The organism is Bradyrhizobium sp. LB11.1, assembly GCF_040549385.1.
Classification (GTDB): domain Bacteria; phylum Pseudomonadota; class Alphaproteobacteria; order Rhizobiales; family Xanthobacteraceae; genus Bradyrhizobium.
In genome coordinates this window covers 1-54292 of sequence record NZ_JBEPTH010000005.1, presented here as the reverse complement: position 1 = coordinate 54292, position 54292 = coordinate 1, and the positions used below count along the sequence as shown (strand labels likewise).

At 63.1% G+C, this 54292-nt stretch carries 58 protein-coding genes and 1 pseudogene; 25 read left to right on the top strand and 34 right to left on the bottom strand.

Annotation, left to right across the window (positions count from 1 at the left end; translation table 11 throughout):
- Positions 1-236: 236 nt before the first annotated feature.
- Together ABIA96_RS14505 and ABIA96_RS14500 are read right to left on the bottom strand one after the other, a co-directional pair.
- A complete protein-coding gene (locus ABIA96_RS14505; protein WP_354083661.1) occupies positions 237-638 on the bottom strand; it encodes a RidA family protein in 402 nt (133 codons plus the stop codon).
- A gap of 71 nt (positions 639-709) precedes the next feature.
- On the bottom strand, positions 710-1555 hold the full coding sequence (locus ABIA96_RS14500; RefSeq protein ID WP_354137736.1) for a cell envelope integrity EipB family protein: 846 nt from the start codon (positions 1553-1555) through the stop codon (positions 710-712).
- Between the two features lie 255 nt (positions 1556-1810).
- Here ABIA96_RS14500 and ABIA96_RS14495 point away from each other — a divergent pair, with 255 nt between their 5' ends.
- Genes ABIA96_RS14495 through ABIA96_RS14480 form a run of 4 tightly spaced genes read left to right on the top strand, consistent with a single transcriptional unit; the run spans position 1811 to position 4811 of the window.
- The gene (locus ABIA96_RS14495) at positions 1811-2278 is read left to right on the top strand and encodes a RidA family protein (protein WP_129272253.1); all 468 of its coding nucleotides are present in this window, start codon (positions 1811-1813) and stop codon (positions 2276-2278) included.
- A gap of 10 nt (positions 2279-2288) precedes the next feature.
- The gene (locus ABIA96_RS14490; RefSeq protein ID WP_354138179.1) at positions 2289-3035 is read left to right on the top strand and encodes a glycerophosphodiester phosphodiesterase; all 747 of its coding nucleotides are present in this window, start codon (positions 2289-2291) and stop codon (positions 3033-3035) included.
- 54 nt (positions 3036-3089) lie between these two features.
- Positions 3090-4331 (top strand): GNAT family N-acetyltransferase, encoded by a 1242-nt coding sequence (locus tag ABIA96_RS14485; RefSeq protein ID WP_354137735.1) that lies wholly within the window; start codon positions 3090-3092, stop codon positions 4329-4331.
- 51 nt (positions 4332-4382) lie between these two features.
- On the top strand, positions 4383-4811 hold the full coding sequence (locus tag ABIA96_RS14480; protein WP_354137734.1) for an HIT domain-containing protein: 429 nt from the start codon (positions 4383-4385) through the stop codon (positions 4809-4811).
- 101 nt (positions 4812-4912) lie between these two features.
- Here ABIA96_RS14480 and tsaA read toward each other — a convergent pair whose 3' ends face one another.
- The 4 genes from tsaA to ABIA96_RS14460 all read right to left on the bottom strand — a co-directional run bounded on the left by tsaA (position 4913) and on the right by ABIA96_RS14460 (position 7573).
- The gene (gene tsaA, locus ABIA96_RS14475) at positions 4913-5404 is read right to left on the bottom strand and encodes a tRNA (N6-threonylcarbamoyladenosine(37)-N6)-methyltransferase TrmO (RefSeq protein ID WP_354137733.1); all 492 of its coding nucleotides are present in this window, start codon (positions 5402-5404) and stop codon (positions 4913-4915) included.
- A 31-nt stretch (positions 5405-5435) separates the two neighbouring features.
- Positions 5436-5786 (bottom strand): AzlD domain-containing protein, encoded by a 351-nt coding sequence (locus ABIA96_RS14470; protein ID WP_354137732.1) that lies wholly within the window; start codon positions 5784-5786, stop codon positions 5436-5438.
- Positions 5783-6523 carry an AzlC family ABC transporter permease gene (locus ABIA96_RS14465; protein WP_354138178.1) on the bottom strand — a complete coding sequence of 247 codons (741 nt, stop codon included), beginning with the start codon at positions 6521-6523 and terminating at the stop codon, positions 5783-5785. Before ABIA96_RS14465 ends, ABIA96_RS14470 begins: the two co-directional genes overlap by 4 nt.
- Positions 6524-6622: 99 nt before the next feature.
- On the bottom strand, positions 6623-7573 hold the full coding sequence (locus ABIA96_RS14460; protein WP_354137731.1) for a transglycosylase SLT domain-containing protein: 951 nt from the start codon (positions 7571-7573) through the stop codon (positions 6623-6625).
- 88 nt (positions 7574-7661) lie between these two features.
- On the opposite strand from ABIA96_RS14460, the gene ABIA96_RS14455 reads away from it, so the two are divergent.
- Complete coding sequence (locus ABIA96_RS14455; protein WP_354137730.1) at positions 7662-8300, top strand: HAD family hydrolase; 639 nt, start codon at positions 7662-7664, stop codon at positions 8298-8300.
- On the opposite strand, the gene ABIA96_RS14450 is transcribed toward ABIA96_RS14455, so the two are convergent.
- Positions 8297-9337: a phenylacetaldoxime dehydratase family protein gene (locus tag ABIA96_RS14450; RefSeq protein ID WP_354137729.1), complete on the bottom strand. Its 1041-nt coding sequence runs from the start codon at positions 9335-9337 to the stop codon at positions 8297-8299. The genes ABIA96_RS14455 and ABIA96_RS14450 overlap by 4 nt on opposite strands.
- A gap of 30 nt (positions 9338-9367) precedes the next feature.
- Positions 9368-10384, bottom strand: coding sequence for a carbon-nitrogen hydrolase family protein (locus ABIA96_RS14445; protein WP_354137728.1), 1017 nt, complete (start codon positions 10382-10384; stop codon positions 9368-9370).
- A gap of 198 nt (positions 10385-10582) precedes the next feature.
- On the opposite strand from ABIA96_RS14445, the gene ABIA96_RS14440 reads away from it, so the two are divergent.
- The 4 genes from ABIA96_RS14440 (at position 10583) to ABIA96_RS14425 (ending at position 14657) form a co-directional block, all read left to right on the top strand.
- The gene (locus ABIA96_RS14440) at positions 10583-11539 is read left to right on the top strand and encodes an AraC-like ligand-binding domain-containing protein (RefSeq protein WP_354137727.1); all 957 of its coding nucleotides are present in this window, start codon (positions 10583-10585) and stop codon (positions 11537-11539) included.
- 104 nt (positions 11540-11643) lie between these two features.
- Positions 11644-11880: a hypothetical protein gene (locus tag ABIA96_RS14435; RefSeq protein ID WP_354137726.1), complete on the top strand. Its 237-nt coding sequence runs from the start codon at positions 11644-11646 to the stop codon at positions 11878-11880.
- A gap of 114 nt (positions 11881-11994) precedes the next feature.
- Entirely contained in the window at positions 11995-13020 is a 1026-nt protein-coding gene (locus ABIA96_RS14430; RefSeq protein ID WP_354137725.1) for an aldo/keto reductase, read from the top strand.
- A gap of 215 nt (positions 13021-13235) precedes the next feature.
- On the top strand, positions 13236-14657 hold the full coding sequence (locus tag ABIA96_RS14425) for an MFS transporter (RefSeq protein WP_354137724.1): 1422 nt from the start codon (positions 13236-13238) through the stop codon (positions 14655-14657).
- 18 nt (positions 14658-14675) lie between these two features.
- Here the strand turns inward: ABIA96_RS14425 and ABIA96_RS14420 are convergent, their stop codons facing one another.
- The 3 genes from ABIA96_RS14420 to clpS form a co-directional block, all read right to left on the bottom strand.
- A complete protein-coding gene (locus ABIA96_RS14420; RefSeq protein ID WP_354137723.1) occupies positions 14676-15221 on the bottom strand; it encodes a cupin domain-containing protein in 546 nt (181 codons plus the stop codon).
- Between the two features lie 113 nt (positions 15222-15334).
- On the bottom strand, positions 15335-17746 hold the full coding sequence (gene clpA / locus ABIA96_RS14415) for an ATP-dependent Clp protease ATP-binding subunit ClpA (RefSeq protein ID WP_354137722.1): 2412 nt from the start codon (positions 17744-17746) through the stop codon (positions 15335-15337).
- 294 nt (positions 17747-18040) lie between these two features.
- Entirely contained in the window at positions 18041-18373 is a 333-nt protein-coding gene (clpS, locus tag ABIA96_RS14410) for an ATP-dependent Clp protease adapter ClpS (protein ID WP_354137721.1), read from the bottom strand.
- 371 nt (positions 18374-18744) lie between these two features.
- On the opposite strand from clpS, the gene ABIA96_RS14405 reads away from it, so the two are divergent.
- Entirely contained in the window at positions 18745-19317 is a 573-nt protein-coding gene (locus tag ABIA96_RS14405; protein WP_354137720.1) for a vWA domain-containing protein, read from the top strand.
- Between the two features lie 145 nt (positions 19318-19462).
- Here the strand turns inward: ABIA96_RS14405 and ABIA96_RS14400 are convergent, their stop codons facing one another.
- A complete protein-coding gene (locus tag ABIA96_RS14400; protein WP_212235808.1) occupies positions 19463-19801 on the bottom strand; it encodes a phasin family protein in 339 nt (112 codons plus the stop codon).
- A gap of 388 nt (positions 19802-20189) precedes the next feature.
- Between ABIA96_RS14400 and ABIA96_RS14395 the strand changes: the two genes are divergently transcribed.
- Entirely contained in the window at positions 20190-22004 is a 1815-nt protein-coding gene (locus ABIA96_RS14395; RefSeq protein WP_354137719.1) for a serine hydrolase, read from the top strand.
- Between the two features lie 220 nt (positions 22005-22224).
- Here ABIA96_RS14395 and ABIA96_RS14390 read toward each other — a convergent pair whose 3' ends face one another.
- The gene (locus tag ABIA96_RS14390) at positions 22225-22950 is read right to left on the bottom strand and encodes a DnaJ domain-containing protein (protein ID WP_354137718.1); all 726 of its coding nucleotides are present in this window, start codon (positions 22948-22950) and stop codon (positions 22225-22227) included.
- 181 nt (positions 22951-23131) lie between these two features.
- Between ABIA96_RS14390 and tehA the strand changes: the two genes are divergently transcribed.
- Positions 23132-24124 carry a dicarboxylate transporter/tellurite-resistance protein TehA gene (gene tehA / locus ABIA96_RS14385; RefSeq protein WP_354137717.1) on the top strand — a complete coding sequence of 331 codons (993 nt, stop codon included), beginning with the start codon at positions 23132-23134 and terminating at the stop codon, positions 24122-24124.
- A gap of 4 nt (positions 24125-24128) precedes the next feature.
- Here the strand turns inward: tehA and ABIA96_RS14380 are convergent, their stop codons facing one another.
- From ABIA96_RS14380 to ABIA96_RS14370, 3 genes are all read right to left on the bottom strand, one after another.
- Positions 24129-24884 carry a VWA domain-containing protein gene (locus ABIA96_RS14380; protein ID WP_354137716.1) on the bottom strand — a complete coding sequence of 252 codons (756 nt, stop codon included), beginning with the start codon at positions 24882-24884 and terminating at the stop codon, positions 24129-24131.
- Between the two features lie 125 nt (positions 24885-25009).
- Entirely contained in the window at positions 25010-25870 is an 861-nt protein-coding gene (locus ABIA96_RS14375) for an alpha/beta fold hydrolase (protein ID WP_354137715.1), read from the bottom strand.
- Positions 25871-26210: 340 nt separating this feature from the next.
- A complete protein-coding gene (locus ABIA96_RS14370; protein ID WP_354137714.1) occupies positions 26211-27134 on the bottom strand; it encodes a division plane positioning ATPase MipZ in 924 nt (307 codons plus the stop codon).
- 272 nt (positions 27135-27406) lie between these two features.
- On the opposite strand from ABIA96_RS14370, the gene panC reads away from it, so the two are divergent.
- Entirely contained in the window at positions 27407-28261 is an 855-nt protein-coding gene (gene panC, locus ABIA96_RS14365) for a pantoate--beta-alanine ligase (RefSeq protein ID WP_354137713.1), read from the top strand.
- 11 nt (positions 28262-28272) lie between these two features.
- On the opposite strand, the gene ABIA96_RS14360 is transcribed toward panC, so the two are convergent.
- The 5 genes from ABIA96_RS14360 to ABIA96_RS14340 form a co-directional block, all read right to left on the bottom strand.
- Complete coding sequence (locus ABIA96_RS14360; protein WP_354137712.1) at positions 28273-28713, bottom strand: DUF1489 family protein; 441 nt, start codon at positions 28711-28713, stop codon at positions 28273-28275.
- A 42-nt stretch (positions 28714-28755) separates the two neighbouring features.
- Positions 28756-29712 (bottom strand): hypothetical protein, encoded by a 957-nt coding sequence (locus tag ABIA96_RS14355; protein ID WP_354137711.1) that lies wholly within the window; start codon positions 29710-29712, stop codon positions 28756-28758.
- A gap of 128 nt (positions 29713-29840) precedes the next feature.
- Positions 29841-30044, bottom strand: coding sequence for a hypothetical protein (locus tag ABIA96_RS14350; RefSeq protein WP_354138177.1), 204 nt, complete (start codon positions 30042-30044; stop codon positions 29841-29843).
- A 185-nt stretch (positions 30045-30229) separates the two neighbouring features.
- Entirely contained in the window at positions 30230-30598 is a 369-nt protein-coding gene (locus ABIA96_RS14345) for a YidB family protein (protein ID WP_502918819.1), read from the bottom strand.
- A 124-nt stretch (positions 30599-30722) separates the two neighbouring features.
- A complete protein-coding gene (locus tag ABIA96_RS14340) occupies positions 30723-31397 on the bottom strand; it encodes a glutathione S-transferase family protein (protein ID WP_354137710.1) in 675 nt (224 codons plus the stop codon).
- A 124-nt stretch (positions 31398-31521) separates the two neighbouring features.
- Between ABIA96_RS14340 and ABIA96_RS14335 the strand changes: the two genes are divergently transcribed.
- Complete coding sequence (locus ABIA96_RS14335) at positions 31522-32241, top strand: DUF599 domain-containing protein (protein WP_354137709.1); 720 nt, start codon at positions 31522-31524, stop codon at positions 32239-32241.
- 999 nt (positions 32242-33240) lie between these two features.
- Here ABIA96_RS14335 and tolA read toward each other — a convergent pair.
- The 4 genes from tolA to mgtE form a co-directional block, all read right to left on the bottom strand.
- Positions 33241-34140 carry a cell envelope integrity protein TolA gene (tolA, locus tag ABIA96_RS14330; protein ID WP_354137708.1) on the bottom strand — a complete coding sequence of 300 codons (900 nt, stop codon included), beginning with the start codon at positions 34138-34140 and terminating at the stop codon, positions 33241-33243.
- 49 nt (positions 34141-34189) lie between these two features.
- Positions 34190-35008, bottom strand: a complete 819-nt coding sequence (locus ABIA96_RS14325; protein ID WP_354137707.1) for an aldo/keto reductase — start codon at positions 35006-35008, stop codon at positions 34190-34192.
- Positions 35009-35137: 129 nt separating this feature from the next.
- Positions 35138-35449, bottom strand: coding sequence for a helix-turn-helix domain-containing protein (locus tag ABIA96_RS14320; RefSeq protein WP_354137706.1), 312 nt, complete (start codon positions 35447-35449; stop codon positions 35138-35140).
- Between the two features lie 217 nt (positions 35450-35666).
- A complete protein-coding gene (gene mgtE, locus ABIA96_RS14315) occupies positions 35667-37088 on the bottom strand; it encodes a magnesium transporter (RefSeq protein ID WP_354137705.1) in 1422 nt (473 codons plus the stop codon).
- A 76-nt stretch (positions 37089-37164) separates the two neighbouring features.
- Here mgtE and ABIA96_RS14310 point away from each other — a divergent pair, with 76 nt between their 5' ends.
- Both ABIA96_RS14310 and ABIA96_RS14305 read left to right on the top strand, forming a co-directional pair.
- Complete coding sequence (locus ABIA96_RS14310) at positions 37165-37971, top strand: polysaccharide deacetylase family protein (protein WP_354137704.1); 807 nt, start codon at positions 37165-37167, stop codon at positions 37969-37971.
- A gap of 179 nt (positions 37972-38150) precedes the next feature.
- Complete coding sequence (locus ABIA96_RS14305; RefSeq protein WP_354137703.1) at positions 38151-39398, top strand: polysaccharide deacetylase family protein; 1248 nt, start codon at positions 38151-38153, stop codon at positions 39396-39398.
- Between the two features lie 10 nt (positions 39399-39408).
- Here the strand turns inward: ABIA96_RS14305 and ABIA96_RS14300 are convergent, their stop codons facing one another.
- Positions 39409-39783 carry a hypothetical protein gene (locus ABIA96_RS14300; protein ID WP_354137702.1) on the bottom strand — a complete coding sequence of 125 codons (375 nt, stop codon included), beginning with the start codon at positions 39781-39783 and terminating at the stop codon, positions 39409-39411.
- Between the two features lie 240 nt (positions 39784-40023).
- On the opposite strand from ABIA96_RS14300, the gene ABIA96_RS14295 reads away from it, so the two are divergent.
- Positions 40024-40281: a hypothetical protein gene (locus ABIA96_RS14295; protein ID WP_354137701.1), complete on the top strand. Its 258-nt coding sequence runs from the start codon at positions 40024-40026 to the stop codon at positions 40279-40281.
- Between the two features lie 519 nt (positions 40282-40800).
- Here the strand turns inward: ABIA96_RS14295 and ABIA96_RS14290 are convergent.
- Positions 40801-41949, bottom strand: a pseudogene (locus ABIA96_RS14290) (saccharopine dehydrogenase family protein).
- 307 nt (positions 41950-42256) lie between these two features.
- Positions 42257-42739 carry a bacterioferritin gene (gene bfr, locus ABIA96_RS14285; RefSeq protein WP_354137700.1) on the bottom strand — a complete coding sequence of 161 codons (483 nt, stop codon included), beginning with the start codon at positions 42737-42739 and terminating at the stop codon, positions 42257-42259.
- Between the two features lie 326 nt (positions 42740-43065).
- Between bfr and ABIA96_RS14280 the strand changes: the two genes are divergently transcribed.
- Entirely contained in the window at positions 43066-43818 is a 753-nt protein-coding gene (locus tag ABIA96_RS14280; protein ID WP_354137699.1) for a cupin domain-containing protein, read from the top strand.
- Between the two features lie 296 nt (positions 43819-44114).
- Here the strand turns inward: ABIA96_RS14280 and ABIA96_RS14275 are convergent, their stop codons facing one another.
- Positions 44115-45482, bottom strand: a complete 1368-nt coding sequence (locus tag ABIA96_RS14275) for a phenylacetate--CoA ligase family protein (RefSeq protein WP_354137698.1) — start codon at positions 45480-45482, stop codon at positions 44115-44117.
- Between the two features lie 524 nt (positions 45483-46006).
- Between ABIA96_RS14275 and ABIA96_RS14270 the strand changes: the two genes are divergently transcribed.
- On the top strand, positions 46007-46228 hold the full coding sequence (locus ABIA96_RS14270; RefSeq protein ID WP_354137697.1) for a hypothetical protein: 222 nt from the start codon (positions 46007-46009) through the stop codon (positions 46226-46228).
- A 125-nt stretch (positions 46229-46353) separates the two neighbouring features.
- Positions 46354-46662: a hypothetical protein gene (locus tag ABIA96_RS14265; RefSeq protein ID WP_502918818.1), complete on the top strand. Its 309-nt coding sequence runs from the start codon at positions 46354-46356 to the stop codon at positions 46660-46662.
- Positions 46663-46953: 291 nt separating this feature from the next.
- Here the strand turns inward: ABIA96_RS14265 and ABIA96_RS14260 are convergent, their stop codons facing one another.
- The 4 genes from ABIA96_RS14260 to ABIA96_RS14245 form a co-directional block, all read right to left on the bottom strand.
- Entirely contained in the window at positions 46954-47631 is a 678-nt protein-coding gene (locus ABIA96_RS14260) for a protein-L-isoaspartate(D-aspartate) O-methyltransferase (RefSeq protein ID WP_354137696.1), read from the bottom strand.
- Positions 47632-47869: 238 nt separating this feature from the next.
- Positions 47870-48082, bottom strand: coding sequence for a hypothetical protein (locus ABIA96_RS14255; RefSeq protein ID WP_354137695.1), 213 nt, complete (start codon positions 48080-48082; stop codon positions 47870-47872).
- Between the two features lie 38 nt (positions 48083-48120).
- The gene (locus tag ABIA96_RS14250; protein ID WP_354137694.1) at positions 48121-48459 is read right to left on the bottom strand and encodes a hypothetical protein; all 339 of its coding nucleotides are present in this window, start codon (positions 48457-48459) and stop codon (positions 48121-48123) included.
- Positions 48460-48706: 247 nt separating this feature from the next.
- Positions 48707-49540: a DUF1194 domain-containing protein gene (locus tag ABIA96_RS14245; protein WP_354137693.1), complete on the bottom strand. Its 834-nt coding sequence runs from the start codon at positions 49538-49540 to the stop codon at positions 48707-48709.
- Between the two features lie 356 nt (positions 49541-49896).
- On the opposite strand from ABIA96_RS14245, the gene ABIA96_RS14240 reads away from it, so the two are divergent.
- The 3 genes from ABIA96_RS14240 (at position 49897) to ABIA96_RS14230 (ending at position 51256) form a co-directional block, all read left to right on the top strand.
- Positions 49897-50211, top strand: coding sequence for a hypothetical protein (locus ABIA96_RS14240; protein ID WP_354137692.1), 315 nt, complete (start codon positions 49897-49899; stop codon positions 50209-50211).
- Positions 50208-50954 carry a C13 family peptidase gene (locus ABIA96_RS14235; RefSeq protein WP_354137691.1) on the top strand — a complete coding sequence of 249 codons (747 nt, stop codon included), beginning with the start codon at positions 50208-50210 and terminating at the stop codon, positions 50952-50954. The genes ABIA96_RS14240 and ABIA96_RS14235 overlap by 4 nt, the downstream gene beginning before the upstream one ends.
- 137 nt (positions 50955-51091) lie before the next feature.
- Positions 51092-51256 (top strand): hypothetical protein, encoded by a 165-nt coding sequence (locus ABIA96_RS14230; protein WP_354137690.1) that lies wholly within the window; start codon positions 51092-51094, stop codon positions 51254-51256.
- 94 nt (positions 51257-51350) lie between these two features.
- Here the strand turns inward: ABIA96_RS14230 and ABIA96_RS14225 are convergent, their stop codons facing one another.
- Entirely contained in the window at positions 51351-51512 is a 162-nt protein-coding gene (locus ABIA96_RS14225) for a cold-shock protein (RefSeq protein WP_354138174.1), read from the bottom strand.
- 306 nt (positions 51513-51818) lie between these two features.
- Here ABIA96_RS14225 and ABIA96_RS14220 point away from each other — a divergent pair, with 306 nt between their 5' ends.
- A complete protein-coding gene (locus ABIA96_RS14220) occupies positions 51819-53762 on the top strand; it encodes a PrkA family serine protein kinase (RefSeq protein ID WP_354137689.1) in 1944 nt (647 codons plus the stop codon).
- Between the two features lie 25 nt (positions 53763-53787).
- The gene (locus ABIA96_RS14215) at positions 53788-53970 is read left to right on the top strand and encodes a hypothetical protein (RefSeq protein WP_057855957.1); all 183 of its coding nucleotides are present in this window, start codon (positions 53788-53790) and stop codon (positions 53968-53970) included.
- Positions 53971-54292 lie beyond the last annotated feature (322 nt).

Genomic DNA, 54292 nt, shown 5'->3' with positions numbered 1-54292 from the left:
TCATCCCCGCGCAACCGCGAAGCTTCATAGCGCGTCGAACATGGTGGCCAGCCCGTACGGCATTTGAAAAACGCCAGCATGGCAGAGTGCCACTGTTTTGCCCGACGCGTCAACCTAAATTCGCTAAATACGAAATTCAGATCAACCTGTCCCGTTCGGCAACTGCGTTTCTACTGTGCATGGGGTTGTTTTCACGTTTTGCGAAAGCCGTGAACTCGGCCGTTGTGTCTGCGCACTCAGTCCGCGACCGCGATCGCCTCGATCTCGATCAGCCATTCCGGCGCGGCGAGCGCGGAGACCCCGACGAGCGTCGAGGCCGGCGGCTCCATGCCTTCAAAGAAGACCGAGCGGGCCTTGCCGATGATGGGGCGCAGCTCCGGCTTGTAGCCGACGACGAACGTCGTGATCTTGACGATGTTAGCGTAGGAGGCGCCGGCCGCCTTCAATGCATGGCCGAGATTCTGCATCACCTGCGTGGTCTGCGCGGCGAGGTCGCCCTCGCCGACGATCCGCCCCTCCTCGTCCACGGACACCTGGCCGGAGATGTAGATCGTGCGCGCGCCGGAGGCGGTAACGACGTGGGAATAAGCGGGGTTGTGGTGCAGTCCGCTGGGGCGGAGATGATCGAGCTTGGGCATGGGCTGGCTCCCGGAGTTTGTGGTTGGAAGGGAGCGTAGCTGGTGACGGTGTCGAGGGCTAGCCTCGGCGCCTAATTGCAGGGCTTGCTGTCCTTGACGTCGAACTTGCCCATTGCGCCGGAAATGACAAAATCGTTGTAGTCGAGCACGAGCTGGCGGGAGACGCCGTTCTCGTAGAGCTCGAACGACATCGCATAGACCGGCGTCTGCTCGCCTTCCTTCTGCTGGACGTCGCGGTCAAAATAGCTGACGGTCACCGGCCAGCGCTTCAACGCTTTCATGTGCTCGTCCGACGTCGACGGATCGGCCGACGCAGTGGGCTCGGCGGCGATCGGCTGACCGATCACGGTCAGCGTGTTGTAGACCTTCTGGCCATCGTCGGAGCCGTCATAAACGGAGAGCTCCAGGAGCGATTTGCCGTCCTTGGCCGCCGCAATGATGTGCTGGATCTGCTCGGTCGGAAACACGATTTTGCCGTCGAGGGTGAAATTCTTCGGCGCGGGCAACTTAAGCTTGACGTTGATGTGGTCGCCGTCGCGCTCGGCCGAACCGTCGACCAAGCCGGCCTCGGTCTCGTTCATCCGCGTCTCGATCTTGAAGCGGTAGCTTTTGCCGCCGGCGTCCTCCCAGGAATTGGAGCGGAGATCGCTGAGCGTGATCTTGCCCTCGCCGCTGTCGAGCTCGGAGACCTGGCGGAATTCGGACGTGTAGCCCTCGCAGCTGCTGCCGGCGAAATTATAGAGGATGCGGCCGCGCGCGCTGTTGACGGAATTGGAGCGCGATTTGACCAGGCTCAGATCATAGAGCGCCTGGTGCGCGAGGAACGGACCGTTCGCGGCATGGACGCCACCGCCGGCACCGATAACGGTCGCCGCGAGCGCCATCACACCGAGTGAAGTCCGGAAAACGTGCACCATGTCTGTTCTCTGGGGGACGCGCAGATTCGACACTTTAATGACCGTTCCATTGCGTCGCAACTGCGGCGGTTTCACGTAAAATTGCGCCCCTCTGCTGAACCTCATGGCCAGCCTCAGAAAAAAGCAATCCGCCCCGGCGTGCCGCCGCCCTGTCGGCTTGCTTGCATGTGGCGGCATGATGGGCGAAACAGGGCGCACCCGGAGGTCAACAGACGCACCGGGTGCGGATGAGTTTTCAGACATCGAGGTCGAGACATGGCGGGCACGGTCGAGCAGAAACTGGCGGAACAGGGCATCAAGCTGCACGAGGCCCCCACCCCCGTGGCCAACTACGTGCCGTTCGTGCGTACCGGCAATCTGCTGTTCGTCTCCGGCCAAGTTTGCTTCGCCCCCGACGGCAAGTTGATCGCCAAGGGCAAGCTCGGCGCCGGGGTTTCGATCGAGGACGGTGCTGCGGCCGCGCGCGGCTGTGCCGTCAACCTGCTCGCGCAGGTCAAGGCTGCGCTTGGCGATCTCGACAAGGTCGTGCGCGTGGTACGCCTGGGCGGCTTTATCAACTCGGCGCCGGACTTCCTGGACGGGCCGAAGGTGCTGAACGGCGCCTCCGACCTGATGGTCGCCGCCTTCGGTGACAAGGGCCGCCACGCCCGCACCACGGTCGGTGTCGCCTCTCTGCCCGCGGACGCGGCGGTCGAGGTCGAAGGCGTGTTTGAGGTCGCCTGAGGTCGGCATCGTGCGTGCTCCGGATTGGCTGACAGCGCGGCCGGTCGCCCATCGCGGCCTGCATGACATTTCGCGTGGCATCGTGGAAAACATGCCGGGCGCGGTGCAGGCGGCGGTTGCGGGCAATTTCTCGATCGAGGTCGACATCCAGCTCTCCGCCGATGGCGAGGCCATGGTGCATCACGACCATGCGCTCGGCCGCCTCACCGAGGCCACCGGCCCGGTGGTCGCGAAGACCGCGGCCGAGCTGAGAGCCATCAAGTTCAAGGATACACCTGAGCGGATGATGTCGCTCAGCGATCTCTGCGCCATGGTCGTCGGCCGCGTGCCGCTGGTGGTCGAGGTGAAGAGCCATTTCGACGGCGACCGCAAGCTGGTGAAGCGGATGGCCGAGGTCCTGGCCTCCTATCAAGGGCAAGCGGTCGGGATGTCCTTCGACCCCGACCAGGTGCTGGCGCTGCGCGAACTGCTGCCCTCCCGCCCGCGCGGCATCGTCGCGCAGCGGAGCTATGAGGACGAGTACTGGGCCTATCTGACGCCGCAGCAGCGCGACAGCATGCTGTACCTGCGCCACGGCTTCCAGACCCAGCCCCATTTCGTCGCCTTCAAGGTCGACCACCTGCCGGCGCCAGCCCCCTGGATCGCCAGTAAGGTTCTCGGCTGCGCCCTGCTCGGCTGGACCGTGCGCACGCCGGAGCAGCGGACGCGGGTTGGGCAATATGCCGATCAGATGATCTTTGAGGGCTTCGTGCCGTAGGCTTGATGTTCCCAACCCTTGAAGTCGCTGCTGCAATGCACGATCTTGGGCGCAATGGCATCATCCGAAATCACTCTGGAGGCCGTACCGTCCATTGGCGAAGTCTCGCCGGAGGATTGGGATGCCTGCGCCAGTCCTGGCAAGGCCTGCAATGGGCATGGCAGGGGAACCTCATCCGGGCTTCCAGGCGATTCTCTCGACCTCTTAAAGCCCGCCTATAACCCTTTCGTATCTCACGCCTTTCTTTCCGCCGTCGAGAAATCGGGTTCAGCCACGATCCGCACCGGCTGGGGAGCGCGGCATTTGGTGGCCAAGATCGACGGCCGTGTCGCCGGTGTCGTGCCCTGCTATCTGAAATCACACAGCCAAGGCGAGTACGTTTTCGACCGCGGCTGGGCCGACGCCTATGAGCGCGCCGGCGGGCGCTATTACCCGAAGCTGCAGGTCTCTGTTCCCTTCACGCCGGCGACGGGCCCGCGGCTCCTGGTCCGCGACGGCGTCGATCGCGAGCGTATCTCGGAGGCACTGGCGAGCGGGCTGGTGGCGCTGTGCGGCGTCAGCAAGGCGTCCTCGGTGCACGTCACGTTCGCCCGCGAGGCGGAGTGGAAGCTGCTTGCCCAGCACGGCTTCCTCCAGCGCACCGACCAGCAGTTCCACTGGCGCAACGAAGGATTTGCGAGCTTCGACGATTTTCTGGCGACGCTGAACTCGCGTCACCGCAAATCGATCAAGCGCGAGCGACGCGATGCGCTCGCCGCCGGCATCACGATCCACTGGCTCACAGGCAAAGACATCACCGAGGACGCCTGGGATGCCTTCTTCGCGTTCTACATGGAGACCGGTTCGCGCAAATGGGGGCGTCCCTATCTCACGCGCGAATTCTTCTCGCTGATCGGCGAGACCATGAGCGAGGATGTTCTGCTGGTGATGGCCCGCCGCAATGACCGCTGGATCGCGGGCGCGATCAACTTCATCGGTTCGGACACGCTGTTCGGCCGCAACTGGGGCGCGGTCGAGCATCATCCGTTCCTGCATTTCGAGGTCTGCTACTATCAGGCGATCGATTTCGCCATCAAGCGCGGCCTCACGCACGTCGAGGCCGGCGCGCAGGGCGAGCACAAGATCGCGCGCGGCTACCTGCCGCGGACCACCCACTCCGCGCACTTCATCGCCGATCCCGGCCTGCGCCGCGCCATCGACGATTACCTCAAGCGCGAGCGCACCTACGTTGCGGAGGCCGGACGGGAGTTGGCCGAGCTCGGCCCGTTCCGGAAAGGTATCGACGAAGCGCCTTGACGCACGCGCGGGGCTGGTGACAGTCAACGCAAAATCTTGGGAGCCGCCTCCATGACCGCCTACGACCCGAACAACATCTTTGCAAAGATCCTGCGCGGCGAGTTTCCCTGCCATAAGGTCTACGAAGACGAGCATGTCTTCGCTTTCCTCGACATCATGCCGCGGGTATCAGGCCACACGCTGGTGATCCCGAAGGCGCCTGCCCGCAACATCCTCGACATCAAGGCGGACGACTACGCCCACGTCGCCCGCGGCGCGCACAGAATCGCAGCTGCCGCAATGGAGGCGTTCAAGGCCGACGGCATCACCGTGCAGCAGTTCAGCGAGGCCGCCGGCGGCCAGGTGGTGTTTCATCTCCACATGCACGTGATGCCCCGCCACGACGGCGTAGCGATGCTGCCGCCCGCGAGCCGCAAGGAACACATCAAGGTGCTGGAAGAGAACGCGACGAAGCTGATCGCGGCGTTGAAGGCGGGCTGATCGCCCCACACTCCGTCATTGCGAGCGAAGTGAAGCAATCCAGACTGCTTCCTCGGAAACAATCTGGATTGCTTCAATGATGGGGTTGGAGCGGAGTGCTCTCACTCCGTCTGGAAATCCCCCGGCTGCGGCGCCGCCAGCGGCGTGAACTCGCAGCGATCGGGCTTGATGTCGATCAGCGGCGTGTTGTCGAGGCAGTCGAGACCACGCACCAGGATCGTGCTGCCCTCGATGCCAACGAGCTTCACGATCGCGGTACCGATCGGATTGGGCCGGACCGGCGAGCGCAGCGAAAACGTGCCGCGGGTCTTCTCGTTGTTCTTCGGGCTTTGCAGGACGATGTCGCGGCGGGACTTGTCGAGCCAGTAGAGCACCTCGAGATTGCTGTAGAAATCGACGCCCTTGATAGCAGGCACGAACGGTTCAAAAATCTCGAGCCGGCATATCGGGCCGTCGGCGCGGCCCTGCCGCGGCGTCTCCAGTCGCGAGGACCAGGGCGTCCGGATGCGACCGATGAAGACAAGGCCGGCATCCTCCGTCGACGGCAGCTCGACTGCGACTTCACCCTCGCGGAGTTCATTTTCGCGAACCATATTTCCAATTCCTTGGCTGTTCGCGGAGGTTCTAGCCCAACCACCACTTGCCGGCCAGCATGAAGACTTCACCGGCGACAACGCCCGCAAAAATCGAACGGCGGGTCAGCAGGAACGCGACGAGGCCGGCGGCCACCGCGCCATAGCGCAAGCCATCCGGCACACTGGCAAGCGTGCCCGGCGGCTCGACCACGATCTGGGCGATGACGCCGGCCAGGATCGCGGTGGCAACCGCCCTCACCCAGACCAGCAGCTCGGAGCCCTCGTCGATGCCGCCGCCGAACCAGAGGCCCAGCATGCGCCAGATCTGATTGGGAAAGACGCCGGCGACAAGCAGCACGAGCAGCGCGTGCCAGTCGCCGATCAGTTGCGCGGCGCTCATGCGCGCACCTCCCGCCACCAATGCACGCCATAGGCAATCGTGCCCGCCGCCAGACCGCTGACGAGAATGTCGAGGCCCGAGTTGATCTTGGCGGCCAGCGGATAGAGCAGGATCCCAAGCGCGAGCGCGACGGCATCGGCGACCTCGCGGCAGTTGCGCGCGGTCGAGAACAGGAAGGACAATGGCGTCAGCAGCAGGATCGCGGCGCCCAGCGTCTGCGTCAGGTTGGCGGCGAGGAAATAGCCGACCGTGTTGGCGGTGAGACACACCGAGACCAGACCGAAGCCAAGTCCGTTCACGAAGGCGATCCGCCGCTCGCGCGGCACTTGCGGCAGGAAGCGATGGCATTCGACCCACAGCGTCACGGCCGTCAGATGCGCCGCGAAGAGCAGCTCACGTCGTTTGGTCGTCGGCGTGCGCATCAGTGGCAGCACCGACACCACCATCGGAAACAGCCGGACTGCGCTGACAGTCACCGCAACCGCAGACTGAATGACGGTCGCGCCCGAGCCGAGCGTGGTGACCAGAATGATCTGCGCCGGACCTGCCCAGACGAACAGCGTCGAGCAGAGCGCCCAGAGCAGGCTAAAATGGCTGTCATGGGCAAGTGCGCCGATGCCGAGATAGGTCGCGAACAGGACTAGCGTGAGGATCGTCTGCGTGATCGAGCGCAGCCCCCAGGCGAAGGCGCGCCACGGACTTTGCCATTGAGGGGAATCGAGCGGAGGAAGCGCCACGGGACGGCCGGCTGAGGTTGCAAAATCGTGCATGCATAACGAGCAATGCGGACGGCCGCGTCAAGGAAGCGCGTGGCGGGGCTGGCATGCGCGCGCTCCCTACCCCCGTACGCCCCGGTTCTTCAGCACGAAGCAGGCGCCGCCCGCCTTGCGGATGCGGTTGCAGAGATCATCAGCCTCGGGGCGCGTGTCGGCGCCGATGCGCACCTGGTAGAAGGCGTGCGAACCGCGGCTGCGCACCACCGAACTCAACAGGCTGGGATCGCGCTCGCCGATCACGGCGCTAAGCCGCGTGACGGCGCGAGAGTACATCGCCAGCGCCTTATTGCGATCGAAGCCGGCGGCGAGCTGCACACCCCAAATCCTTGCGGCGGCGAGCTCGACGTGCTGCTCAAGTTCGGCCACGAACGGGTTCGGCGCACGCTTCAACAGCGCCATCAGGTCGCGGCAGCTCGTCGGCGGCGAGCTGGGCGGTCCCTTGCCGGTGCTGCCGGCCTTGGCCCACGCATCAACGGTCGCGCCGGTAATGACGTAGACGTAGTTGCGCGTCTGCTCAGGCATGCCGCCGGTGCCAGCGAGCCACTCCTGCACCCGTCGCGGCCCGGCATTGTAGGCGGCAGCGGCCAGACCGAGATTGCCAAACTGGTTGCGGAGCTCGTTCAAGAACTCGGCCGATTTCGGCAACGCCTGGACCGGATTGAAGGGATTGAGAAGCCCGCGCTCGCTCGCTGTGCTCGGCATGAACTGCGCGATCCCCTGCGCGTTTTCGCCACTGCGCGTCATGGGCCCAACCGCATTGGCCTGGAAACGGCTTTCCTGCCAGATCACACGGGCGAAGAATTCCAGCGGCAGATTGGCATCGCGTGCGGCGGCCTCCACGATCAGGCAAATCGATTCCCGCGTGTCGCTCTCTCGCGCTTCGGGCCTCTCCGGTAGATGTGCGAGTTCCTCGACGCTCGGATGCACGAACCGGGTCGGGGCCTCCTCGCCAAACGCGGGCCGTGCCACGAGGGCAAGGCACGTCACAGCAATAACCCGGGCTATACGCATGGCGTCCACAATACCGGACAAATCGGACCTTGACTTGAGGGCCCAGCCAACTAGCAACGGGCGACGATATCAACGCCGGTCCCGCCCCATGGCCACAATCTATTTTGATCTCGACGGCACGCTGACCAACCCGAAACCCGGGATTACCCGTTCCATCCAGTACGCGCTGGAACGGCTGAGCCTCGCGGTGCCGAGTGAGGATGAGCTGACCTGGTGCATCGGGCCGCCACTGCATGCGAGCCTGAAGAATCTTACCGGAACCGAGGCGCTGGCCGACAAGGCGCTGTTGCTCTACCGCGAGCGGTTCAGCGATATCGGCCTGTTCGAAAATGAGGCGTATGCCGGCATCGTGGATACGCTCGCAACGCTCGCCGCGACGACACCGCGCATGTTCGTCGCGACCAGCAAGCCCGCGGTCTACGCCACCCGCATCGTCGATCATTTTGGCCTGAAACCGTATTTCGAGCGTGTCTTCGGCTCCGAGCTCGACGGCACGCGCGTCGACAAGCGCGATCTGCTGCGCTACGCGCTCGACGAGACCAGGGTCGATGCAAACAGCGCCATCATGATCGGCGACCGCAGCCATGACGTGGTCGGTGCCCGGACCAACGGCATGACGGCGATCGGCGTGCTCTACGGCTATGGCAGCGAGGCGGAGCTGAGGGATGCCGGCGCACATCACATCTGCGCCGCGCACCCGGAACTGCTGGGCCACTGCGTGGCCTAAGCGCTGACGGTCTCCACCGCCGCCAGCATGCCGGTTCTGGGATGGCAGTTCAGATATTCGAAGAACTGCTCGTCGGCCACGGCCACTGTGACCTCGTGATAAAGCCGTAACTTCGCCGACGGCCCCAGCGTCGAAAGATATTTCATCGCCGCACCGAAGATTTTGACGTGGGTCGGATGCGATTCCGCCCAACGCTCCAGTGCGGCAAGACTTTTCCACCAGCTCTGACCGTAGGATTTTTCACTCGCCTTACCGTCGGCCGAGAGCACCTGCATGTAGCGGTTGGCGTAGCAGCCGATCGCGAGGCCGTCATCGCGGAGAAAATCCATGCCCTCCCGCAGCACCGGCTCGACGTCGTCGAGATAGAGCTTCCGTTCGGACGCCTCGGTATCGCTCCAGTCCTGCCCGGAGCGGATCAGGCAGAGATTGTCGTGCGCCTTCACGCGCAGCCGTGCACCGTCGCGGATCAGCTCGGGATGGCCGCCCGGTGACATCGGATCGGTCTGCGACAGTGGAATGCGGTCGCGCATGCCGCCCCAATAGGCGTGCTCTTGTACCTCGCCGCTCATGCCGTCGGCGATCACCGCGACACCCTCGGGCCTGCCGAGCGAGGAGAACAGCGTCTCGTGCCGCGCCACCGTGGGACGCAGCACCTCGATGAAGGTGCCGATCCCGTCTCGGCGCTTTCCTGTCCACGCCTCACGTGCCGGCGCGAACCAGGCGTCGAAGCGTGCGATATCGTCCCAATAAGCCACCGAGACAATATTTGCGTGGCCGGCCTGATCGACATAGTGCGCGCGGTCCCAATGCGAGGGACCACCCTCGCCCCCGAACAGGCCGGCGATTTCAGCGAGTGCTTCCGTCGCCGTTGCCGGTGCTGACCCGCGATACTGCACGCCGAAATAGGCCATCACGACGCGACCGACCGCGGGCTTGTAGCGCGCCACGAACGACGGATATGGCGGCTGGTAGTCATCCGGCACACGCTTGTGGCGCGTGCGCTGGGTTTCGAGATGCAGAGGAATTGCGGATTCCATGATCGTACCCTCTCTCCTCAGTCTCGCCGATCAGCTTGCTGCGGCGTTGATGTCCGTGGGCTCAACGGTGTCGACCGGCAGCGCGAACTGCTCGACGCGCTGGTATCGCTTCTTGTTGAGCAGCAGCCGCGTGACGTCGGGGCGCGAATAATGTCCGGCGGGATCTGCCGCGTTCTTGGCGACGCCGATGGCGCCGAGATCGATCTCGGCGATCAGCAGCCCCTCCTGGTCCGGCGCGAGCTTGTCGCCGATCTGGCTGCCGTCTGGTCCATAGATCGCGGCAAAGCCGCCGCCCACATGCAGCAGCGCGTTCTTGTCGGGCCGGTCGCAGAGCTCGTCGATCATCGCCTGCGACACCGTCGCGCAAGGCGCGAGCACGAAGCAGGACCCCTCCACCGCATAGACGCGGGAGGCAGCGTTGTTGACCTCGGCGCCGAGTGCCGGCGCAAAGGGGTCGTACAGCGAGAAGCTCGGCCACGCGGCGACGTGAACCTGCTCGTTCTGGGCGTACATCGCATATTTCGACAGCGGCTGGAGATGCTCCCAGCAGCAGAGCGCGCCGATACGGCCGATGTCGGCGCGAGCGTGGACCGCGAGGTCGCTGCCGTCACCCTCGCCATAGACGGTGCGCTCGGCATGGGTCGGCCGTAGCTTGCGGCGTTTTGCAATTGTCTCGCCATCCGGCCCGATCAGCCATTGCGCCAGATAGAGACTGCCGCCGTCGCGCTCGGACAGGCCGAACACGGCGGTAAGCTTTGCTTTCCGCACCGCATCGCGCAACTTCTCGGCCTGCGAGCTGTCGTAAGACAGCGAATTATCAAAGTAGCGCTGCACAAAGCCGCGACCGATTGCCCAAGCCGGCGAGTCCATCCAGATATGCCAGGGGTAACCGGGGATGAAAGCTTCCGGAAAGGCGATCAGCTTGGCGCCCTTCTCTGCCGCTTCCTTGATCAGCGCGATCGACTTGTCGATCGAGGCGTCGAGATCTAGCCAGGCGGGCGCTGCCTGCACCACCGCGACCTTGTATTTCGGATGTTCGATGCCCATTGCCGCCTCCATTGCCGGTTGATCGGAGACCTCGTCCGATGCAGTCTATTGGGCCAAGCCGGGCGGCCGCGCGCTCGACCACGGCGGAACAAAAACTCGACTGGAAGGGATCGCCGCCCCGGTACGGAATTTGCCTGCGATCAGGCTGGATCTGCGCCACCATGCGGTTTTGCTGGATGTGAAAGGGAGGCCTGTGAAATGCCAATCCAGTTCACGACAGACGGCAGCCCCGGCTACCGCCGGCTCGCCCTCTGGCAGGACATCGTCTGCGACGTCTTCGTCGGGCTCGACTGCAAATCTGACCTCGGCAGTGCCTTTCACGGCTCGGTCACGCAAGTCCCGCTCGGCAAGGCCGTTTGCTCCGAGGTCTGCTCAGACCGCCAGCACGTGTTCCGCACACCATCGCGCATCGCACGCTCGGATCAGGATTATGTCCTGGTTGCGCTCGGCAATCGCGGCAATGGCGGAGTGGTGCAGGACGGCCGCGAGACCGTGATCCATCCCGGCGAGTTCGCGCTCTACGACACCACGCGTCCCTATGAGCTGAAGTTCAAGGACACTTTTGCGCAGACCATCTTCAAAGTGCCGCGCGAGATGTTGCAGCGGCGGCTCGGCGGGACCGAGACGCTCACCGCGATCACGTTCGGCGCCGACCTGCCGCTCGAGCGGCTCGCCTATGATTTCATCTTCCGGCTCTGCCAGAGCGCAGACCGGCTCGCGCCCAACAACGCCGCCGCCCTGTCTGAGCAGGCGGTGGATTTGTTGGCGATGGCGCTGAGCGAACGGCTCCGCAGAACGCCGCTACCGTCTTCGACCCATCGCTCCGCCCTGCTCTACCGGCTGAAGGCCCACATCCGCGGTCACCTCGCCGATCCCGACCTGTCGCTGCCGGAGACCGCCGCCGCACTCGGCATCTCCTCACGCTACGTCAACGATCTCCTCGCTGACGAGGACACCTCGTTCCAGCGCCATGTGCTTGGCGAACGTCTCGCCCAATGCAAACGCGACCTCGCCTCACCCGTGCTCGCCCATCGCCACATCAGCGAGATCGCGTTTGCCTGGGGCTTTAACGACCTGTCGCATTTCGGTCGCGTCTTCCGCGAGCATTTCGGGATGTCGCCGCGCGACTTCCGGCAGAGTCAGCTGCGGCACTGAGATCCGTTCCGGTCAGATATCATTGCAAGCCTTCGCCTCAGGCGAAGGCAATGCTCGCCAATTCCAGATTGTCAGGTCCCGCGACCTGCATCAGGCTGGCGCGTATGAGGACTCACGCAACGATAAGTGGCCCGCAACTGCTGTTGAGTGTGATCGCGATCCGGCTCGCGGCGCTGGTCCTGGTGGGCTGGGGCCTGACGCTCGTGCCGCGGCAGGCACGTGACAGCGAACCTGTCTGCGCCCCCTCGTCCGCAGCGAGGATCGAAGCGGCACCTGCTGCAACGACGGTCGGCGCACGCGTCGCAGATGCAGCATTCGATGAGATGCGTCTGCACGACTAGGCCATTCCCAAGCAATGCGGGTATGCCAGCGCGCGATAGGACAAAGCGTCTGCTTGCACTACGATCTGCCTCCAAGGCTGCGCCAATCAATCAGCGGCCGTGAGGAGCAGTTCGATGGAATACCGACGCTTGGGCCGGTCCGGCCTCATGGTGCCCGCTTTGAGCCTTGGCACGGGCACGTTCGGCGGCGTCGGCCGCCTCGCGGCTTGGGGGACGACCGACGCCACCGAAGCGCGCCGCCTCCTGGACATTTGTCTCGAGGCCGGCGTGTCGATGTTCGACACCGCCGACGTCTATTCGCTCGGTGAATCCGAGCGGGTGCTCGGTGAAGCCATCAAAGGCCGCCGCGACAAAGTGCTGGTCTCGACCAAAGCCACGTTCCGCTTCGGCGATGGCCCCAACGACATCGGCTCGTCGCGGCAGCATCTGCTCGCCGCCATCGACGCTTCGCTGAGCCGGCTCGGCACCGACTATATCGATCTGTTCCAGCTCCATGGCTTCGATGCCTTCACCCCGCCCGAGGAGGTGCTGAGCACGCTCGATACCCTCGTGCGGGCCGGCAAGATCCGTTATGTCGGCGTATCGAATTTTTCGGGCTGGCACTTGATGAAGTCGCTTGGCGTCGCCGATAAGCACGGTTTCCCGCGCTACGTCGCCAACCAGACCTACTATTCGCTGGTCGGGCGCGACTATGAGTGGGAGCTGATGCCGCTTGGTCTCGATCAGGGGCTTGGCGCCGTGGTCTGGTCACCACTCGGATGGGGCCGCCTCACCGGGAAGATCCGCCGCGGCCAGCCGAAGCCTGAAGTGAGCCGCCTGCCCCAGACCGCCGACTTCGGGCCACCCGTACCGGACGAACACGTCTATCGCGTCGTCGAGGCCATCGACGAGGTCGCCAGGGAGACAGGCAAGAGCGTCTCCCAGATCGCGCTGAATTGGCTGCTGCAGCGTCCGACCGTTTCGACGCTGATCATCGGCGCCCGCAACGAAACACAGTTGCGCGAAAACCTCGGCGCGGTCGGATGGTCCTTGACCAAGGACCAGATCGAAAAGCTCGATGCGGCGAGCAAGGTGACATTGCCCTATCCGTATTGGCACCAGCGGGGGACCTTCTCCGACCGCAACCCACCGCCGGTCTGAGCGCGGGGCGCGTCAGCGCCGATCGTGCTCCTTGAGTTCTTCGGCTCGGCGACCTCGTGCCGGGTGAGCCCGCGAGAGTCGTACCGATCCATGCCCGTAGCGCCGGGAGACCTGCTTCGGCCACAGGAACCGTCCGTGTCCTGCCGGGTTGCGATGCATCGCGCAATTTCCTAATCCGGAGATTACTCACGGCTCGAATCAAGCCCGCTTTCATTATGTCGTCTGTCCCGATTGAGCATACCGACGGCCTGCCGCAACCCCAGCGCAATCAGGCGATCCTGACTATTGCGCTCGGCATCACCATGGCCGTCGTCGATAGCGCCATCGCCAATGTCGCGCTGCCGACGATCGCAGCCGACTTGAATGCGAGCCCGGCCTTCTCGATCTGGATCGTCAACGGCTATCAGCTTGCGATCACGATCTCGCTGTTGCCGCTGGCTTCGCTTGGCGAGATCGTCGGCTATCGCCGCGTCTACCTGGTCGGGCTCGTGCTGTTCACGCTCGCATCCGCCTTCTGCGCGCTGGCGCATACGCTGCCGCTACTCACGATCGCGCGCATCATCCAGGGGTTCGGCGCGGCCGGCATCATGAGCGTCAATTCGGCGCTGGTCCGCTTCACCTATCCGCGCAACCAGCTCGGCCGCGGCATCGGGCTCAACGCGCTCGTCGTCGCCTTCTCCGCCGCGGTCGGCCCGACGCTCGCCGCCGGCATCCTGGCGGTCGGTAGCTGGCCGTGGCTGTTTGCCATCAACATTCCGCTCGGCGCGATAACGCTGGTGCTCGGCCTGCGCAGCCTGCCGCATACGACGCCGGCAAGTCATTCCTTCGACTGGCAGAGCGCGGGGCTCTCGGCGATCACCTTCGGCGTCGGCATCGCCGCGATCGACAGCGTCGGCCACGGCGAGGCGATAATCACCTGCCTCGTCCAGTTCGCCGTCGCAATCGTCGCCGGCGCGTTGCTCATTTATCGCGAGACGCATATGAGGTCGCCGCTGCTGCCGGTCGACCTGCTGCGCATCCCGGTGTTCGGGCTGTCGATTGCGACCTCGATCGCCTCGTTCTGCGGGCAGATGCTGGCCTTCGTCGCGATCCCTTTCTACCTCCAGAGCCGCTTCGGCTATTCCGCCGTGCATATGGGCCTCTTGATCACGCCGTGGCCGATCGCGGTGGCGTTCGCGGCTCCCCTCGCCGGCCGCCTGGTCGAGCATTATCCGGCCGGCCTGCTCGGCGGCATCGGGCTGACGCTGTTCGCCTGTGGTCTCGCCGCGCTCGCTTTCCTGCCCGCGAGCCCGACGCCGCTCGACATCATCTGGCGGATGGCGCTCGCCGGCGCCGGCTTCGGCCTGTTCCAGACCCCCAACAACCGCACCATGATCGCCGCCGCTCCGCGCGAGCGCTCCGGCGGCGCCAGCGGCATGCTGGGCACGGCGCGGCTGCTCGGCCAGACCACGGGCGCAGCCCTGGTCGCGCTGTTCCTCGGCCGCTACCCGATCGATGGAACCCGAATCGCGCTCCTCACCGGCGTCGGATTTGCGCTCTGCGGCGCGATGCTGAGCATGCTGCGGCTGTCGCCCGCGGGCGCGCGCGGTGCCGAGCATGTCCGCGTACAGGACGACCAGCGCCTGCGGGGTGAGTAGGATTGCGTCCGGCGCCCCTTACATCTTCATCATCTCGGTGCGATATTTCGGCAGCAGTGCCGCGATCAGCTTGCCCTTCTCGGCTATCTCTTCCGGGGTCGGCTTCGGCGGTGGCGATGTGCGGCTTTCGACGGGAAAGCCGACCGCCAGGAAGAACTCATCCTGCCCCGCGGGCGTACACATACACAGCATACGGGCCGTCTTGCCGGACACGTTCTTGAACGCATGCGGCGCGTTGGCCGGAACGTTGACGGTCGATCCCGCACCTACGGTGCAGGACTTACCGCGAAAGGTGAATTCAAGCTCGCCTTCGAGCAGTGTGAACATTTCCTCGAAGTCGTGGCGGTGCGGTGGCGGCCCGCCGCCGGCGGGCACGAGCATATCGACCAGGCAATAGCGTCCTGCGGTCTGCGCGCCCGACACCAGGATCGTGTAGGTGCCGCCGGCCACTGAGACATGCGGCACGCCACTGCCGTCAGGATCGGCGACCGTCAGCGCGCGGCCTGGATCGTCGGCGGGGATCGAGGAAGCTGACGAAGAGTTTGCAGAAGGCGAGTTGGTCATCTCGGATCTCGTTGCCTATGGCTGACTACCAAAAAAAAGGCCGGCTCTTCAGCCGGCCCTTTCGATTTATGACGCTTGCGATTTATGACGCTTGCGATTTATGACGCTTGCGATCAAGCTTTGACCAGCGGGCCCTTCGAAGTCGGCCCCTTGGAGCCACCGGGGCCGCCCGGCTTGTTGGGCTTACCCGGCGGGCGCTTGCGGGTGCCGGGCAACTTCTCCTGCTTCGGCGTCACCGGGCCCTCGACGAACTCGAAGCCGATCTTTTCCTTGGTCTCGTCGGCCTCGTCCTTGACCAGGACGACGCGGACGTGACCGCCGCCCTTGAGCTTGCCGAACAGCACCTCGTCAGCCAGCGGTTTCTTGATGTGCTCCTGGATGACGCGGGCCATCGGCCGCGCACCCATCTGCTCGTCATAGCCGTGCTGGACCAGCCACGTCTTGGCGGGCTCGGACAGCTCGATGGTGACGTCGCGATCGCCGAGCTGCGCCTCGAGCTGAAGCACGAACTTCTCGACCACGGTGCCGATCACCTCGACGCTGAGATGGCCGAAGGAGACGATGGCATCGAGACGGTTGCGGAATTCCGGCGCGAACTGCCGGTTGATCGCCTCGTGGTCGTCGCCTTCCCGCTTTGAGCGCGTGAAGCCGAACGCCTGCTTGGCGAGATCCGAAGCGCCCGCATTCGTGGTCATGATCAGGATCACGTTGCGGAAGTTGACCTGCTTGCCGTTGTGGTCGGTGAGCCGGCCGTGATCCATGATCTGGAGCAGCACGTTGTAGAGATCGGGATGTGCCTTCTCGATTTCGTCGAGCAGCACCACGCAATGCGGATGCTGGTCGACGCCGTCGGTGAGCAGGCCGCCCTGGTCGAAGCCGACATAGCCGGGAGGCGCGCCGATCAGGCGCGACACGGTGTGCCGCTCCATGTATTCGGACATGTCGAAGCGCAACAACTCGACGCCAAGCGACGCCGCCAGCTGTTTTGCGACTTCGGTCTTGCCGACGCCGGTCGGGCCCGAGAACAGATAGCAGCCGATCGGCTTCTCCGGTTCACGCAGGCCGGCACGTGCCAGCTTGATCGACGCCGCAAGCGACTCGATCGCCTTGTCCTGACCAAACACCGTGCGCTTCAAGGTCTGCTCGAGATGCTTGAGCACCTCGGCGTCGTCCTTCGACACGCTCTTCGGCGGGATACGCGCCATCGAAGCGATCGTGGTCTCGATCTCCTTGATACCGATGGTCTTCTTCCGCTTGTTCTCGGCCACCAGCATCTGCGCCGCGCCGGACTCGTCGATCACGTCGATCGCCTTGTCGGGCAGCTTGCGGTCATGGATGTAGCGCGAGGACAGCTGCACCGCAGCCTCGATCGCCTCGTTGGTGTACTTCAGCCGATGGTAGTCCTCGAAGTAAGGTTTGAGACCCTTGAGGATCGCGATCGCGTCCTCAACCGTCGGCTCGTTGATGTCGATCTTCTGGAAGCGCCGCACCAGCGCGCGGTCCTTCTCGAAGTGCTGACGATATTCCTTGTAGGTGGTCGAGCCCATGCAACGAATCGTACCCGAGGCAAGCGCCGGCTTGAGCAGGTTCGATGCGTCCATTGCGCCACCCGACGTCGCGCCCGCACCGATCACGGTGTGGATCTCGTCGATGAACAGGATGGCGTTGGGATGCGCCTCGAGCTCCTTCAACACCTGCTTCAGGCGTTCCTCGAAGTCGCCGCGATAGCGCGTGCCCGCGAGCAACGTACCCATGTCCAGCGAGAACACGGTCGCAGCCGCGAGCACCTCCGGCACCTCGCTGTCGACGATGCGCTTGGCCAGGCCCTCGGCGATCGCGGTCTTGCCGACGCCGGCTTCGCCCACAAACAGCGGATTGTTCTTCTGGCGGCGGCACAGCACCTGGATCGCGCGGTTGATCTCGGAATTGCGTCCGATCACCGGATCGATCTTGCCGTCACGCGCCTTCTTGTTGAGGTTGACGCAATAGGTCTCGAGCGCCTCCCCCTTCTTCTTGGCGTCCTCGGTGCCCTTGGCCTCGGTCTCCTCGTCGACACCGCGAACGGGGCGCGCCTCGGAGACGCCCGGTCGCTTGGCAATGCCGTGGCTGATGTAGTTGACGGCGTCGTAGCGCGTCATGTCCTGCTCCTGCAGGAAGTACGCGGCATGACTTTCGCGCTCGGCGAAGATCGCGATCAACACGTTCGCACCGGTCACCTCTTCGCGACCGGAGGATTGCACGTGGATCACCGCGCGCTGGATCACGCGCTGGAAACCGGCGGTCGGCTTGGCGTCGTCGGCGCCATCCGTCACCAGATTTTCGAATTCGGTCTCAAGATAATTGACGAGGCTCGTGCGGAGCTTGTCGAGATCGACGCTACAGGCGCGCATGACGGCGGCCGCATCGGAATCATCGATCAAGGATAGCAAGAGATGCTCGAGCGTCGCGTACTGGTGATGACGCTCGTTGGCGATCGCCAGTGCACGATGCAGCGATTGTTCAAGGCTTTGGGAAAAAGTCGGCATTCGCGTCCTCTATGGCCCCCACCATCATGATCGCCATCGCCCGGTCAGGCAACAACAACCTTTGTCACATATAGTTATACAAGATCGCGGCAAAAGACCGGTTCCGCGACTCGATGGGCATTACGCGCCCACCGCATTACTCGATGCAAAACCCGTTCCGATTTGGGTAAAACTACCCATCTGGGCAGGATTGACACCGGCGCTGATTTTCGCCGGATCATGCAGCGGTATGCGCTGACTTCACACACCGCACGAACAGAACCAATCTGAAGAACTCTGGATTCGAACGCGCGGTTACTTCTTTTCCATCACGCATTGCAGCGGGTGCTGGTGCTTGCGGGCGAAATCCATCACCTGCGTCACCTTCGTCTCGGCAATCTCGTACGTGAACACGCCGCACTCGCCGATGCCATGATGGTGGACGTGCAGCATGATCTTGGTCGCGGCCTCGACATCCTTCTGGAAGAACTTCTCCAGTACGTGGACGACGAATTCCATCGGCGTGTAGTCATCGTTGAGGATCAGCACGCGATAGAGGTTGGGCCGCTTGGTCTTTGGTTTGACCTTGGTAATGACGGACGTGTTCGGAGCCGCCGGGCCACCGGAACGGTTCTCATCGTTGCTCATTCGGGGAGCGTGGGCGGCGACGGCCGCGGAAAGGTCAAGTCTGGAAGTCAGTTGCGGCATGGCTCAGGCGTTCAAATTCCCCACGGAAGCGTATGGCGGTTTGCCGCACGGCCCCAAACTCGGGAGCCTCGCGCAGGCGGGCCGACCTGTTGGATCGCCGCTTCCAACCGGTCCGGTCGAAACCGGATCGGTTGCAGGCAATATGGGCCCGCCCCCGGCCCGCCGCAAGCATGCAGAGGCCAAGCGATGCGGCCGCGGCGGTCCCGATTCCCGGCCTGCGATCCCGGCCAAGGTTAACCAATCCAGACCGATTTGCCAAAAATTTCCCGCTGGCCCGCTCAGGGGGTGTCAACCAGGAACCCGACGCCGAAGTGACCGCAGCAACTGGGCACGGGATTTACCCGTTCTTCTACGGTCCAATTTACCCGTTGTTCAAAGCTATGGCCATGGTGCTCGACGTCACGGCATCAATGACCGACGACGGCAAGATGGCGGCGATGCAGACCGCCGCCAAGAACCTCGTGTATCAGCTTAGCGCGCTCGCCAAGAACGACGGCGACGCCCACATCCCGGCCGTTGCGTTCTCCAAAGACGTCAATACCGACTCCAGCAATCTCAGCGAGAATTGGATGGACTTCTCGGATTGGGATACCGCGAATGGGAGTTGCAGCAAGTCGACTTGCACATCCAAGTCGTCGTGCGTGAACATGAACGCGCCTGCCCAAGGACACCAACTACCCTTACAAGGATGCGATCGCTCTTCTCCCCGACGGTCTCAACACGCAGAACTGCAGATCGACGCGCGGCAGAAGAAGCTGTGCGACAACGCCAAGGGCACGCCAAACGACATCGCGATCTATACGATGCAGGTGAACACCGGCAGCACCCCACCTCGAGCGTGCTGCAATATCGCGCAAGCGGCACCGACAAGTTCTATCTGGTGACGAAGGCAGATCAGACTGTGTCGGTGTTCAAGGACATCGGAACATCGCCGTCGAAACTGCGCGTGGCGCGCCGGCCGAAGCCTCTGCGACAAACGAAAAAGCCCGGCTGGTTCAGCCGGGCTTTTGATTCCAGAAGTTCAAAAAATTACTGGGCGGCCGGGGTGAACTTCGACACCACCGTCTCGACCGGCTTGAACGCCTGCTTGGCGAGGTCGCTGTAGAGGCCGGCGATCTTCTGCGATTCCGCGACGAAGGTCTCGTAGGCGGAACGGGCGAAATCGGTCTGGGCTTCCATTGCCTTGTCCAGCGACTTCACGCCGGAAAGCTTCTCGACGAACGACTTGGTGTCTTCAAAAGACTTCTTGGTGTAGTCGCCATAAGCGCTGGCGATCGCCTGGAGACCGTGCTGCACCGAAGTCGCGGAGGCAACGTACGTCTCGAAATGCTCTTTCCCGTAGTTCTGAAAGTCTTCAACCTTGAACATCTTGGAATCCTTTTCCCTGGCTCGTGTCCGGAAGCCCCGGCTCCCTGAACTCTGCCCATAATTAGTGCAGCGCACAATAAAGTCAAGAATATTGTGCGACGCACAAGAATCAACGCAAGTTACGGAGATTCCCGGACTTTCCCGCAAGGGTTTCTTAAGCTTTTGGAAACCGCTGGCCCCTACCCTGATTCCCTGGACGTGTTCACCTTCCACAGGCGGCCAAAGCCGTTTGAGAACATCACCTTAGCCAGAATAGCGGCTCAGGCCCAACGTCCCCCGCGGCGAGCACCAGCGGAGGGACAGCCTGAGCAGGTAATGATCGCGGGTCCGCAGGGCACAATTTCGCCTCACGAGCCGGTGATCAAGTCATAAACGGGGACGGGGTTTCATGCTTCGTAACAACTGGTCTTCCTCGCGCTTGGCGCGGGTTGGCGTTTTCGGGCTTCTTACGGTCACTGCAGCCGTCATCTTCACGACCGACGCCGCCGACGCGCGGCGGTCTCGGCGCCATTACGCGCACCACCGGGTGCATCGCGATGTCTCCGAGAGCTACAGTCCGCAATTCGCGTCGATCATCGTCGACGGAAATTCCGGCGCGGTGCTCCAGTCGACCAGCCCCGACGGGCTTCGCCATCCCGCCTCGCTGACCAAGATCATGACGCTCTATTTGCTGTTCGAGCGTCTCGAGTCCGGCAAGATGAAGCTCGACACCGAGATGCCGGTGTCGCAGCACGCCGCCGACCAGGATCCAACCAAGCTCAATCTGCGTGCCGGCCAGACCATCCGCGTCGAGGACGCGATCAAGGGTCTCGTCACCCGCTCCGCCAACGACGCCGCCGTTGTGATCGCCGAAGCAGTCGGCGGCGACGAGGACGATTTCGCTGCGATGATGACGCGCAAGGCGCGCGCGCTCGGCATGTCCAAGACGGTCTACCGCAACGCCAACGGGCTTCCCAACGACGAGCAGGTGACGACCGCGCGCGACCAGGCCACGCTCGGCCGTGCCATCCAGGAGCGCTTCCCGCGCTACTATCGCTATTTCTCGACCACCTCGTTCACATGGCGCGGCGAGCAGATCCGCAACCACAATCATCTGCTCGGCAGCGTCGAGGGCGTGGACGGCATCAAGACCGGCTACATCCGCGCCTCCGGCTTCAATCTCGTGACCTCGATTCGCCGCGGCAACCGCCATCTGATCGGCGTGGTGCTCGGCGGCCGCAGTGCCGGCTCGCGCGATGCCATCATGCGCAATCTGCTCGCGGAGAACCTCGAGAAGGGTGCGACGACCCACACTGTCGTGGCCGTGACCGAGCGCAACCGCGCCGACACCAGCACCGACGTCGCCGATGCCTCGGATACGCCGGTCCGTCCCGCTGCACCGGTCCAGGTGGCGGCCGCTCCTGCCCCCGAGGCACCGGCGCAGCGTCCCGCCTCGCGCCTGTCGACCCTCGCAGCTGCGACCGCCGCGATGCCGCCGACCCAGCCCAAACCCGAAGCCAAGCCCGTGGAGTCCAAGATCGAGCCCGCGCCGCTCACCAATGGCGTGATCTCGAGCCAGCCGCTCGCACTCATTCCGGGCTCGTCCGAGCCGATGAAGCCGGTCCGGGTCAAGACGGTTCAGGTCAAGGCCGGCGCGGTCAGGGTCGCGTCCGCCGCTCCGACCCAGGTCACGCCGCAGGTCACCAACACGATTTCGCCCCGCAACGACGTCGCCGAGACGTCCGGCGCTGTCGTCGCCAGGGCCGACATCATCAACAAGCCGGAGCCGTTCCGGGCTGAGGTCGCTCGGACCGAACTGCCGCAGCAGCCGGCGGGCTTCGGCACCGGCAACGGCATCCTCGGCGTGCTGCCGGCCTCCGCCGCTGCCACGTCTGCCCCGGTCGCCAGGCTTGCCTCCGCCGATCCGGCACCGCAGCCGATCCAGATGAGCGCCACCACCAAGCCGGTCATCAGCCATAGCGGCTGGATCGTCCAGGTCGGCGCGCTCGAGAGCGAGAACGAGGCTCAGCAGCGCATTGAAGCCGCCCGCAGCTCGGCCCGCGGCCTGCTCAGCAAGGCCGATCCGTTCACCGAGCCGGTTGTCGCCAGGGACAATCGCAAGCTCTACCGCGCCCGCTTTGCCGGGCTCGAGCGGGACCAGGCCGAAGCGGTGTGCAAGACGCTGAAGCGCGCCGACATCTCCTGCATGACCGTCCGCAACTGATCTTCCCTGCCCCTCCAAGCGAAATGCCCGCGCCCTGCGCGGGCATTTTTGTTTTTGGGAGGTGACGCTGGAGGCCGTTCCGCGACAACCTCTCGTCAAGGATTTACGGTTAAAACTTTACTCAAGGGATCAACCACGCCGACAATGGCGGGCATCGGGCGACAGCAAACAGAGCAGGCGGAGCTCACGCGGTACGGGCGTTTGTAGCGTGGTGCCGGAGTTAGCCGTTATGCGTACGAAGCAGAGTATCCTTGGCCTCGTTTACACGGGCAGCGAGGTACGTCGAGCCCCCCTGGTCGGGATGCAGTTTCTTCATCAGGGACTTGTGCGCCCGGCTGATGTCGTCGCGCCCCGCCCCCGGCTGCAAGCCAAGGATCTGATAGGCTTCCTCCGCCGTCATTTTGCCGCTCGACGCCGTGCGGCGCTGCCCCCCTGCAGCATTGCCCTGCGCGTTCTGACGCCAAGCGGGAAACCGGCGGTCGAGATAGCTTTCAAGTAAGGCCACGCTCTCGGCATCGAACGCCGGGACCATCGCCAGCAGGCCTGCAAGATCGAACTCGTCGAGACCGCGGCCGGCGTGAGGTCCGGCGACGATCTGGCCCGAGAGCTGGCCGGAATCGTGATCGAGACGCATGTCCAGGAATTGCGAGCGCACGCGCGAGCTCTGGCTGGACGAGCGCGCTGCGCCCCCGCCGAACAGGCCCCCGATATTGCCGAAGCCCGCATTCGCCAACGGCGTCCAGCCGAGCAGTCCTGCGCCGAATATCCCGAGCGGGATCGCGACCGCCAGTTCGCCGCGCAAGCCGGTGAAGGCGGCCACCGCAAGCGCAACCACGCCGCCGCCGAACTTGATGGTGCGCGCCAGCACCGCCGGATTGGCGGCGCGGAACATCTGGAGCAACAGATAAATCGTGATAACGGCGACAAGGCCGGCGATCAGGGTCATGGCGGCAATATAGTCGCCCTCTTGTTAAAAAGCATGGTGTCCTTCCCTCCGTCCACGATCGGAAGGTGACACGACAGGCTCTTTTGCCGATAAGCGCTCTGCCCAATCGTTTCGGCACGCGCGGCCGCAACGAAGGTCGCCTCATCATCGCAAGAGCGATGGCAAGGGTTTCGGGGAGACGATGAGCGACGGATTCAAGCCACCGATCGTGCCGGCTGGTTTCTTCGGCATTGTCCTTGGCCTTGCAGGTCTCGGCAATGCCTGGCGTGCGGCGCATCAGGTCTGGCACTTGCCGTCGATCGTCGGCGAAATCCTTCTCGCCTTCGCCTCAATCGTCTGGGCGGTGCTGATTGCGCTCTTCGCGCTGCGCTGGATCTTCGCGCACGCCGAGTCGCTCAGTGAAGCCCATCACCCGGTCCAGTGCTGTTTCATTGGCCTCGCCGGCGTCTCCACCATGCTGATCGCGATCGCCGCGGAGCCCTATTCGCGTCTCGCCGCCATTGTCCTGTTCGCGGTTGGCGCAGCGTTCACGCTCGGTTTCGCGCTGTGGCGGACGGGACTGTTGTGGCGCGGCAATCGAGATCACACGGCGACAACGCCAGTCCTCTATTTGCCGACCGTTGCGGGCGGCTTCGTCGCGGCCGGCGTCTCATCGGCGCTCGGCTACCCCGATTGGGGGCAGCTCGCCTTCGGCGTAGCGCTGTTCTCCTGGTTCGCGATCGAGTCCGTATTGCTGCACCGGCTCTATACCGTCGAGACCCTTCCCGTCGCGCTGCGTCCGACGCTCGGCATCCAACTCGCGCCGCCCGTGGTCGGCGCGGTCGCCTATCTCGCGATCAACGGCGGTGTCCCCGACATGTTCGCGCACATCCTGGTCGGATACGGGCTGATGATGGCGCTGCTGCTGCTTCGCCTGCTGCCCTGGATCATGGAGCAGCCGTTCTCGGTGTCCTATTGGGGCTTCACCTTCGGCGCCACCGCGCTTGCGATCGCACCGATCCGCATGGTCGGGCACGGCGACACCGGAGCGATCGCGCTGCTCGCGCCCTGTCTGTTCGCGGCCGCCAATATCGTGGTTGGACTGATCGCGCTCGGCACGCTGCGCCTGATTGTGCAGGGTCGCTTGCTGTCGCCCGTCGCCGCACCGCCTCCGCCACAGGCTGCGCCGGCTTGACCTGCTACTTCATCTGTCCGATCAGCTGCGCCGCGCCGCTCGCCGTCTTCGCCAGTTTCAACAATGCCTCGCGGCCGCCGGCGGCATAGGCTGCAGCGGCCCGCAACAACTCGCGCAATTGGGCCGCCGCGCCCGGATCGAACCGGCACCAGGCGCCGCCGGTCAGACGCGCGATCTCCCGAAACGCCTGTTCGGCGACCGCGTCACGGCCTTCCTGGAACAGGAACACCGGCACCTTGAGCATGCCGAGCTCCCCGGCCTTGGTGCAGAGCGCGTCGACTTTCTCCTCCATGGCGTCGCCAACGAAAACGACGGCACGCACGCCCGATGCGACCGCCTCGCGCCGCGCGTCGGTCAGCACCCTTCCGATCTGGGTATCGCCGCCGCGGCAGTCGATCTTGCTCATCAGCGCCGCAAGCTTGCCGCTGTCTGAAATCCACCCCGTAGCGCGGCATTCGTTGAAGCCACGATAGTAGACGAGCCGGATGTCGAGACTGCCGAGCGCCGCCGCCTCGCGAAACATGTCGCCCTGAAGCGCGCAGGCCATGTCCCAGGTCGGCTGCCGGCTCATCGTCGCATCCAGCGCGAAGATGAGGCGGCCCTTCGCGCCGGGCGCATGCGGCGACAGCGCACGCGCCTTTGCGACGAAGGCGGTCACGTCCTCCGAGGTCGAGGTCTTTGCTTGCGGCAATGCGCCGTCGCTTTCGGCCTTCGCCGACAGAACATCGCTATTGCGCGGTTTGGTAGGATCGCCGGACATCTGGGGTCGCACTCGGTCTCTCACCAGCAATGTGGATACCGTGCCCTGCCCGGTCAATGTGCAAAGCCTCCGCAGGCGACAGCCGGCGGAGGCTTTGAAGATGATTCCAGCGATGGTCGGATCGATCAGCTTTTGGCTGGCGACATCAGGGCAACGGGACCCGGCTCAAGCACCTTCGGCGGCGACGACGTGGTGTCGACCGGCGCGATCGCGCTGTCGGTGTCACTCAGGAATTTATCGAGCATGCCCTGGATCGAGTTCTTGGCGCCATCTGGGCCGGTGTCACGCATGTCGTTGTGCTGGAAGTCGGTCTTCACGACCTGAATACCGGCCTTCTCGCACTCCTCCTCGGTCGGGATCACACCCGGATCGGTCTTGAACTGCGGATCATGAGAACGGAACGACAGGATCTTGAACTTGCCGGCGGTGACAAAGGGCACCCGGAGATTGTCCAGCGTCACGACCTTCTTGACCTCGTCCGGATACTGCTTGGCGAAATACATCGTGATGTCGCCGCCCATGGAATGGCCGACCATCGTCACCTTGGAGTAGTCGGCGTTGGGCTGAACCTTCTTCATCTCTTGCATCGCGAGATGAATGTTGGCGACGCCGCGCAGGATTTGCGGCAACCGGCCGACATAGAGCTCGCCGGGCTTCGTCACCATCGGCGGATCGGTCGGCAAATCGTGCTGCGGGCTGACGACGAGATAACCGCGCGCGGCGAAGATGTTGGCGAGGAAGCCGTACTCGGTGTTCTTGACGGTGTTGCCGTGATTGATCACTGCGACCGGCATGGTGATCAAGCCGGCATTGGCCTGCATTTCCTTGTCGCGACGGATCGCGATGTCGACAGGCACAGGACGGTTGTCGCGCGAAGCGTCGTAGAAGGTGATGGTCTCGTGCTTGATCGCCCACTTGCTCGCCGTGAAATAGGCGACGCCACAGAGGGCACTGACACAAACCAGAACGGCAATTCCACGCTTCATTTTCGTCCTCAGCCTCAGGCTCTTACGGCCTGAATCCCTGTTGAAAATCGTGTTCTTCCGGGGCTCTTCGGCCCCTGGTCGCCTATTCCCTAATATATGTCACAGCAGCGTGACAGGAAGGCTAAATATTGTGAACCGGCAGCCCTTTCATTGTGCGGCGCACACGTTTCTTGGGCATCCCGTACTCATAAGGGTACGTCAGGGTGTAGGTCACCATCCGACGCAACCGGTCTCGATTGGCTTCAATTTCGCGGTAAACGTGGGATGAAAATGGCTGAGCACGGCTGCAGTTCCCGCGGGAACCGGCCGTTTTGATCGACTGGAAGTAGCGTCATACCGCCTAGGCGCCGAGGATGTCGTGAACCTCGAGCGGCTTGTCGACCTGGCTGAACCACTCGGCGCGATTTGCCGCACGGCGGCGGCCACGTTCGTCGAGCGGCAGCTTAAGCTGGCGGAGCAGGCTCGTCACCTCTTCACGCGCAGTGAGATGGCCGAGATTGGGCCGCATCCCCAGTGTGGCCTCGTCGATCTCGTCGAGCGCCGTCAGTCCGCGCGGAAAAAATTCGCGATAGACGACGCGCTCAGCGAAGCCGTCGACATAGCGGAAGCCGAGCCGCAGCGACAGATCCTTCAGCCCCTCGGCGACGAGTTGCTTGTTGCGGGAGCCGAGCATCGACAAGCGGTTGCGCACCACGATCCAGTCGGTGGTCGAGCCGTCAAGCTGGCGGCGCTTGCGCCTGACGTCGCGCACCATTTCGGCGTAATGGCTTTCCCCCGTCACCGCGTAATTGGCGGGATCGACGGTGCCGAGCACGTCGAAATCGAGAAAGCTGTCATTGATCGGCGTGACCAGCGTGTCGGCCATCGAATGGGCAAGCCGCATCAGATAGCTGTCGGAGCCCGGCGTATCGATCACGATGAAGTCGAAGCTGCTCTCGACCGCCGATACAGCTTCCATGAACTGAAGGAACTCGGAATTTTCGTTCTCGGCGATTTGCATGGTCTCGCCGAGCTTGATGCAGCGATGCATCGGCAGCTCGAGGTCGAGCTTGGTGCGGCGCGCCCAGGCGGAGCGGTTGTTGATGTAACGGGTGAAGCTTTGCTGACGGCAGTCGAGATCGATGGTGGCGACGCGCTGGCCGGCCTTCAGGAGCGCAACTGCGATGTGCAGGGCGGTGGTCGATTTGCCGGAGCCGCCCTTTTCATTGCCGAGCACGACGACGTGCGCCGAGCCGGATTGGCTTTGGCTAGCCTGCACAAGCATGGCAATCCCTAACACCCCTAAACAATATCTTCGAGTTGGCCGCGTCTGCGGTCAAGTGAAATGCGTGACAGGATGACGAAATCAATATGCGCTGGTCTTCATCATGAATCGTGTCGCGGTATCGGCGTCTGTGATCCAGCCCAGAATGGCGCGACATCCTCGCTGCGGGATGCTGTGCCGCATGTCGATGCATGGCGTCCACGACCGCCGCTTGTTAAGGTTAGCCGGCTGCGCGGCAGGCCAGCCCACGCCCCAACTATCCTTGAGCCCTGATGTCACGAAGCCCCTTGATCATCCGCACGGTGCCCGCCCTGCGACGCGCCGTCGACAATCTTCGCAAGCGGAAGGCCACGGTCGCGCTGGTTCCGACCATGGGGGCACTCCATGACGGGCATGTGTCGCTGGTGCGCCTCGCGAAGCGACGCGCAAGCCGCGTCGTTGTGTCGATCTTCGTCAACCCAACCCAATTCGCCCCGACCGAGGATTTCGGCGCTTATCCGCGGACCTGGAAAGCCGACGTCGCCAGGCTCGCGGCCGAGGATGTCGACATCGTCTGGCACCCCGGCGTCGAAGCAATGTATCCGGACGGCTTTTCGACGCGCATCGTTCCGAAGGGACCGGCGCTGGCCGGCCTCGAGGACCGCTTCCGCCCACAGTTCTTCGGCGGCGTCGCCACCGTCGTCGGCAAGCTGTTCACGCAGTGTCGGCCGGATGTCGCGATCTTCGGGGAGAAGGACTTTCAGCAACTGCGCGTGGTGACGCAGATGGCGCGCGACCTCGACCTTGGCGTGAAGGTGATCGGCTCCCGCACGGTGCGCGAGCGCGATGGGCTCGCGATGTCATCGCGCAATGTCTACCTCTCGGCCGGCGAGCGGCAGACCGCCACCATCCTCTACCGCGCCATGAAGGACAGCGCCGGTCGAATCCGGTCCGGCGAGACAATCGAGAGCGCGGTGGCGCGCGGCGCCGAGATGATCACGGCGGCCGGCTTTGTGCTCGACTATTTCGAAGCGCGTCATGCCGAGACGCTGGCGCCTGTCACCTCGCGCAAGGACGGGCCGTTGCGGATTCTGGTCGCGGCCAAGCTCGGCACGACGCGGCTGATCGACAATATCGCGGTGCAATAGCCGAGACAGCCTCACAGCAGTCCGAGATCGCGCAGCTCGCGCCGCATCGGCTCCGGCATCGCCGCGATGGTGCCGGCGGCGGACTTGCCGAGATCGGGCGGCACGGAATCGTCAGTGAGATAACGCCAGCCCTGGAACGGGCGCATCGGCCGCGGCGATATCGAGATCACCTTCGGCTGCATCACGATCCGGCAACGCCCGATACCGTCCTTGTCGCGGAACGGCTCGATGCCGATGATTTTTTCGCGCGCAGCGATCTCGCCCTTGATGACCCAATAGAGCGATCCGCCCGATAGAATCTCTGCGTCGCGCTTGGGCACCATGCGGGTGATGTGAATGTGGTGTTGCGGCAGGCCTTTTTTCTTGGCCGTCTGCATCCGCTCGGCAACCCACCCCTTCAATTCCTTGACGGAGTCGCAGCCGACGGCAAGCTTGATCAGATGGAGTGGCATGGCCCAGCATTAGCGGGCCGGCCACAGGTTTTCAAAGCCGATCTAGTTGTTATCCGCAGCCGCGGGAGCCGAGGCCGGCGGCGGAGCGAGCGGAACCGGCGCGGCGACCGGCGCGCGCGCAGCCTTCGGCGCCGGCGGCTTCCTGGCAGCGGGAGCCGGCGCGCGAGGCGCGGCAGCCGGCGCCGCGACCGCGTTGGAGGCCGGTGCCTGGCGCGCGGCCGGCTCCGGATTCATGATACTCACCGGAGGCGTCGACGAGGCGCTCGGGAACTCAGCATTGGTCGGCTTGCCCGTCGGCATCGTTGTCGGCAGCGCCGCGAGCGCGCCGGGGGGCGGCATCGCCTGTCCGGCCGCAGGCGCATTCCAGGTCGGCGCATAGCGCGCAACCAGCATGTCGTAGAGATGGGCGTCCATGTTGGCGGCGACTTGCTGCTGATCGGTCAGGGAACGGAACGCAGCGCAATCGAACTGGGTGCAGCCGTCGCGCACGACCAGCACCTGGGCAACGAGGCCGTAGCGATCGCGCTCCAGCGACTTGCGCAGCACCCTCGTGTCGGGTGTCAGGCTCTTGTCGGCGGTCGCCGCGTCGCCGAGCGCGGTCAGCCGATCGATCCGGGCCGCCGTATAAGCGACGGCAGCAGCCGCTGCGTCAGGCGCGCCGAACAGCGCCTTCTCGCAGCCAACGGCCACGGCATCACCGGCGAGATCGTCGAGACAGGACAGCGCCGGCAGGCTTGTATTTGCCACGGCTAGCGCGCGCGCTTCACTCGGCGCGGCCTGCCCCACGGGTCCGTAGACGCGTATGGTGGCGGCCACCGCGATGCCGATCGAGAGCAGCGTGATGACGGTCAGCGCACCGTTGGCGACCGATTTCTCGGCGCGCAGCAGCGTAATCAGCAGGATCAATCCGAAGAAGCCGGCAGCCGCCAGCGTCATCCACATCGGAAAGGCCGGCGAGCGCCAGATTTGGTCGAGCGACGAGGCCCATGCCGAGTCCATGCGCGATGTCCCCTCACGCGAGCTGAGAGCGAATGGTCAAGCGAGCACCGCGAGTCGGCAACTGCTCCGGCCCAACTTGCCGAGGCGAAGCGGGCCTTTTGACGGCGAGCGGATAGTTGGTCAGCGCATCAGGACTGAGCGAGCTGGCTTTCCTTGGCGACCCGTTCGAAGGCTTCGGTCGAGCTCTTGATTCGGTACTGGCAGTCGTCGCCCTCCGTCGGCAGCAGGCGGATGATCTCATACGCGCCGCTGGCAGCCGGGCGCGCGACATTGCTGGCAGTGAACAATACGCGCGTTCCAATCGGGAATTTGTGCTTCAACACCCTCTCCATCACTCAAACAACGCCTGCCTCGCCCGTGGTCCCACTGCGAGGCCGGCTGGAAACCCAGCCGCTGTATAGCACGCATGCGGCGTTTTTGACCAGTCTCATACGAGCATGGCAACGCACCAATTTTGAAGTCTTTTCAGGACGATAATGGGAACAGAGCCGACCTGGACTACGGCTGGAACCGGGCCTCAGGCGCCATGAGGCAGATTGCCGTGTGGACTCGCCTGATCCACAGCCTTGGGCAGCTCCTGGGCCAGGATCTCGCCCAGCTGGTCAACCGGGATGTTGTAACGCGCGGCAAGCTGGCGGACCGTGTCGTTACCGAGCACGGAGCGGAGTTGGTCGGCCGAGATCGGCATGTTCTGACCGTTGCCGAGCCACGATTTGACCTGGTCGCCCAAGCCCGCCTGCTGGAGCTTTGCGACGATGGCGCCGAGGCCGCCCTGATTGTTGCTGCCGAGTACCTCGCTCAGCACGGCCGGCAGGACGGCGGCGCCGAGCTGGCCGAGCGCGCTGCGCAATGCGGGATTGTTCTCCAGCGAGTCCAGAATTCCCATGGCCGTCCCCTCTTCGTTATTCCCTGCGATTGAGCGCCGTGAGCGGCCATGCCGTCAAGCTGCGCCCATTCACATTTTCAAGTGAGCATCATCTTGTCGGAGAACCGGTGTCCACGTCTCCGGATCATGCTCGCGATGGCGCAGTCTCGAACTTTTCGATGACAAGCGTTTCGGCGAGGCCATCGCGGGTCCATTCCTGGAACGCCGGCATCGCCATCATCGTGTCCATGTAGGCCTTGGTCTCCGGCGTGACCTCGATGGCGTAGGTCCGGAAGCGGTGCACGACTGGAGCGTACATCGCGTCCGCCGCGCCGAAGCGGCCGAACAGGAACGGCCCGCCGGCACCGTAGCGGGTCCGGCACGCGCGCCAGATCTCCTGCACGCGCGCGACGTTGGCCTTGGCATCCGCCGACAGCGTCAGGGCGCCCACGGGACGATGCAGGTTCATGCCGCATTCGTTGCGGAGGGCCATGAAGCCGGAATGCATCTCGGCGCACACCGAACGGGCAAACGCGCGGGCCGCCAAGTCATCGGGCCACAGCTTCACTTCCGGATAACGCTCGGCGATGTACTCGATGATGCTGAGCGAATCCCACACCGTGATGTCGCCGTCGACCAGCACCGGCACCTTGCCGGCGCGGCTGAAGGAGAGGATCTGCTCCTTGTCCGCGGGATCTTCGGTGTAGAGCGGGATCACGGTCTCCACGAACGGGATGTCGTTGGCGCGCAGCGCAAGCCAGGGCCGCATCGACCATGACGAGTAGTTCTTGTTGCCGATCGCGAGCTTGAGCGCTGCCATATCACTGGTCCTTCCGTAAGTCCTCTGGTTGCGGCTGCTTTTAACGCCATCGCCTGCCGCCAATCAATCGTTGCCGCAACTCAACCTGCGTGGCAATCGTTGCGATCCCCGCGAGGAGAGAGACATGAGCAGGCATTGGGTCGACATCACCGCCATCGGCTTCTTCATCATCGAATGGCTGGTCTATGCCGCGACGCTCGAGCACTCCGCCTATGGCCGCGACAGCCTGTCGGCACGGATGAACCGCTATCGCGAAGTCTGGGTCCGCCGCCTGCTCGACCGCGACGCGCGCATGGTCGACATGCAGATCATGGCCTCGCTTCAGAACGGCACCGCCTTCTTCGCCTCCACCAGCCTGTTCGCGCTCGGCGGCGCGCTGGCGCTGCTGCATGCGACCAACGACGCCATCAGCATTCTGGGCAAGCTGCCGATCGATCTCAGCCTCTCGCCGGCGCTGTGGGAGCTGAAATGCGTCGGCCTGGTGCTGATCTGCGTCTATGCCTTCTTCAAGTTCGCCTGGGCCTATCGCCTGTTCAACTATGTCGCGATCCTGTTCGGCGGCATGCCGCCGTCGTCCATGCGCGGCACGCCGGAGGCCGAAGCCCATGTCATCCGCACCTCGCGCGTGTTCGAATCCGCCGGCCGCCACTTCAACCGCGGCCAGCGCGCCTTCTTCTTCGCGCTCGGCTATCTCGGCTGGTTCGTCAGCCCCTGGGTGCTGTTCGTGACCACGGCGGCCGTGGTGATCGTGACCTGGCGACGGCAGTTCGCGTCCAGTGCATGGGCGGCGATGGCGCCGGATGTGGTGGATGGTGATGAGGGTGTGCTGAAGCGCGGTCATTAATGCCCGACTCTCTCCCCGTCGTCATTGCGAGCGCAGCGAAGCAATCCAGAATCCCCCCGCGGAAAGACTCTGGATTGCTTCGCTGCGCTCGCAATGACGGAGTATGAGGCGGCAGATTCGCTCTTCCGGTTCGCGTTTGAATCGCAGACACGCCTTCGCGCCCTCGCGGCGCATTTCGCCCGAGCTTTGCTTGGTCACTCCACCCTCTCATCCAAGAGGGCGCAGGGAAGGCCAGGTGCCAGCTAGCACCCGCGGTCCGCTGCGCGAGATGTAGCGCAGTGAAAGACCGCACAGCAGCATACAGGTGAAGCCGAACACACGGCCTTCCCTGCGCGATGGGTTGACGGCTTATGCCGTGCTCTCCCGGGAGCCGAATTCCTTCTGGCCTCCCTCGCCTCGCGAATTGACGATGCACTTCACCCGGTTGGGCTCCCTGCACCTCCGCGAAAAGCTTGACCGTAGCAACGACGGCCAGGACCACACGGTTTTGCCGTACGCACATTCGCCTGTTACCACAGGGTCCAGCGGCAGTGTGCACACGCGCCGCAGGAATGTTGGCGAGACGAACTTGACAGCGCCGCTCATCCACACGCGGTTTCGGGCTCACAGGGACTACCCGCCCTGCCCGCTACCCCTCGTGCCGACGCTGCCGCGTCCACCGCAAGCCCAGCTCGCAATCAGTGACGACGTACGATCGCCCCTCAAGGATGAGCCGGGATGCGCAATACATACGATATTTCCGAATTTCGGTAAAGTGGAATATTTCTGCGAGAAGGGATTGACAGATCGACCGGGTGTTTTGCCCGACGTCGGGCAATTTGAGGAACGGGTGACCTTGGTCACGCGGTGCACCACTTGACACTGCCAGGTCGATGGCGCCGGCGTCGCGGTGCCGCCTCCGGCCGGCGTCCGGCAAGCTACGCCACGATCTACAATTGCCGGGCATTTTGGCGGCGTTCACGTGGCTCGCGAACGAGCGTCGAGTGTGATCGCTGCGACTTACGACCCGAAATCCCCCGGCGTGAACGCCAAGTCCATCACCTTCCATTCCTCGTACTTGTCGACCGGCAGCATCTTGTAGGGCTGGCAGGCCTGCAGCGCGCTCATCGCTGACTTCACGATGGCCACGCCCTTGGTCGAAGGCGGCGCTTCGATCAGGATCGGCGCGCGCGCCAGCGTGCCGTCGGTGGCGAGCACCGCACGCAGCTTGATGCGCACAGCATCGGTCGGTGCGACCCCGGCCGGAAGTTTCGAACAGCTCCTCAGGTGCCGGCGAAGCTCGGCAATGACCTCGGGGGGCAATTTGGCGCCGATCGAATCCTTGGCATCGCCGCCGTCATCCTTAGGCGCGTCTTTCGGCTGGGGTGGCAATTCGGGCGGCAGGCCCAGCATCACGCCGTATTTGACGGTGACGTCGGGCTCCGGCGCCTGATAGGCCGGGGCCCCGGCCTGCGGCATCGCGGGCGGCGGCTGCGCTTGAGGCTGCTGAGGTTGCGGCTGCGCGTTGGCCTCTTGCTTTGGCGCCTGTGACGGCTGAGGCTGCGGCTGCTTCTGTTGCGGTTCGTGGGACGCCTGCTTCTGCTGCGGCGATGATTGGGGCGCCGCCGTCTCCTTGGCCGGCGCAGCGTCCGGCTTGTCGGTAATATCCAGCTTTGGCAGCTTCAGGTCGGGCAGCGGCCGCTCCTTCGCCTCCTGCTTCAGCTCTTCCTCGGCTTTCTCCTCCGCCTTGGCTTCTTCCTGCTTCACCTGCTCCGGCGTGACGATATCGACCGCGACAGTCTCGGGCGGTGCTGAATGAAACGGATGGACCTCGCTGATCAGGATGATCAGCGCCACTAGCGTCAGATGCGCGATGGCTGACGCCGCAATGTCCGTCCGTATGATCTTCCGCAGTTCCATTGCCCGGTCTTGGGTTGCAGCGCTGGTCCTAGCATAACCAAAACGCCTCTCAATCCCATTTCGGCGCGAAACCAAAATCGGTCAGGCGGCCCTTTGAGCTGGCGAGTGCGGCAACCTGGGCCATCTCGTCATCCGAGAGCTCGAAATCGAAAATCTCGATGTTCTCCGACAGCCGCTCGACACGCGAAGTTCTGGGAATCGCGGATACATTCTGTTGCACCAGCCAACGCAGGCAGATCTGTGCCGGCGTCTTGTGATGGGCGCGGCCGATTCCCGCGAGCGTCTGGTCGACCTTGATGCGGCCCTTGGCGATCGGGCTATAGGCAACGAGCGCCATCCCATGCTGGTCGCAGGCCGCCCTCACCTTCGCCTGATCCAGATAAGGGTGATATTCGACCTGGTTGCAGACGAGCGGCTCGCTCGACAGGGCGACCGCCTGCTCGATCAGCGCCACCGTGAAATTGGAGACGCCGATGTGGCGTGTCAGGCCCATGCGCTTGGCGTGGGCCAGCGCGCCCAGCGTCTCCTCCAGCGGCACATGCGAATTGGGCCAGTGCAGCAGCACGAGGTCGACGGCGGGAAGCCGCAGCCGCACTAGGCTCTCCTTGACCGACCGCTCGAGATCGTGGGGCGCGAAATGGTTGGTCCAGACTTTTGTGGTGACGAAGACATCGTCGCGGCGGACGCCAGAGGCGCGCAATCCATCGCCGACCTCGCGCTCATTGTCATAGACCTGGGCGGTGTCGATGTGGCGGTAGCCGAGCCGCAGCGCCTGCTCGACCACGCGCGCGCAGGTCCGGCCGCTCAGCTCCCAGGTCCCGAGCCCGATCGCCGGAATTTTCGCCCCGTTGGCCTCGACGAACAGCATGAGGAATCCTCTCTGTTGCTGCAGCCCCTGATGTCATTATGGACGTGGTCCGCCAGAGTGCAACGGAGGACGCCGGCCGCGGGGCCGGATCTTCCGGGGAAATGCTAACGGGAGGTTCGTGTCAGGCGTTCAGGCTTTGGCGAGCGCCTGGAATACCATGTCGGGCGCGTGCGCGATCACGGCGAGCAGTGCGCGAGCGGGTCCGCGCGGGGCGCGCTTGCCCTGCTCCCAGTTGCGGATGGTCTCGACCGGCACGCCGAGCTTGGCGGCAAACTCCATCTGGGTGAGACAGGCGCGCCGGCGCAAATCGCGCACCGCGAGCGAACCGGCCTCTGCCGGCGGAGTCTCGACCGCAGACGCGACCGGCTGGACGGGACACTCTTGCCCGTCCCGCAATTCAACGACCCGTCCGTCCGCCTTCAGCCGCAACCGCATGCTCATTCCCCCAAGCGGAGGGATCATGCGGCAGCACGCTTAAGGCGGGATTAAAGATGGGAGTCGGTAGGCAGTAGCCCGGGACACGGGAGTTGGGCACGCCGTTGCCCAACACTCCGTCATTGCGAGCGCAGCGAAGCAATCCAGAATCCCTCCACGGCGACAGTCTGGATTGCTTCGTCGCAAGAGCTCCTCGCAATGACGAGGAGAGAGTGCGCCCCCGCTACTTCAACCCGAACCACAGCGTCGCGATGCCGAGGAAGGAGAAGAAGCCGACCACATCAGTCACCGTGGTCACGAACGTGCCCGACGCCACCGCCGGATCCGCCCTGACACGTTCGAGCGCCATCGGGATCAGGATGCCGCCGAGTGCACCGGCGATGAGGTTGCAGATCATCGCGAGCCCGATGACGATGCCGAGGCCCGGTATCCTGAACCAGGCCACCGCGGCGATACCGGTGATCACGGCAAAGGCAACGCCGTTGATGAGACCGACCAGCGTCTCGCGGATCACGACGCGCCAGGCGTTGGAGGAGCCGAGCTCGCGGGTGGCGAGTGCACGCACCGCGACCGTCATGGTCTGGGTTGCGGCATTGCCGCCCTGGCTCGCGACGATCGGCGCGAGCACGGCGAGCGCGACCATCTGTTCGAGCTGGCCCTCGAACAGGCCAAGCACGGAGGACGCCAGGAAGGCGGTGGCAAGGTTGATCAGCAGCCAGTTGAAGCGGGCGCGCGCAATCGTCAGAAAGGTGTCCGACAGTTCTTCGTCGCTGTTGACACCGCCGAGCGCCTTGAGGTCCTCATCCGCCTCTTCCTCGATGACGTCGACGACGTCGTCGACGGTGATGACGCCGACGAGGCGGTCCTGGGTGTCGAGCACCGGCGCTGCGACGAGGTTGTACTTGCCGAACATGCGCGCCACCTCCTCCTGGTCCTCCAGGACGGAGACGCGGCGGCGGTCCTCATCGGTCAGCTCGGCGAGCGGCACCGGGCGGCGGGCCCGCAGCAGGACGTCGAGCGAGACCGCACCGTGCCAGTGCTGCTCCTTGTCGACGACGTAGATCTCGTAGAAGCGGTCCGGCAGATCTGGCGTGTCGCGCATGTAATCGATCGCCTGCCCGACCGTGAAATCCTGCGGTACGGCGATGAACTCGGTCTGCATCCGCCGGCCGGCGGAGTTTTCCGGATACAGCAGGCTGCGCTCGAGCGCGACGCGCTCCTGCAGCGGCAGCTTCTCGAGGATCTCCTCCTGCTCGTCCTCATCGAGGGTTTCGAGCAGTTCGACCGCATCGTCGGATTCGAGCTCGCGGACGCCCTCGGCCACCGTCTCGGGCAGCAGCTCGTCGAGGATCTCGTCGCGGACGGCCTCGTCAACCTCATTCAATGCGGAGAAGTCGAAGTCGCGGCCCGTCAGCTCGACCAGGCGGACGCGATCGTCGGGTGCAAGCGCCGCAATGAGATCACCGAGATCGGCCTCGTGCAGGTCGGCGACGCAGGCGCGCAGCGCGGCGCTGTCGGCGGCCTCGATCGCATGGGCGATTTCCTCGACGAATTCGTGCCGAATTTGGCCATCTTCATTGCGCATCGGGACGTGGTCGAGTACCAAGGACTCGGTGGAAGCGGGGTCATCCATATGTTCATTCATGGAACGCCTCGCATTTTGACAGGTTGACGGTTTGGGCTGACGGTCAGGCAATACCCACAAGGCAATCGCGAGCGCAATGGCAAAGATGCAGCGACCGAGATGGACTTCGATCATTGTGGGCTCGACCCTCGCCGCCCTCGCCGCGATCGGCTCAGCCGAGGCCGCGGACTGCCCGCGGAGCGATGCGCTCGGTACGTCGCGGGTCCTGAGCGTCGATGCCAAGACCACGCCACGCGTCGGGCTGAAGAGTTTTCCGCAGACGCTGCCACTCGCGGATCACGAGGTGGTGCTGACCTTCGACGACGGCCCGCGTCCGCCGATGACGTCCAAGATACTGGCGGCGCTGGCGCAGGAATGCGTGCGCGCAACCTTCTTCCTGGTCGGCCGGAGCGCTGCCGAATTTCCTGACCTGGTCAAGCGCATCGCCCGCGAGGGTCACACCATCGGCCATCACACCTGGTCGCATCCGTACATGGCGCGGATCTCGCCCGGTGCGGCGAAGTACGAGATTGACCACGGCATTGCTGCCGACGAGATGGCGCTGCACGGGGTCTCTACGTCGACGCCGTCGACGCCGTTCTTCCGCTTCCCCTATTTCGAGTCGACGCCAGCCCAGCTCGATCTGCTCCAGTCGCGCGGCATTGTCGTGTTCGGCGCGGATCTCTGGGCCAGCGACTGGAACAACATGACGCCGGATCAGGAATTCAAGCTGATCACCGAGCGCCTCGCCGCGGCCGGCCGGGGCATCATCCTCTTCCATGATGCCCAGGCGCGTACGGCCGCCATGATGCCGGCGTTCCTGCGGTATTTGCGGGAGAACGGCTTTCACGTGGTCCACCTCGTGCCGGCGGACGCATCACAGAAGAACGCCGACGCGCGTTGATGCCGGAAAGTCACGCCTGACCAAATTGGGGTGATTTGAGCCCTATTAACACTCCGTTCATGCTACGCCATGCAAAGATTGAAGAGGACCCAAGGCGGGAAAGGCCTTTGCGCCTGAACCGTTTGCGGGGGTCTCCGACCTACTATGGCGACAGTCACAGATGAGGACATACCGGGTTCATGATCGGAAGTAGCGTTGTTTTTCGGACGCGATCGTGGATCGTCCTGTTTCTGGGGTTGCTGACGACGGCGTCGCCGGCGGCCTTCGCTGCCGAATGCCCGGGCCATCCTGACGCGCTCGGCACCTCCCGCACGCTCGTGGTCGACCCGCATGAGCATCCGCGCATCGGCACCATGCAGTACCGCGAGACGCTGCCGCTGAAGGACCACGAGGTCGTGCTGACCTTCGACGACGGTCCGCTGCCGAAGAATTCGAACCAGGTGCTCAAGATTCTCGCCGACGAGTGCATCAAGGCGACATTCTTCATCATCGGCGAACAGGCCAAGGCGAACCCGGAAGGTGTGCGCAAGCTGGTCGCGGCAGGCCATACCGTCGGCACGCACAGCATGAACCATCCGCTGACGTTCAACAAAATGCCGCTCGACAAGGCCGAGGCGCAGATCAACGGCGGTATCGAGTGGACCTCGGCGGCGATGACCGACCCGTCCAAGCTCGCGCCGTTCTTCCGCATTCCCGGCCTGATGCGCGCCGAGGGCGTCGAAAACCTGCTGATCTCGCGCGGCATCCAGGTGTGGAGCGCCGACTTCCCGGCCGACGACTGGCGCCACATCTCGTCCGATCGCGTCTACCAGCTTGCGATGCAGCGGCTCGAGGCCAAGGGCAAGGGCATCCTGCTGCTGCACGACATCCAGGCGCGCACCGTGGCGGCGCTACCGAAGATCATCCACGACCTGAAGGCGCGCGGCTATCGCATCGTGCATGTGGTGCCCGCGACCGCCGACCGGCCGGCGACGCCGACGACGGCGGTGGAGTGGCTGTTGCATCCGCCGACGGAGACGACGCCGATCGCACGCTGGCCCGTCGTGCCGAATTTCGTGTTCACACAGACCGCGACGCTGCCGGCGCCCGGTCTCGCCGATCTCAACACGCAGACCGCGCACCTGCCGCTATTGTTGCCGCGCAAGACCATGGCGCAAGCCGACGTCGCGGCGACCCTGGCCGCGCCGGGTCGCGAACTCTTCGCGATTCCCGAGGGCTCAGTCGAGGTGCTGCTGTCGACGACCCTGTCGCGGCGGGCCGCCACTCGGCTCGCGATGGCAGCCGAAGCGCCACAGGCCGGCAAGGGCAAGGCTGGCAGGGTTCAGGCACGGCGGACGGCACACGCAGCGCCGAAGCATGCCGCTCAAGCCAAGAGCGCGACGCCCCGCCCGACCCGCCTCGCCACCAGCGTGAAGAAGCGCGCCTGAGCAGAAACCGTTACTGCCGCACGATGTTGGCGACGCAGAGCAGCACGATCAGCGCCAGGAAGAACAGGTCCATATAGGACTTGAGCTCGCCGTCACGGCGCAGCCGCGCGACATCCACCACGAGCTGCTTGCGTGCACCTGTTCCGCCCGAGCCATCATTGATCGGCGCCTGCAACCGCTTGGTCTCGGCCTCGAGCTTTTCGATCTTCTGGAAGAAGTAGAACGCACGCAGCGTCGAGGCCGCGCGCATGCCGCTATAGACCAGCACCAGGATCGCGAGGATCGCCCGGTTCTGATACTTCTCCATGAAGTTCAGGCTGAAATAGACCAGCGCCATGAACGCGAAGTTGGTCAGGAAGCGGTAGACGAAGCTTAGAAAGACCATGCTGGCTCCAGCCGAGAGAAGTCGCGCCGGCCCGTCTACGCCAACTTTGTTTCAACAAAGATACCATCGCCCACGCGCCGCCACCTTTTTTGCCACGCGCCGCCATAATGCAAGCGAGAGCGGAGCCGACTGTTTGTTCCACGGGCCACGCCGCGCGCCGCGGCTCGATGGAGATTCAACGGAAGCTAAGGTAGACTGTTGCCGCCGCCATACGTGAGGTCTGCGGATTGGGGTCTGCCGATGCCGAAAAAGGGAATCACGGGCCACGACGACTGGGTTCTGACCGAGGCGCTCGCGACCGCGCTGGTCGCGCTGGAGCAGCTCAACGCGAAGCACCAGCCGAGCGCGCATATGGACGACATCCGCAAGATGCTGTCGAACGGCAAGGAGCCGGCGGCGGTGAGCCTGCATCTGGCCCAGGCCAAATGCCGTCTGTTCCCCGATCTCGACCCGCTTGAGATCTACCGGGAGTACGGGATCGGCGAGGAATATGGCTGAGACCCCTGCGCGGGGCCGCCTGCTTCCATGACTGGAGATTCGAAGGTGGTGCGCTCGGAGGGCGGTCGCATTTACCGCGATATCAACGCGTTACCAAGGTTTGTCAAACCATAAGGTGCATTTCAAACGGAAGAGTACCTTTCAGAAAGGCTGACCAACATCGGCTTGTCCAGTCGCTTTTTCCAGAGAGATCGCCCCGCCCGATGATGAGATCCGTCACGGCCGAATCTGAACGATCGCGGGTCTCCACCAGTGTCCACCGTCCCAATCCGGTGGCTCGAGAAATGCCCTGTCATATTCGGGTTTTCGCAGTCGCCATAGGATGGCGGAGAAGGAGGGATTGCCGCTCAGCTTCCACAAACACAACAAAATCAGAGGCTTATCGCTGACCCGAATGGCTCGTGTGTACCACCATTGTGCCCCAAAGTCGAGCCGCTTGGGGCTCTCGCTCGCCAAGCCGCGCTTTCGTTGGTTACGATCCACGTAGTCCAGCACGCCGCTGCAGTTCTGAGCGTTACCTCAACGCGCGCTGAAGGTGAGGCCGGCGCGCTCCTTCAGACGCTCGCGCAACGCCAGCCCCATCAGCGCGGCCGGCGTCCAGGTGCCGCCCTCGCCCTGCACGTCGCGCACGAGGCAGAGAGCGCTCTCGGCGACCATCTTGCTGGTCGAGCCTTAGCCCGGATCGCGGTCGCCCGTGACTACCCCTTCGACCCGTCCGCCATCCGGCAACTCGCCCAGGAAGAGGATGTCGTAGAAGCCCCGCTCGCGCTCTTCCCGGGTCGGGCCTGCGCCGGGCTTGAGACCGCCGGTCCCGAACAAGGAAACCGCCGTGGCGAACGTCTCCGTCGTCACGCGAGCGATTTCCCCAAATCCCGGCGCGACCATCATCTCGTCGTAAACGAAGTCCGTGCCGTAGAGGTGGCCCAACAGGAAATTCGTGCGGTGCACGTTCTTGGTGTTGATCGGCGCCATGGGGAACGGCACGAGCCACACGTTCATGCTCGGGTCGTATTCGGGGAGAAGGCCCGACGGCTGAGACGGCCCGGTGAACCCCGGCGTCAACGCGAAGGGATCGGTCAGCAGCCGGATCAGGGCCGGGTCGCGCGCGGCGGCGGCCAACGTCGCCTGAGCGCTCGCCGCGGTGCCGCCAGACATGCCGCCTTTCACCTTGCGCAGGCGGGCTTTGACCCGCCGCGCCGGGCGTCCGAATTTCTCGCGCGCCTTCTCCTGCAACGTGAGCACGCCGAGATCGAACGGGATGGAATCGAAGCCGCAGGAGAAGACGATGCGCGCGCCGGTCCGTTTCGCCTCTTCGTGATGGGTGTCGATCATGCGCCGCATCCAAGCCGGCTCGCCGCACAGATCAACATAGGCCGTGCCCGTGGCCGCGCAGGCCGCTACCAGCTCGGAGCCGTGGAGCTGATAAGGCCCGACCGTCGTGATGATCACGGCCGCACGCTCGCACATCGAACGCAGGCTGGCCGGCTCGGCGGCATCCGCCTTAACCAAGGGCAAATCGTCTGGCGCGCCGATGTCGGCACGCACCTTCTCGAGCTTGTCGGTCGAGCGTCCCGCGATCGCCCAGGACGGAGCATCGTCGCCGCGATAGGACGTCGCCAGATATTCAGCGATGAGACGGCCGGTGTAACCCGTCGCACCATAGACGATGAGGTCGAAGTCCCGCTACACGACGTTGGTCCTCCTCGCGACCCGGGAGACAGATCCGTGTGCAATCGCAGGACACGAGGACGCTCAGCACAGGCAGCAATTGCCATTTGAGGTCCGCCGCTTCACTGAACCGTCCCATCGGCGTTTGAGAGAGGATACCACAGTTCCTGCCTTGGGGCGCGCAACGTCCGGTTGGCGTCAACTGCGTCATTCGGGCCCTCGGACAACCACTTCCGGTCTATCCTGGTGACCGGACAATTTCAGAAGCTGGTCCTGACTTCGCGTACGGGCAAGAAGCCGTCGCACTTCAGTCCTCGTCGAGCTCTCCGATATGACGCTGGGCATACAAATCAAGGCCGATCCGCGCGACGAGTTCGATCTGGGTTTCCAGAAAGTCGATGTGCTCTTCCTCATCGTGCATGAGTTGCTCAAACAGATCTCGTGTCACGTAGTCTTTGATCGAATGGCAATGGGTCGCGGCTTCAGCGTAGAGGGAATGCGCCGACAATTCGGCCTGCAAGTCACTATCGAGCACGGCCTTCACGGTCTTCCCGATATGAAGGGATTCCAGCGTTTGCATATTGGGAGATCCATCGAGAAAGATGATGCGTTCGATGAGCTTGTCCGCGTGTTGCATCTCTTCAATCGATTCCTTGCGCCACGTCTTGGCCAGCACCTTGTAGCCCCAATTGTCGAGCAGGCGGTAATGCAGCCAGTACTGGTTCACCGCGGTGAGCTCGTGTCGCAGCGCCTTATTGAGGTATTCAATAATATTTTTATCGCCCTTCATGCTCTGCTCCTTCCGTGGGTGCCACTCCAATCGGTTGGTTGTGTGGGCGGCGGGAATTTGATGTTTGACCAGGACGATGGAGAGTTTAGAGCGTTTGCGCTTTCGGTTCGAGCGGTTCGGGCAGCGGGACACCAGCTGGCTACTGTGCAGCGCAATCCCCGAATGGGGTGAGCGCGTCGTCCACCTACCCGACGGCTACGAGCTCAGTTTCGTTCGGCCTTTGCTTCCGGTTTGCGCCCAATAGCAGGTCGAAGCGGCCTGCCATTCCAACAATCGTTGGGAGAGCGTATGGTGCTCCGATTATCCGCCGAACCTGGGAGGCAATCATGCAGTTCAGGACCGCCGGACTAGCGTTGCTCGGCGCCATGGCGCTTCCCTTCTCGGGGACGGCGCAAACTGACCCCGCTCCACCCGCAATTGCACGAACAGTGATCGCTGCGGCCAAACTGCCGACCGTCACCGACGTGCCGCTCTATTTCAAATCGGTGAGCGTCACACTTCAGCCGGGCGAGAAGAGCGGCGTCTCGGCGGCCAACGGCATCCTCTACCAGATGTCAGGATCGACCGAGGTCGCGCTCGACGGCGAGGCCAAAATGCTCGCCGCCGGAGATGGACTGTTCATCGCCGGTGGAAAGACTGCCACGCTGACGGCAGGCAGCGGAGGCCCATCGACTTTCCTTCACTTCTTCCTTACTCCAGCTGCGGAGCTGGGTCGGCCAGCCGAGACGGCTCCTGCTGCTGTGAGAGAATCATATCGCACGGCGAACCCGATCCCCGACCTGAAGCCAGGCGGTTATGATCTCAATCTCACGCGGGTCACGTTCCCGGCGCGGATGCCCTCCAACCCGCCACACCATCGGTCAGGCGCGGCGCTATACTTCATCATCTCCGGTACTGGCGCCAACACGGTCGACGGCAAGACGGAAGCAAGGGGATCGGGCTCCCTGGTCTATGAACCGTACGCCCTCGTGCACCAATGGGGAAACCCAGGCAACGAGCCGTTGGTATTCCTGGCCTTCAACATCAATCCGGAGGGTGTGGCAGCCGTGCTTCCGGGCGCGCCAGCAAAGAACCAGTAGATAACGGCGAGCCGCTGAACTGTCTGTGAAATCATCAATAGCGAACGGTTGCTCTATCGAACGCATGACGCTGCGCGCGCACTACATTCGCCTGCGCCGACAAGGAGTGTCTTTCAAGAGACCGGCGTTAACGCCGCTAGTAGGCCCCAGACAAGGCGCGCGCGGGGTATCGCCAGTCGTTCACCTTTAGCTGGGTGATCTGATGAGATTATGTCCTGCGCGCGTTCACCGCATCGGGGGTCAATGGAAACATGCGGGTGTAGCCGTTTGGCAGCAGCGCGATCCGCCTAAGCTCTTCAAGCGCTCAGAACCAGTGGGATTACGGTGCGGTATTTTCCGGCGGAAGATGGAACTGGCGGTTCGGCGGCCAACTCAACAGACACGTGACCAAGCCCATACTCATTCAACACCTTGGTCAATTCGGAATGCACCGCCTGCCAAACCCGGTTTGGGTCAGCGTCGGCTGCAGGATGTAGGCGAACGTGCAATTGTGTTGGCGCAGTCTGCACTATCTGAAACAGCTCCACGCCGGGGGCATTGTCGATCTCAAGCGCGAGCGGTGGCACTGCGACTTTCTCTCCGCGCTCGGTTGGAAAGGTGAGAATGTCGGCAGCTCGGCCCCGCACGCGGATCGCCGGAAGCGGGTTGCCGCAAGGACAAGGATCAGGTCGTTGCAGGATGCGGTCGCCTAGATCGTAGCGGAGGATAGGCTGCACGCGGTTGGCGAGGTTGCTCACGAGGACCGTATGCGACTCCTCGCCGGGCGGAACCGGCTGATAGTTCGCATCGACGGGTTCGAGAATCACCCAATCGCTGTTGACATGATACCAACCGTGTTCACAGCCGATGGCCATGAACAGGCATTCCGTCGCGGCGTAAACGGTCCGGACGTTGGCGTCGAATGCCCTTGCGATCCGGTCGTATCCGTCCTGCGAAAGCCCTTCCGAAGTCGGAAGAACCAGCCCCGGCTGAATATGCAGGCGACCAGCATCCTGCTCGGCGGCCAATAATGCCATGATGCTGGCGTATCCGATGAGCAGAGCCGGGCGGTACCGATTGAGTTCGGCGACCAGATTGCACAACGGCGCCTGCGCCGGAAGCGCCCGCAGCCGTCGAGCCGATCGTTTTGTACGGATTGCAGCAATGCTGGTTGCGCCGATGTAATGACCGCCCATCGCCAGCACCGACGCCGTGCGGCCGCCGCGGACGAGAAGGCGAAATATGTCGCTGGCGCTAAGCCAGCCCATTATCATGCGCACCGAAAACGCGAATGTGACCGTCCAATTGTGTGTGTCCAATAGAAATATTCCAGGTATCCCGGTGCTGCCCGAAGAGGTTGCCACGGAATACTTGCCAAGGAGGCGTTGCCCGATCAGCTCAGGGTTATCGACGAACCCTCGCACTGCCGCGAAACCAACCTCGCGGTCGGTGACCCAGTCGTCAAAATGACGCATTAGCTCTTGCTTGTTAGCCACCGGCAGCACCGACGAACTCTCAATCCGCTCCGGTAGCCCCTGATAGAGTTCGCGATAATACGGCGAGTTGGCGCGAGCGAAGGCGACGGCCTCGCCAAGCCGAGCGCGTTGTCGCTGCGCGATGGCGTTGAGACCTTGCCTTCTTGCGCAATGCGCATCGATCAATACCGATGAGATACTTTCGCTCATGACAAGTGAAACCCACAGCAGGCGAGCGCGTGGCGATGACATTCAAGTCGTACCACCGCGCAAGAGGCTCGCGAAGACTTACAGATCATCAGACGAAACGGCCTATAACTAGCCAACCGCGCCCAACTCGCGGCGCAAGCGCTTGCGCCGCGTGGGGCGCGGAGGTTGATGCTCGCTTTCTCTGGCCGCTAGGACGCTGGCACTGTCGGCGCTGGTCCCGTCGGGCACTGGCACTATCGGCTCAGGTCCTATGGCGCTCGTGGCGCGAGAGACCGTTTCGATCAACCCAGCCCTTGATGTAGACCCGTGCAGGCAGCGGACCCAATTCACGACTGGGTGAAAGGCGAGATCCGGTAGGGCGTCATCCGCCCGACCGGACAATGGGCGTCGCGCCCTATCGCATCCGGACAGGCGCTGCGCCTTGGCCGCCATCTTCTTCGCGACGGAATCTCTTGCAACTCCGCGCCGTCGGTTGGATACTGGAATCGAGGTCCTTGGCTATCAGCAATCCGAGGAGGGCGATCATGGCAATCCAGATCGTGATGGACCGCACCGGCGACAGCCGTCACCCTTTCGACCCGGACGACGCACGAGAACTGGAGAAGGCGGAGCAGCGGTTCTACGAACTGACGAACGCCGGCTTCACCGCTGCGGTCCGCACCGGTCCAGGTCAGGTCTCGCAGATCCGGTCATTTGACTCGAACGCGGAAGAGACCGTGTTCTTTCCCAGGCTAGTCGGCGGCTGATAGGCTGCGCCATGTGGCGCCTTACGCCATCTCGCCCGGGCGAACGCTCGCGCATGAGAGCGACAAGGGCCCTTTTCGTCAGACACGGCGCCGAGAGAACTCCGGAAGGCCGGTCGCTGGGGCTCTTGCGCCACTGGCTGTCGCCGCTGCAACAGGCGCAGTTCGCGGAAAAGGGGTACTTCGAGGTCGTCGGTGGCGACACAGGCAGGCAGTACAGGATCTATCCGGGCGCCATGACGAACGTCTGCGAGCTGGACGAAAAGGGCCGCCCGAAGGTCGGGTTGTGTTTCCTGCCGCTGGGCGAGCTTCCGATCGGAGACGTCATGCTCTCCCAGAAGATCGCGCTGGAAAGCTGCGAAAGTGGCGCGCTCGCGGTGGCCAGAAGATTCGCTCCGACCGGTTACTCGTTCCGGCGAAGCCGGCTTCTTGGCTGAGCCACGAAAGCGAGCCGATTGGCAACACAGGCACTATTCGCCTGATGCGGACTAGGCCTCTCTGAGGTCGTTACCTGACGCAAGCTAATCAGATCCCGGAGGCAAACCGGAAGTAATCCGCGGCGCAGTTAAGCTAGTCGGCGCTTTTGACCGCGGACCTGAGGCTTCTCGTGCCTTTCAAGATCAAAGGCCGTGGTCGGAGTGCACGTCACGCGACATCTCGCGGGTCGCGAGGGCGACCGCGGCCGATGCTCTCGATCATTGTGCGTTACGGATGCATCACAGGCCTCATTACAAGCCGGATCCAGTCCCTTCGAGTTGAGAGAACCGGACGGACAGAATCTCTTTCGTCGTCATTCTGCCGTTGGCGCGCTTCTCGGCCAGAATGAGCTTCTGCGCATCGGGCAGACCGGCCGGGATCACCATTTTTCCACCCGTTTTCAATTGATGGATCAGCGGAGGAGGAATGAGATCCGGCGCGGCTGTCACGATCACCTTGTCGAAGGGAGCGTGCTCCGACCAACCGTGATAGCCATCGGCAATCCTAAGTTCGACATTGCTGCAGCGCTGCTGTCGGAGCCGTTGTTTCGCCTCTTGGCCGAGCTCTTCGATGATTTCAATCGAGTACACTTTCCGGGCGAGATGCGCGAGGATGGCGGCCTGATAGCCAAGACCTGTACCGATTTCGAGAACGCTGTCTTGGGGCTTAATGTCGAGCAGATCGGTCATCAAGGCGACGATAAACGGCTGCGAGATCGTCTTTTCGAAGCCGATTGGAAGTGGAATATTGGCATACGCGTAGGGCTGAAGTTCGATTGGCACAAACTCATGCCGCGGCACCTTGCCCATAGCCCTCATGACGCGGTCGTCAAGCGCACTCTTGCCGATGGTGCCGCGCAACGCAAAAGCGCAGGCGGCGATGACCGCGAGCATATCTTCACGCAGGGCCTCAAGGTCTTCTGCTCGCATTGGCACCTTTCACGGGCGCATGATCGCAAAGCTTGCCCGACCTGATGTTCGCTGCGGCGGTTTGCCGCGGATCGCATCGGCATTGCGGAGAACGAAATCAGCGGTGTATCCGCGCACACATGAACAGGCTATTGCAATAACCGGCCGCCTGGCCGCTCCCGAGGGCCGCCGCACAGTCTCGATCGCGCGGCCCCGGCCACGAAGCTTGATATTTCTCCTCAATGAAACGATGAAGGCCTCAACGGCGAGCAGCACGCGGCAATAACCACCCCATGATCTTCTCATAGGGATCGCGACGACTGTTGACCAAAGCATTCTTGTTCTCCTGCGCCGCGGCTTTCGCAAACACAGATATTTCCGCCATAGACCGTCGTTTGTCCGCCGGAAGCTTCATCCATTGCCGAATTATCTTTCGGCGTGCGTCGCGCTGCTTCTTAACAACGTCAGGCATTTGCGGGACTCCCTCGCCAGTGACTCTGGATATCAGTATCAGGATGCCTTTTGCGTTCCTTCATTCGCTTCCTGCATGGTTCTGACAATCAGGCCCAAGCTCACGCGCTCTTCTTCGGATAGAAGCTCTGCACCACGCTCGTCGACTAGCCAGGCCACGAGCGCGTCCGTGTCGGCAAACAACCTGCTGGCCAGCAGAATATCGGCGCGTAGATGTTCGCGGGCCTTGTCATAGGCAATCGTCGCCGCATGCGTATTGGCGGAGGGAGAAGAAGCTGCAGCCATGATGATTCGTTGCGCCCGCTGGTAGGTGCCGATAATCCGACCGCGCAATTGGGACTTCGCTGTTCCAATAGATGCAGCGGGATCCGAAGTCATCGTTACCTTCCTCCCCTATTGCGACCATGCGCGCAAAGCACCGCCCCCGGACCAAGTACACGCCGGGATCGACTTTGCCATTTGCAGCGGAGACGTTTACGCTCCCGCTGCCTGATAGTCAGCAGGAATCATCAATCAGCGATCGTTGGGGATCTCGTTCCCCGCTCAAAACAAGTCGCCGGTTCCTGGCAGACCAAGTCCGACCGCCGCAAAAATGTTCCGGCGCTTTTGCGCTGTGCTGCTTCCTCTAGCGTCCCCAACGATCCTGCCAGGTCTTCTCGCCGATCAGGCAACTAACACGAGGCTCCTTTTCGGCGACCGGAACAACCCGATGTTCGGGGGGCCTTCCGGCGACTTCCAGCAGAAGCTTAGTGCGGATTGCCTCCTTGAAGTTTTCGCGATCCTTGATCGTCACGACGAAGGAGCCCGGCCCGCCGATGACGCAATCCTCGTAGTACCAATCGAGGTTTTCGATATCCATCGTCGAATAGGATGGCTCCTTCACCATAATCGGCAGACCATTGATGATAATGCCCTTCGCAAGCGCTTCGTCGCGGACTGGAGTGACCGTTGGGCCGTTGTTATTCGGGCCGTCCCCGGAAATGTCGATCACCCGCCGGAATCCCCGATATGGGTCCTCATCGAACAGCGGCATCGCGAACAGGATGGCGCCTGAGATTGATGTACGCGATCCCCGACGTACTGGCGCCTTCATGATTTCGTTAGCGACCGCGTCCGCCGTCTCAGGACCGTCGATCACGCGCCATGGAATGATGATCCTCTGATCGCTGGATGCGGACCATTCAAAATAAGTCACCGAAATCCTGGCATTGGGACCAGCTCTCAGGGCCTGCAGAAATTCCTTCGAGATGATGGCCTGGGCGTAACCCTCGCGCTGGACCGCGAGTTCGTCGAGGTCCATGGAGTAGGAGACATCAACGGCAATGACAAGCTCGACATCGACCGTGGGCGACGTTTGCGTCCTTTCCGGTCGCTGACCAGGAGCGGCCAAACCCACCACATGGCTGCTTGCGAGCAAGCCCGCTGTCAACATGGCTCCGATCGAGATACACCGTCGCATGCCGGACCTCCGCATCTCGGATCCGATGCTGACATGCAAATTGCGTCCAGCAAAGTGCGAACGCGTTTTCTCCCGTTCACGTTACCAGAACAGCTCGTACTCTTGGCGAACTGGGCGGCGTCGTTTCCCTCGGTGAGAGATGTTGTCTTGCAGGGTAGCACTCGCTACAGGTCCGACCCAGTTCGAACTCCGAGCGTTCGGTCCTGCGATGATGCACCGCAAAACCTCCCTCCTCGCCCGACTGGACCTGGCAGGCGATAGGCATTCTCGCCTTGAATGCTGAAAGGCGAGAAAACTAGCCTGAGTTGCTTGCGTCAAAAGACGGAATGCACGTGCGGTCAAAGGCGCATCTGCGGATGTTCTTGCGCCTGCGCGCGCTTCGCGCCTTGACGCTTTCAAAAGATGCCGGCTCGCAAGACGCCTCGCCATTGCTTATCCGCATTGCGGTGGTGCTTGCTTTGCTGCTCGCCATGCTGGACGTGGATCGCCACAGCGCCCGGCTCCGGTCGCTAGGCCTGATGTGTGATACTTATTCGGCCGATCCTATTTCCGTTCCTGCTTGGGGCCTCAAGAGAGATGCCGTCCCGAGTAATGGAACGTCACCGTGGTTCCGCTATTTCTGTTTTGCGCCGCTATGCTGTAACGGCAATCACAAACGAGGTTCGCCATGACCTCCAAGTCTTGGATCAGGCGGCTCAGCGCGCTGCTCGTTGCTTTTGTTTTGACCGTCGCGCCGTTGGTTTCGTCGGTGCGCGCCGTTGAGGACGCTCGCGGGGTGGGCGTGGTGTCCTTCGGCCTTTTCGGCGATCAGGACGTGTTTAGAAGCGAGGCGATCGGCGCAGCCCAGGTCGTAGTGGACCGTTTCGGGACTGGCCCGATCGACGTGCGGTACAATTCCAAGAAAGGCGGAGGTGCAACGATCGAAGCCCTCGCCAGGTCGTTGCAAGTTGCAGCCCATGGGTTGGACGCGGAGAACGACGTTCTGTTTTTGATTCTCACCTCGCACGGCTCCCGCGCCGGCCTTGCCATCAAGGCGGGACGGCTCACGCAAACGCTCACGCCATCTCGTCTCGCCGACATGCTGGCAAGGACGGGCGTGCGACACAAGGTGGTGGTCATCTCGGCCTGCTATTCCGGCGTCTTTGTCTCCCGTCTCGCGAACCCCGATCTGCTGGTCATTACTGCGGCCGACGCCGACCATCCATCGTTCGGCTGCCGAGACAAGGCCAAGTGGACCTATTTCGGCGATGCCTTTTTCAACATCGCACTCCGGCAAGCTAAGAGCCTGAAGGACGCCTTTGCCGTTGCGCGCGAGTTCGTCTACAGGCGAGAACTGCGCGAGCATTTCGAGCCGTCGAATCCCCTAATGGCAGGCGGTGCAAACGTACAGCCGTTGCTCATTCCGCGTCCTTAAGCGACGCTGGCGTGCCGAAAACCTCGCCCTGATGATCTATTGACCGAATAAAGCCGCATACTGAAGCCGCGCTGTGTGCCTTAAGTCGAAGCGCCACGAAGCTTCCCCAACTGCCCCTTCGCCAATCCGGAAGCGCCGTGCGCAAGCTGATCGAGATCGCCGCCAGGATCGAGCCGGTGCAGGACGGCCGCATTCACATCGAGCTGATCAATGTGTCGTTCCTGGTTCAACACGGTGGCAAGGGCAGCGAGCTCGAGGTTGGGATGACCTACGCAGCAGGATGCGGGCTGGCTTGTGCGTGAGTCGGGCACATTCGTGCGCGTGATGAAGGCCGGAGCCTACGCCGACTAAGGCGAGGCCCGGAGAGCCGGGCCTCACACCGAAAGCCCTATGGGCTCAGCTTAAGCGTAGATTTTCGGCCCCTTCAGCCAAGCTCCTGTGCCCTGCTCTCTCTACCGCGCTGACGTAGACGAACACGTCAGGCCCACCGCCTTCGGGTTGGATGAAGCCATAGCCCTTTGTTGCGTTAAACCACTTCCAACGATACCGAGATTCCAGGGCCGACACGAAACCGAATACCCCCGGCCCTCCCTGCGGAATTGATCCGGCAACCGCATCGCACGAGGGCACAGATGCCAACGTTCCCACAGGATTGGAGCAGGGTGGTGCGAAGTGAAGCTGGACCAACGCAGTCTTCCCATGTTGCGACCGGCCGCCTTGATATCCTGTTCGCGAATAGCCAATTTAGAAACATGTTGGAATGGGAGGACCCGACTGCACGATCAGATGAACTGACTAAGGCCGGTACCGAGCGGTAACCCGACTCGGTTCACCAGTGCGGCGGATCATACCTTGGAGGGGATCATGTATAGCGATTCGCTGTTCAACGCGTTCGCTCGGTCCTTCGAGGCTCGAAGTCAGACCGACCTGTCGATGGCGGAATATCTGGAAACGTGTCGAACAGATCCGATGCGATACGCTAATGCGGCCGAGCGATTACTAGCTGCGATCGGTGAACCTCAGATGATCGACACGGCCAAGGACCGTCGCCTTGGCCGCATCTTTTCCAATCGGACAATACGCAGTTATCCGGCCGTCGCCGGCTTCCATGGCATGGAAGACACGATCGAGCGCATCGTTGGCTTCTTCCGCCATGCCGCGCAGGGGCTCGAGGAGCGCAAGCAGATCCTCTATCTGCTGGGTCCCGCTGGCGGCGGCAAGTCATCGCTCGCCGAGCGGTTGAAGTCGCTGATGGAAGTTCACCCGATCTATGTGCTTAAAGCCGGCGACGAGCTCAGTCCGGTGTTCGAGTCCCCGCTCGGCCTGTTCGATCCCGAAAACCTCGGACCGATGATCGAGGAGAAGTATGGCATTCCTCGCCGCCGCCTCAACGGGTTGATGAGCCCGTGGTGCTACAAGCGGCTCGAAGCTTTCGGCGGTGACATCACGCAGTTCCGCGTGGCAAGGATTCAGCCCTCACGGCTGCGGCAGATCGCGATAGCCAAGACGGAGCCGGGCGACGAGAACAACCAGGATATCTCTTCGCTAGTCGGCAAGGTCGATATCCGCAAGCTTGAGACCTACGCCCAGAACGACCCAGACGCCTACAGCTACTCGGGCGGGCTCAATCGCGCCAATCAGGGCATTCTCGAATTCGTCGAGATGTTCAAGGCGCCGATCAAGATGCTGCATCCGCTGTTAACGGCGACGCAGGAAGGCAATTACGTCGGCACCGAAAATATCGGCGCGATTCCCTTCGGCGGCATCATCCTGGCGCACTCGAATGAGGCGGAATGGCAGGGCTTCAAGGCCAACAAGAAAAACGAGGCGTTCATCGACCGCGTCTGCGTCATCAAGGTCCCGTACTGCCTGCGCGTCACCGAGGAGCAGAAGATCTACGAGAAGCTGATCTCCGGCTCCGAGCTTGCGGCCGCGCCCTGCGCGCCGGCGACGCTGGAGACGCTCGCCCGCTTCTCGGTAATGTCGCGCCTGCGCAAGCACGAGAACTCGACGCTGTTTGCCAAGATGCGGATCTATGACGGCGAAAGTCTTAAAGAGAGCGACCCCAAGGCGCGAAGCGTCCAGGAATACAAGGATGCGGCCGGCGTCGACGAAGGCATGGACGGCGCCTCGACCCGCTTTGCCTTCAAGGTGCTGGCGGCAACCTTCAACCACGACACCACCGAGATTGGTGCCGATCCCGTCCATCTGATGTATGTGCTCGAGCACGCGATTCGGCGCGAGCAGTTGTCTGAGGAGGTCGAGAAGCGTTATCTCGAATTCATCAAGGCCGAGCTCGTGCCGCGCTATGCGGAGTTCATCGGCAATGAGATCCAGAAGGCGTATCTTGAATCCTATTCCGATTACGGCCAGAACCTGTTCGACCGTTACGTCGACTATGCAGATGCCTGGATCGAGGACCAGGACTTCAAGGACCCCGACACCGGTCAGATGCTCAACCGCGAGTTGCTCAACCAGGAACTGACCAAAATCGAGAAGCCCGCGGGCATAACCAATCCCAAGGATTTCCGCAACGAGGTGGTGAAGTTCTCGCTGCGGTCGCGCGTTCGTAACGGGGGCAAGAATCCGTCCTGGACCTCATACGAAAAAATCCGCGAAGTGATGGAAAAGCGGATATTCTCGCAGGTCGAGGACCTGTTGCCGGTGATTTCGTTCGGCACGAAGAAGGACGGCGAGACCGAAAAGAAACACAACGATTTCGTCGCTCGGATGGTGCAGCACGGCTATACCGAACGGCAGGTCCGGCGGCTCGTCGAATGGTACATGCGCGTGAAACGGGCCGGGTGAGCCGGCTGCAACAGTGGCGATGTTCATGGCATTCGTGCAGTTCACGCAACCGGACGATCAGCCCATCGTCATCAACACGGATAGGATCGTGACCGCCACACCACTGCCCGACGGGCAAGGCACGCGCATCACCTTCAACAACGGTGGCCATCAGGACGTGAAGCAACTCATCGCTGACGTGCTGCGGCAGTTGAACATAAGCGCGTAGGCTCAGGACGTCGCCGCCTGGGCGAACCATTCCGCCGATCAAGTGAGATCGTGCACTTTCTTGAGTGCTGCGCAGTGTCGCAGATGGTCATTGAACAAGCAAAACGGCCTCAGTGCGCGCACATCTGAGGCCGCTTGAGACCTCCCGCCGGGCATTGGGCAAAATGTCGACCGGTCGGTGGCTTGGCTTTCGGAGATAGGATCGCCGATTGCTGAGGACCAAGACCAGAGAGCTGGTCCCGGTTGTCTGAACAGAATCTCCGCGCGGATAAGTGGAGCGTCTGCCGGGGTTAGGCCGCCATGCGGATTGGCAGCGGGTTGGA

Excerpts from the sequence above, each read along its gene's own strand:
- ABIA96_RS14275 (WP_354137698.1), bottom strand. The coding sequence starts at position 45,482 with ATGAGCGAAAGTATCTCATCGGTATTGATCGATGCGCATTGCGCAAGA.
- ABIA96_RS14505 (WP_354083661.1), bottom strand. The coding sequence starts at position 638 with ATGCCCAAGCTCGATCATCTCCGCCCCAGCGGACTGCACCACAACCCC.
- ABIA96_RS14425 (WP_354137724.1), top strand. The coding sequence starts at position 13,236 with ATGTCGTCTGTCCCGATTGAGCATACCGACGGCCTGCCGCAACCCCAG.
- ABIA96_RS14360 (WP_354137712.1), bottom strand. The coding sequence starts at position 28,713 with ATGCCACTCCATCTGATCAAGCTTGCCGTCGGCTGCGACTCCGTCAAG.
- ABIA96_RS14420 (WP_354137723.1), bottom strand. The coding sequence starts at position 15,221 with ATGACCAACTCGCCTTCTGCAAACTCTTCGTCAGCTTCCTCGATCCCC.
- ABIA96_RS14435 (WP_354137726.1), top strand. The coding sequence starts at position 11,644 with ATGAGGACTCACGCAACGATAAGTGGCCCGCAACTGCTGTTGAGTGTG.
- ABIA96_RS14245 (WP_354137693.1), bottom strand. The coding sequence starts at position 49,540 with ATGCGACGGTGTATCTCGATCGGAGCCATGTTGACAGCGGGCTTGCTC.
- ABIA96_RS14480 (WP_354137734.1), top strand. The coding sequence starts at position 4,383 with ATGACCGCCTACGACCCGAACAACATCTTTGCAAAGATCCTGCGCGGC.
- tehA (WP_354137717.1), top strand. The coding sequence starts at position 23,132 with ATGAGCGACGGATTCAAGCCACCGATCGTGCCGGCTGGTTTCTTCGGC.
- ABIA96_RS14375 (WP_354137715.1), bottom strand. The coding sequence starts at position 25,870 with ATGAAGCGTGGAATTGCCGTTCTGGTTTGTGTCAGTGCCCTCTGTGGC.
- ABIA96_RS14320 (WP_354137706.1), bottom strand. The coding sequence starts at position 35,449 with ATGAGCATGCGGTTGCGGCTGAAGGCGGACGGACGGGTCGTTGAATTG.
- ABIA96_RS14440 (WP_354137727.1), top strand. The coding sequence starts at position 10,583 with ATGCCAATCCAGTTCACGACAGACGGCAGCCCCGGCTACCGCCGGCTC.
- ABIA96_RS14470 (WP_354137732.1), bottom strand. The coding sequence starts at position 5,786 with ATGAGCGCCGCGCAACTGATCGGCGACTGGCACGCGCTGCTCGTGCTG.
- ABIA96_RS14260 (WP_354137696.1), bottom strand. The coding sequence starts at position 47,631 with ATGCGAGCAGAAGACCTTGAGGCCCTGCGTGAAGATATGCTCGCGGTC.
- ABIA96_RS14280 (WP_354137699.1), top strand. The coding sequence starts at position 43,066 with ATGCAGTTCAGGACCGCCGGACTAGCGTTGCTCGGCGCCATGGCGCTT.
- ABIA96_RS14390 (WP_354137718.1), bottom strand. The coding sequence starts at position 22,950 with ATGACCCTGATCGCCGGCCTTGTCGCCGTTATCACGATTTATCTGTTG.
- ABIA96_RS14305 (WP_354137703.1), top strand. The coding sequence starts at position 38,151 with ATGATCGGAAGTAGCGTTGTTTTTCGGACGCGATCGTGGATCGTCCTG.
- ABIA96_RS14310 (WP_354137704.1), top strand. The coding sequence starts at position 37,165 with ATGGCAAAGATGCAGCGACCGAGATGGACTTCGATCATTGTGGGCTCG.
- ABIA96_RS14295 (WP_354137701.1), top strand. The coding sequence starts at position 40,024 with ATGCCGAAAAAGGGAATCACGGGCCACGACGACTGGGTTCTGACCGAG.
- ABIA96_RS14370 (WP_354137714.1), bottom strand. The coding sequence starts at position 27,134 with ATGCTTGTGCAGGCTAGCCAAAGCCAATCCGGCTCGGCGCACGTCGTC.
- tolA (WP_354137708.1), bottom strand. The coding sequence starts at position 34,140 with ATGGAACTGCGGAAGATCATACGGACGGACATTGCGGCGTCAGCCATC.
- clpS (WP_354137721.1), bottom strand. The coding sequence starts at position 18,373 with ATGAGCAACGATGAGAACCGTTCCGGTGGCCCGGCGGCTCCGAACACG.
- ABIA96_RS14485 (WP_354137735.1), top strand. The coding sequence starts at position 3,090 with ATGGCATCATCCGAAATCACTCTGGAGGCCGTACCGTCCATTGGCGAA.
- ABIA96_RS14380 (WP_354137716.1), bottom strand. The coding sequence starts at position 24,884 with ATGTCCGGCGATCCTACCAAACCGCGCAATAGCGATGTTCTGTCGGCG.
- ABIA96_RS14215 (WP_057855957.1), top strand. The coding sequence starts at position 53,788 with ATGGCATTCGTGCAGTTCACGCAACCGGACGATCAGCCCATCGTCATC.
- bfr (WP_354137700.1), bottom strand. The coding sequence starts at position 42,739 with ATGAAGGGCGATAAAAATATTATTGAATACCTCAATAAGGCGCTGCGA.
- ABIA96_RS14450 (WP_354137729.1), bottom strand. The coding sequence starts at position 9,337 with ATGGAATCCGCAATTCCTCTGCATCTCGAAACCCAGCGCACGCGCCAC.
- ABIA96_RS14235 (WP_354137691.1), top strand. The coding sequence starts at position 50,208 with ATGACCTCCAAGTCTTGGATCAGGCGGCTCAGCGCGCTGCTCGTTGCT.
- tsaA (WP_354137733.1), bottom strand. The coding sequence starts at position 5,404 with ATGGTTCGCGAAAATGAACTCCGCGAGGGTGAAGTCGCAGTCGAGCTG.
- clpA (WP_354137722.1), bottom strand. The coding sequence starts at position 17,746 with ATGCCGACTTTTTCCCAAAGCCTTGAACAATCGCTGCATCGTGCACTG.
- panC (WP_354137713.1), top strand. The coding sequence starts at position 27,407 with ATGTCACGAAGCCCCTTGATCATCCGCACGGTGCCCGCCCTGCGACGC.
- ABIA96_RS14250 (WP_354137694.1), bottom strand. The coding sequence starts at position 48,459 with ATGACTTCGGATCCCGCTGCATCTATTGGAACAGCGAAGTCCCAATTG.
- ABIA96_RS14350 (WP_354138177.1), bottom strand. The coding sequence starts at position 30,044 with ATGGAGAGGGTGTTGAAGCACAAATTCCCGATTGGAACGCGCGTATTG.
- ABIA96_RS14340 (WP_354137710.1), bottom strand. The coding sequence starts at position 31,397 with ATGGCAGCGCTCAAGCTCGCGATCGGCAACAAGAACTACTCGTCATGG.
- ABIA96_RS14325 (WP_354137707.1), bottom strand. The coding sequence starts at position 35,008 with ATGCTGTTCGTCGAGGCCAACGGGGCGAAAATTCCGGCGATCGGGCTC.
- ABIA96_RS14255 (WP_354137695.1), bottom strand. The coding sequence starts at position 48,082 with ATGCCTGACGTTGTTAAGAAGCAGCGCGACGCACGCCGAAAGATAATT.
- ABIA96_RS14355 (WP_354137711.1), bottom strand. The coding sequence starts at position 29,712 with ATGGACTCGGCATGGGCCTCGTCGCTCGACCAAATCTGGCGCTCGCCG.
- ABIA96_RS14500 (WP_354137736.1), bottom strand. The coding sequence starts at position 1,555 with ATGGTGCACGTTTTCCGGACTTCACTCGGTGTGATGGCGCTCGCGGCG.
- ABIA96_RS14495 (WP_129272253.1), top strand. The coding sequence starts at position 1,811 with ATGGCGGGCACGGTCGAGCAGAAACTGGCGGAACAGGGCATCAAGCTG.
- ABIA96_RS14270 (WP_354137697.1), top strand. The coding sequence starts at position 46,007 with ATGGCAATCCAGATCGTGATGGACCGCACCGGCGACAGCCGTCACCCT.
- ABIA96_RS14400 (WP_212235808.1), bottom strand. The coding sequence starts at position 19,801 with ATGTTCAAGGTTGAAGACTTTCAGAACTACGGGAAAGAGCATTTCGAG.
- ABIA96_RS14445 (WP_354137728.1), bottom strand. The coding sequence starts at position 10,384 with ATGGGCATCGAACATCCGAAATACAAGGTCGCGGTGGTGCAGGCAGCG.
- ABIA96_RS14240 (WP_354137692.1), top strand. The coding sequence starts at position 49,897 with ATGTTCTTGCGCCTGCGCGCGCTTCGCGCCTTGACGCTTTCAAAAGAT.
- ABIA96_RS14430 (WP_354137725.1), top strand. The coding sequence starts at position 11,995 with ATGGAATACCGACGCTTGGGCCGGTCCGGCCTCATGGTGCCCGCTTTG.
- mgtE (WP_354137705.1), bottom strand. The coding sequence starts at position 37,088 with ATGAATGAACATATGGATGACCCCGCTTCCACCGAGTCCTTGGTACTC.
- ABIA96_RS14335 (WP_354137709.1), top strand. The coding sequence starts at position 31,522 with ATGAGCAGGCATTGGGTCGACATCACCGCCATCGGCTTCTTCATCATC.
- ABIA96_RS14460 (WP_354137731.1), bottom strand. The coding sequence starts at position 7,573 with ATGCGTATAGCCCGGGTTATTGCTGTGACGTGCCTTGCCCTCGTGGCA.
- ABIA96_RS14345 (WP_502918819.1), bottom strand. The coding sequence starts at position 30,598 with ATGGGAATTCTGGACTCGCTGGAGAACAATCCCGCATTGCGCAGCGCG.
- ABIA96_RS14220 (WP_354137689.1), top strand. The coding sequence starts at position 51,819 with ATGTATAGCGATTCGCTGTTCAACGCGTTCGCTCGGTCCTTCGAGGCT.
- ABIA96_RS14455 (WP_354137730.1), top strand. The coding sequence starts at position 7,662 with ATGGCCACAATCTATTTTGATCTCGACGGCACGCTGACCAACCCGAAA.
- ABIA96_RS14300 (WP_354137702.1), bottom strand. The coding sequence starts at position 39,783 with ATGGTCTTTCTAAGCTTCGTCTACCGCTTCCTGACCAACTTCGCGTTC.
- ABIA96_RS14395 (WP_354137719.1), top strand. The coding sequence starts at position 20,190 with ATGCTTCGTAACAACTGGTCTTCCTCGCGCTTGGCGCGGGTTGGCGTT.